Source organism: Stutzerimonas kunmingensis (assembly GCF_900114065.1).
Taxonomy (GTDB): domain Bacteria; phylum Pseudomonadota; class Gammaproteobacteria; order Pseudomonadales; family Pseudomonadaceae; genus Stutzerimonas; species Stutzerimonas kunmingensis.
The window spans coordinates 57,672-113,767 of the sequence record NZ_FORS01000010.1 but is presented as its reverse complement, the minus strand read 5'-3'; the positions used below and the strand labels follow the sequence as shown (position 1 = coordinate 113,767).

Here is a 56,096-nt window from a genome sequence, read left to right as displayed (position 1 = left end):
CGTCCTCCAGGCTGACGTAGGGAGCTGGCATCAGCGAGGCCAGATAGAGCCATTCCTGCGGGGCGATCTGGATCTGCGTCACCAGCACCGGCGGTGACAGCGGTTCGAGGCCCAGCGCGTAGTGCGCCCAGGAGCGCGGCAGCTCATCGAGCGTAATGCCGCTGTTGAAGATGCGCAGGTCATCGGGGCTGACGAACTCGATGTTCAGGTCCACCGCGCCGCCCAAACGCTGGCGCAATACCTGCTCCACCTCATGCAGGACGGCACGCTTGCGCGGCGTTTCCGGGAGGATCTCCATGTCCAGCGGCTTGTCGTTGAGCGACACGAAGAAACGTGTACCGCCCATGCTGCGCAACTGATCGAGCACCAATGGGCGATAGCCCAGCGGCAGCGAACGGAAGTAGCTGACGCTGGCCGCCATCGACTGCGCCAGGCTGCGGGCGCTGGTGAGCAAGCCTTCCATCTGGCTGGCGCGTAGCTGGGACAGCCAGATCAGGCTCGAAAGGCCCTGCGCCAGCAACACCGCCAGCAGGGTCAGCAACAGCATCCGTCCGAGCAGCGAACGTGGCACCAGCCGCAGGCGCCGCCGCTCAGTGCGCAGATTCATGGTGCCGCGTCACCTGGGTAGCCAACAAGTAACCGCTGCCACGTACCGTGCGGATCAGCCGCGGCGACTTGCCGGTGTCGCGCAGGCGCTGGCGCAGGCGACTGACCGCCATGTCGACGATACGCTCCAGCGGCATCACCTCGCGACCACGGGTGGCGTTGGCGATCGTGTCGCGGTCGAGGATCTGCTGCGGATGATCGAGAAACAGCTTGAGCAGGGCGAAATCGGCGCCGGAGAGAAAGACCTCCTCGCCGTCGGCGTGGAACAGGCGGTGGCTGATCATGTCCAGCCGCCACTCATCGAAGGCCAGAACATCACTGCCGCGTTCCTGGGCGAAGCTGACGCGTCGCAGCAGTGCCTTGATCCGCGCGAGCAATTCGCGCGGGCTGAACGGCTTACCCAGGTAGTCGTCGGCCCCCAGCTCCAGGCCGACGACCCGATCGGCCTCGTCGGAGCTGGCGGTGAGCATGATGATCGGCATCGAAGCCAACCGCTCGTGCTGGCGAATCCAGCGGCACAGGCTGAAGCCGTCCTCGTCGGGCAGCATCACGTCGAGAATCACCAGATCGGCCGGCTCGGCACACAGCGCCGCGCGAAACTGCCCGCCGTCCGGCACGCCGCGCACATGAAAGCCCGAGCGGCTGAGATAGGTCTGCAACAGTTCGCGGATTTCCTGATCGTCGTCGACCAGAAGGATGTTCTTACCTGCTTGGCTCACGTCACGTCCCTTTTCTTGTTGTTATGGGGTCACCCGTCGACCCGCCATGTCGCAGCCTAGGCTCCCTCCAACAACGGTTGCAATGCCACGCCCGCGCCCTCGAGGCCGGGATACGGCGCGGTCACCAGCCAGACCGGCAGGCGATCGAAATAGCGGCTCATCTGTCCCTTCTCGCGCAACGCCTCGCTAAAACCGCTGCGCAGGAACATCTCGGCGAAACGCGGCACCACTCCACCGACGATGTAAACGCCGCCGCGGGCACCGAGGGTCAGCACGTTATCGCCGACGATACGCCCCAACCAGCGGCAGAACTGCTCCAGCACCGCCGCGGCGTAGGTATCGCCGGCCAGCGCGGCCTTGGTGATAGCTGCGGGCGAATCGAGCGCCACCTGCTGCCCATCCAGTGCACAGCAGGCACGGTAGAGCGTCAGCAGCCCCGGACCGCTGAGCACCGCCTCGGCATTCACATGGCCGAGCGAACGATGCAGATGCGCCCAGATCGCCGCCTCGCGCTCGCTGCCGACGGGAAGGCAGATATGCCCGCCCTCGCCCGGCAAGGCGCGCCAACCGCCGCCAGACAGTGGCAGCAATCCGGCGACTCCGAGCCCGGTGCCGGGCCCTATGACCAGCCGCGGCCGTCCCGGTTCAGGCTCGCCATCGCAAACCGTGATGCGCTCACCATCGTGCAGCCGCGTCATGCCGAGGGCCATGGCGGTGAAGTCGTTGATCAGCAACAGCTCCTTCACGCCCAGCTCGCGGCAGAAGGCTTCGCGGCTCAGCTGCCAATGGTTGTTGGTGAAACGAAACAGATCGCCGCCGACCGGCCCGGCACAGGCCAGGCACACCGCCTCGAGGGTTTCCAGCGGCTGATCGACTTCACTCAGGTACGCGAGGATCGCCAGCTCCGGCCGCGCATGGTCGGCCGTGGGAATCACGCGAATCTGCTCGATTCGCTGGTCGCGCCACAGCGCGAAACGTGCATTGGTACCGCCAATATCTCCAACCAGCGCCGTCTTCACTTCAGCGCCTCCAGACTCTCGGTAAATGCACTGGCGCCCTGCTCTGCCGTGCTGAACGAGGCGCGCATGAAGGCAAAGAGCTCTCGACCGCAGCCGATGCCCATGTCTTCGGGCCGAATCGCCGGTTCCCGCGCATCCCATTCGGCGGGATCGACCAGTGCTCGCAGTTCGCCGTTCTCGCCGTCGACGCGGAGGATGTCGCCATCGCGCACCCGCGCCAGCGGCCCGCCGTCCAGTGCCTCCGGGCAGACATGAATGGCCGCCGGCACCTTGCCCGATGCACCGGACATGCGCCCGTCGGTGACCAGCGCCACCTTGTAGCCGCGGTCCTGCAGCACACCAAGAAACGGCGTGAGCTTGTGCAGTTCAGGCATGCCATTGGCTTTCGGCCCCTGGAAACGCACCACGGCAATGAAGTCGCGCTCAAGCTCGCCGGCTTTGAACGCTGCCGCCAGCTCGCTCTGGTCGATGAATACCCGCGCCGGCGCCTCGACAAAACGGTGCTCGGGCGCCACGGCAGAAATCTTCGTCACGCCGCGGCCGAGGTTGCCTTCCAGCACGCGCAGCCCGCCCTCCGGCGAGAATGGCCGCTCGGCCGGGCGCAGGATGTTTTCGTCAAGGCTCTGCGCCGGGCCATCGCGCCACACCAGCTTGTCACCGTCGAGGAACGGCTCCTGGATGTAGCGCCGCAGGCCCTTGCCGACGACGGTATGCACGTCCTCGTGCAACAGACCGGCGTCGAGCAGCGTGCGCACCATGAACGGCACCCCGCCACAGGCGTGGAAATGGTTCACGTCGGCCTGTCCGTTGGGGTAGACCTTGGCCAGCGTCGGCACCACCTCGGAAAGATCGGCCATGTCCTGCCAGGTCAGCTGGATGCCGGCGGCGCGGGCGAACGCAGGGATATGCAGGGTGTGGTTGGTCGAACCACCGGTGGCATTGAGCGCGACCACCGAGTTGACGATGGATTTCTCGTCGACCACCTGACATAGCGGTGTGTAGTTGCCGGCCTGATGGGTCAGGCGCGTGACCTGGTGCGCGGCTTCGCGGGTCAGCGCATCGCGCAGCGGCGTGTAAGGGTTGACGAACGACGAGCCCGGCAAGTGCAGGCCCATGATCTCCATCACCACCTGATTGGTGTTGGCGGTGCCGTAGAAGGTGCAGGTGCCGGGGCTGTGATAGGACTTCATCTCCGAATCCAACAGCTCCTCGCGGCTGGCCTTGCCTTCGGCGTAACGCTGGCGCACCTCGGCCTTCGCCTTGTTCGGAATTCCCGAGGGCATCGGCCCGCCCGGCACGAAGATGGTCGGCAGATGGCCGAAGCGCAGCGCGCCGATCATCAGACCCGGGACGATCTTGTCGCAGATGCCGAGCATCAATGCCGCATCGAACATGTTGTGCGACAGCGCGACTGCCGTGCTCATGGCGATCACTTCGCGGCTGGCCAGGCTCATTTCCATGCCCGCCTCGCCCTGGGTCACGCCATCGCACATCGCCGGGACGCCGCCGGCGTACTGGCCGACCGAGCCGATCTCACGCAGCGCCTGGCGAATCATTTCCGGAAAATGCTCATAGGGCTGATGCGCCGAGAGCATGTCGTTGTACGCCGAGACGATGGCCACGTTTGCCGCGTTCATCAGGCGCAGACTCTGCTTGTCCTCGCCGGAATTGCAGCCGGCGACACCGTGGGCGAAGTTGGCACACTGCAGCTTGCCGCGCTGCGGACCCTCACTGGCGGCGGCGGCCATCATCGCCAGATAGCGCTCGCGGGTCTTGCGGCTGCGCTCGACCAGGCGCTCGGTGACTTCCAGAACTCGCGGGTGCATGCGTCTCTCCTGCTGCGGAATTTTGTTCTTCGACAACCATAAACCATCCGAAGTCGGTTGGCGTTCGGACAGGACGCAAGGCCAATGGTTGCGCGCGACATGCAGCCAGACAGTGCGGGCGCCTCGGGCGAGCGTTCGCAGCGAGACGCTCTCGGCATCCCGCGATAGCCGCACTCAGGGGCTCGACTGTTCCTCGTCGGGGTCGATGTCCGCGGCTTGCGCTTCCAACAGATCGTCGAAGTCGGTCTTCAGGCCCTGCTCCATGCCGTCGAGTTCGACCAGCAGGCTGCGGAAGCTGGTCTGTTCACGCAGCGGGGCCTGCGGCTCATCTGCAGCTTCATCGGCCCGCGCCTGCAAGGCGACGGGCACCGGAGCGTCCTCATCGTCGAGTATCGGCCGCAACTCTGGCTCCATTTCGCGCAGCACGGCGAGCGGCGGCAGCTCATCGAGGTTCTTCAGGTTGAAATGGTCGAGGAACTGCCGGGTGGTGGCGAACATCGCCGGGCGTCCTGGTACGTCACGATGGCCAACCACACGAATCCACTCGCGCTCCTGCAGCGTCTTGACGATCTGGCTGTTCACCGCGACGCCGCGGATATCCTCGATCTCGCCACGGGTGATCGGCTGGCGGTAGGCAATCAGCGCCAGGGTTTCCAGCAGCGCGCGGGAGTAACGCTGGGGGCGCTCTTCCCAGAGCCGGCCGACCCACGGCGAAAAGCGCTGACGCACCTGCAGGCGGTAACCGCTGGCGACTTCCTTGAGTTCGAAGGCGCGGCCCTTGCAGGACTTTTCCAGCACTTCGAGGGCCTTCTTCAGCTGTGCCGAAGACGGCCGCTCGGCTTCCTCGAAGAGTTCGCCGAGGCGCTCCAGGGAGAGCGGTCTGCCGGATGCGAGCAGAAAGGCTTCGAGCAGCGAAGCGAGATCCTTGGGATCGGACAGGTCCACGATTGACTCCTGCAAATGCCTATTCGGTACGGCTGCGCACATGAATCGGCGCAAAGGGTTCGTTCTGCACCAGCTCGACCAGCGACTCCTTGATCAGCTCGAGCACAGCCATGAAGGTCACCACCACGCCGAGTCGCCCTTCCTCGATGCGGAACAGCGTCACGAAGGGGACGAAACCACCGCCCTTCAGTCGTTCGAGCACTTCGCTCATGCGCTCGCGGGTCGACAGCGCTTCGCGGGTGACCTGATGGCTCTCGAACATGTCGGCGCGGCGCAGCACCTCGGCCATCGACACCAGCAGCTCTTCCAGGCTCACGTCCGGCAGCAGCTTGCGCGCCCGCGCCTCGGGTGCCTCGAGACGCGGCACCTGCAGGTCGCGGCCGACCCGTGGCAGCTCGTCGATGTCTTCGGCGGCGGCCTTGAAACGTTCGTACTCCTGCAGCCGGCGGATCAGCTCGGCGCGCGGATCATCCTCTTCTTCGGCGACCTCGGTCGAGCGCGGCAGCAGCATGCGTGACTTGATCTCGGCGAGCATCGCCGCCATCACCAGATACTCGGCGGCCAGCTCCAGGCGCACCGATTTCATCAGCTCGACGTAACCCATGTACTGCCGGGTGATCTCGGCCACCGGAATATCGAGGATGTCGATGTTCTGCTTGCGGATCAGGTAGAGCAGAAGATCCAGCGGGCCTTCGAAGGCTTCGAGAAAGACTTCCAGCGCATCCGGCGGAATGTAGAGGTCCAGCGGCAGCTCGGTCACCGCCTCGCCATAGACCAGCGCCAGGCGTAGCTGCTCGCCGGGCTGGATCGCTTCGGGACTGGGGGACTCGGTGTGCTGCATGAAAATCCTTCGGAGCCGGCCGCTTATGCGCCGCTCAGCGGTAATTCAGGCCCATCGCCTGGCGAACTTCGATCAGCGTCTCACGGGCCTCGTCACGGGCGTGCTCCGCACCTTCTGCGAGGATGCTGCGGACCAGATCGGGATTCTGCTCGTAGTCCAGCGCGCGTTCCTGCAGGGGTGTCAGATCAGCCTTGATCGAGTCGATCAGCGGCCCCTTGCACTCCAGGCAGCCGATGCCGGCGCTGCGGCAACCCTGCTCTGCCCACTGGCAGACGGCCTCTTCGGAGTGCACCAGATGCATCTGCCACACCGGACAGCGCGTCGGTTCACCAGGGTCGCTGCGATGCACACGGGCCGGGTCGGTGGGCATACGGCGAATCTTCTCCTCGATCTCGTTCGACGTATCGCGCAGGTAGATCGCATTGCTGTTGGACTTGGCCATCTTGCCGCCATCGAGCCCGGAAATCTTCGGTTGCTCGCCGAGCAGCGCCTGCGGTTCCGGCAGCAGCAGCTTGCCGCAGCCTTCCAGGTAGCCGTAAAGCCGCTCCTGATCGCCGATGGTGATGGTCTGCTGTTCCTTGATAACCGCACGGGCGGTGTTCAACGCTTCGACGTCACCCTGCTCCTGATAGCTCTTGCGCAGGCTGACGTACAGCTTGGAGGTCTTCTTGCCGAGCTTGCGGATCGCCGCTTCGGCCTTGTCCTCGAAATCCGCTTCGCGGCCATAGAGATGGTTGAAACGTCGCGCCACGTCGCGGGCGAATTCGATATGCGGCAGCTGGTCGGCGCCGACCGGCACCAGCCCGGCGCGATAGATCAGGATGTCCGCCGCCTGTAGCAGGGGATATCCGAGGAAGCCATAGGTATCCAGGTCCTTGTGCTGCAGATTCTGCTGCAGCTCCTTGTAGGATGGCACCCGCTCCAGCCAGCCCAGTGGGCAGATCATCGACAGCAGCAGGTGCAGCTCGGCGTGCTCCGGCACCTGTGACTGGATGAACAGCGTCGCTGAACTGGGACTGACGCCGGCAGCCAGCCAGTCCACCGCCATATCCATGATGTTCTGCGAGATTTCGCCGGAGCTTTCGTAGTCGGTGGTCAGCGCGTGCCAGTCGACGATGCAGAAGAAACACTCGTACTCGTGCTGCAGCCTGACCCAGTTCTTCAATACGCCGTTGTAGTGACCGAGATGAAGCCGGCCGCTGGGACGCATGCCGGAAACCACGCGCCGCTGTGAATCCATGGAGCTCAAAAGGGTGTCCTTGATTAATTGGCCTGTTTGGTAAGTTCAGTTGGTCAATTTCGGCGCCCATGGCCCAGATACCGCGTTGCTGCGCCTTGTCTCGGAGTCATGTTCATCCGAACTTGCCTCAACCCTCTCACCGACAGGCCAGATGTTGTACAGGCACGGCCACCAACCAGGCTCAAGCCATGAAGGGTTCGGGATCGCCGCAGCCGACCCGTATCACTTCAGGCCGATCGTCGACCAGGCTGACCACCGTCGATGCTTCGAGGCCACCGTAACCGCCATCGATGATCAGGTCTACCTGATGCTCCAGCGCGTCACGCATCTCGTAGGGGTCGCTCATCGGCAGGTCTTCACCGGGAAGGATCAGGCTGACGCTCATCAGCGGCTCACCGAGTTCTTCCAGCAGCGCTTGGGCGATCGGCTGTGCCGGCACACGCAGGCCGATGGTGCGGCGCTTGGGGTGCAGCAACATGCGCGGCACCTCGCGGGTAGCGGACAGGATGATCGTGTAGGGACCGGGCAGATGAGCCTTGAGCAGGCGAAAGGCCGCGGTATCGACCTTGGCGAAAAGGCCAAGCTGCGACAGATCGCGACAGGCCAGCGTAAAGTTGTGCTTGTCATCGAGCTGGCGCAGCCGGCGAATGCGTTCGATGCCGGCCTTGTTACCCATCGAGCAGCCGACGGCATAACTGGAGTCGGTCGGATAGACCACTACCCCGCCCTTGCGGATGATTTCCACGGCCTGTTTGATCAGGCGCGGTTGCGGGTTGTCCGGATGGATCTGAAAGAACTGGCTCATGGAAACTCCCTGTTCAGCTGGCAGCAGGTATGCGGCGCTCATGATCGAAATGTCTCCAAAGCGGCGACAGGTCCTCCGGCAGGCTGCGGTACAGCCCCAGTTCCGACCAGTCGCCGGGCGCATGGAAATCACTGCCCACTGTGGCCATCAGGCCCAACTCACGTACCAGGATCGACAGACCGCCGACCTGTTCCAGCGGCTGCATGCCGTTGACCACCTCCAGCGCGTGACCGCCGGCCTGGGCGAAATCGATCACCAGCCGGCGCCGCTTGCTGCGGGTGAAATCGTACTGCCACGGGTGCGCCAGGCTGATCCACGCACCAGCATCACGCAAGGTCTGGACCGTCTGCTCCAGGCTCGGCCAATGCTGTTTGACGTCGCCGAGCTTGCCCGAACCCAGCCATTTGCGAAACGCTTCGGCACGGTCGCGGACATGACCGGCACGCACGAGAAAATCGGCGAAATGCGGCCGCGCCGGTGCGTTGCCACTGTCGCCGAGCTCCTGCTGAAGCGCCCGCGCGCCTTCCAGCGCACCCGGCATCCCCTTCGCTTCGAGGCGCTGGCCGATCAGTTCGGCGCGGCGCCAACGTCCTTCGTGCAGTTGTGCGATCGCCTGCTGCAGCGCAGGCGCATCAGCGTCGAAGGCGTAGCCCAATACATGAATGGTAGCCCCGTTCCACAGGCAAGAAAGCTCGATGCCATTGACCAGCTGCATACCGAGCGCCTGCGCAGTTGCCCGCGCCTCGGCAAGGCCGTCGACCGTGTCGTGGTCGGTGAGCGCCAGCATCTCGATACCACGCGCATGGGCTCGCTCCACCAGTTTGGCAGGCGCCAGCGCGCCGTCCGAGGCGGTGCTGTGGCAATGCAGATCGACAATCATCTGGTAACGCGCTCCAGTGAGATGCAGACACCTCGATAAGAATCCGTAAGCCTGCAGCGATAAGGCTTCACCGGCCCGAAAGACGGGGTGCTCCGGCGCAAACGGCCGACTAGTCTAACGCCGCACCGGCGCTTTGGCTCGTGTCGTCACCGTCATTACGGCCAGCCAGCGCTGCAGGCGCCGCAAACCGCTCTTGCTTCGACCGCCGATACGATCCTGCGTGCCATCAACCGCTGCAGCGGGGGAAAGCGCAGCGCTTCCGTCGCAAGCGCCGTTTGCTATGATGCCGCGCTGCACGGCGCGGTCCGTTGTGTGTAGCGCCTGGACCCGCGCGACAAAGAAGCGGCGCCGGCACTGTCACCATGCCGGGCTTTCTGTACTTTTTTATATACGCCCCTACGCGAACGAGGATCGACCATGCTCTACGCCGTTATCGCCACCGACGCACCGAATTCCCTGCAGGACCGCCTCGCCACTCGCCCGGCCCACCTGGCACGCCTGGAGCAGCTGAAGAACGAAGGCCGTCTGGTTCTCGCCGGCCCGCACCCAGCCATCGACAGCAACGACCCGGGCGAAGCCGGCTTCAGCGGCAGTCTGGTAGTCGCCGAGTTCGATTCGCTGGAAGCCGCGCAGCAGTGGGCCGACGCCGATCCGTACAAGTCCGCCGGCGTATACGTGAACGTGGTGGTCAAGCCCTTCAAGAAAGTACTGCCCTGAGCCGACACAGCAGGGAATAGCCCGGCCGCTGGCAGCCCACGGCCTCGTAAGGAAATAGGAGTTCCGATGCGTCAACGATCGCTTGCCCTGCTGTTTGCCCTGACCCTGCTCACCCCGGCGCTGTATGCCGAGGAAGCAATAACGGAACCTGCTGTTCCGGTGACCGAGCCCGGCGACCCCGCCGAATACGACGAGCTTGACGCCGTAGCCGAGCCAGAGCCTGCCGGCCCGAGCACCGACACCACGGAGGCCTTGCTGCTGCGTCTGCGCGAGGAAAATCGCCGCTTGCGCCTGCAGTTGCAGACCGAGCAGGCAAAAGTGCTGCCCGCGATGTTGAACGAACAGCAACAGTGGTTCGCCGTCGGTGGTGCTGTCGGGGTCGTCAGTTTCACCCTGGGCCTGCTGGTCACGCGCGGTCGCCGTCGACGCCAGTGGCTCAACTGAGTACCTGAGCCGACATGAGTGAATTGCTGCTTATCGACGATGACGAAGAACTCTGCGAGCTGCTGATCAGCTGGCTCGCTCAGGAAGGTTTCGTCGCCCATGCCTGCCACGATGGCAACAGTGCACGCCAGGCGCTGGCGCAGCACCAGCCAGCCGCGGTGGTCCTGGACGTGATGCTGCCCGACGGCAGTGGCCTGGAGCTGCTCAAGCAACTGCGCAGTGAACATCCCGATCTGCCGGTGCTGATGCTGTCGGGTCGCGGCGAGCCGCTGGATCGGATTCTCGGCCTCGAACTTGGCGCAGACGATTACCTGGCCAAGCCCTGCGACCCGCGCGAGCTCACCGCACGCCTGCGTGCCGTGTTGCGCCGCAGCCAGCCAACCGCGACGCCCAGCCAGGTCGAGTTCGGCGATCTCTGCTACAGCCCGGCACGCGGCGTGGCCAGCGTCGGCGGTCATGACGTCAGCCTGACGCTCTCCGAAGGCCGCCTCCTCGAAACGCTGCTCGCGCAACCGGGCGAGCCGATCGACAAGCAGACCCTTGCCCAGCACGCCCTGGGACGCAAGCTCACCCTCTACGACCGCAGCCTCGACATGCACGTCAGCAACCTGCGGCGCAAGCTTGGTCCGCACGCCGACGGCAGCCCACGGATCGTCGCCCTGCGCAGCCGCGGCTATCTGTACGCGGTCTGATCGTCTTTACCGAGGCTTTACCCTGAGCTGACCGCCCTTGACCTTGCCCTGCGTAGACTGAACTCATCCGGTCACAGACCTGCCGCCAATGAGCGATGCGTCGGTATGGCCGGTTTCCCTACACAGGAGAGTTTTCACCATGCGCAAATCACTCGTAGCCCTGCTGTTCTCCGCTGCCGTTCCGACCCTCGCCTTCGCCATGCCTGGCGGCATGCACGACGGTCATCACGGCGGCAAGAACGCCCCGCACATGTTTCAGGACCTGGACCTGACAAAGGAACAGCAACGCGAAATGCGCAAGCTGATGGGCGAGCAGATGCGGCAGCGCCAGCAGATCACCCAGCGCTACCTCGACAAGCTGCCCGAAGCCGAGCGCAAGGCCATGCAGAACGATCTCGACGCCAGCCGCGAGAAGACCCACCAGAGCATGCGCGCGCTGCTCAAGCCCGAGCAGCACAAGGCCTTCGACGAAGGCATGAAGAAGATGGAAGAAAAGCGCGCCGAACGTGCCGAGTTCCTCAAATGGAAAGCGGACCGCGATCAGAAGAACTGATCTGCGCCCTTCCTGAAACCTGCCCTGCAGGCTCCGCCAAGCGTTCAGAACGCCGGTGGGAGCTGCCGGGCTTTGCCGTGGAGAGACCCAGTGCGATCACTGTTCTGGCGCATACTCGCAACCTTCTGGCTGGCCATTGCACTGGTTGCCGGTCTGGCCATGCTGCTCGGCCATGCGTTGAACCAGGACGCCTGGATTCTCGGCCGCCACCCGGCGCTGCAAGGTCTCGCCGAAACCTGGACGGAGGTCTACGAGCGCCAGGGCCCGCTGGCTGCACAGCGCCTGCTGGAACAGCACCGCCATCGTGCACGGGTCGATGTACAGGTGCTGGCGGAAAACGGCCAACCGATCATCCGCGGCACCTTCCCCGCCCGCGCCGCCGCCTTCGAGGCGCGCCATCAGGATCGCGAGCGCCCACTGCCCTGGCGACGCCTCACCGCCGATTACACCAGCCCGACCAGCGGTGAAACCTATCTGTTCATCTACCGCATTCCCTATCCCGAACTGCAGGCCTGGCATCGCGGCAGCCTGGCCTGGCCGCTCAGCGCGCTGGGCATCGCGCTGGTGGTGCTCACCGGCTTCAGCCTGCTACTGACGCTGTCCATCACCCGCCCATTGGATCGCCTGCGCCGTGCCGTGCACGATCTGGGACAGACCAGCTATCAGCAGCAGTCCCTTGCCCGCCTGGCAACACGGCGCGACGAGCTCGGCGTGCTGGCGAGCGACTTCAACCGCATGGGCGCACGGCTGCAGGCGCTGATCGGCAGTCAGCGCCAGTTATTGCGCGACGTATCCCATGAACTGCGCTCACCGCTGGCGCGCCTGCGCATTGCCCAGGCACTGGCCGAGCGCGCCAGCCCGAGCGAACGCGAAGTGATCTGGCCGCGACTGGCAAAGGAATGCGATCGGCTGGAAGCGTTGATCAGCGAGATTCTCGAACTCTCGCGCCTGGATGCGGAACCCGGCACGACAACGGCCGTCGACCTGCCAGCGATGTTCGAACAACTGGAGGACAACGCCCGGATCGTCGCGCCCGCTCAGCGTATCGACAGCCGGGTCGAGCCAGGCCTGGCATTCACTGGCTGGACGGAAATGCTCGAACGTGCGCTGGACAATCTGTTGCGCAACGCCCTGCGCTTCAACCCCGAGGGCGTGCCTGTAGAGCTGCGCGCGCAGCGCGACGGTGACGAGCTGGTACTGAGTGTGCGCGACCACGGGCCAGGAGTCGCCGACGAACACCTGCCGCAACTGAGCCAACCCTTCTTCCGAGCGCCAGGACAAACGGCGGCAGGACATGGCCTCGGATTGGCCATCGCACGCCGTGCGGCCGAGCGCCACGGTGGCCAGCTGCAGCTGGTCAACCACCCCGATGGCGGCTTCATCGCGAGCCTGCGTCTGCCGTTGGCAAACGCTGCACCCACGGTGTCAGAGATTCAGAGCCATCACTGACCGTTCCAGCCATTGACGAAAGCCTCGGGCTCGAGCACCGGGGCGCTACGGATGCGGCCCTCCGGCGTGCCCAGGTACAGGAAGCCCAGCAGACGTTCCTGCTCGGCCAGGCCCAGCCCCTTCATCACGTGCAGGTCATAGGCGAACTCACCGGTGCGCCACACCGCGCCGATCCCCTGAGCATGGGCGGCCAACAGCAGACCATGCGCCGCGCAGCCGGCAGCCAGCAACTGTTCGCCTTCCGGGACTTTCGGGTGCGCCTTCGGACTGGCGATCACCACGATCAACATCGGCGCACGCAGCGGCATGTTGCGCGCCTTCTGCAGCGCTTCGTCCGAGGCATCGGTCTGCCGAGCCTGCAGAGCGGCGGCAAACAGCTCACCGAGCTTGCCGCGCGCATCGCCCTCGACGGTCAGGAAGCGCCAGGGGTGCAACTGGCCGTGATCCGGCGCACGCAAGGCTGCACGAAAAAGCAGATCGAGTTGATCGGCATCGGGTGCCGGCTCGCATAGGCGAGTGACAGATACGCGGTTGAGCAACAGGTCCAGAGCGTCCATCCATTACCTCCTGAAAGGGTCGGACATTCTAGAGGGTGTTGGCGATGTACCGCGAGTGATGGCCGGCCGACAGCGCAAACAACGCGCCGGCCGGCGCTGGTGGCCTGTGCAGTGAGTTTGTTGAGGCAAATTCGGATGAACATCGCTCCGAGACAAGGCGCTGCGACGAGTCATGGCGGGGCTTATGGCAAGGAGCAGCAACACAGTATCGGGGCCATGGTCGCCGAAATTGACCAACCGAACTTACCAAACAGCCCATCAGGTCAAGCCACCCGATCCGGCGAGAGCTGCGGCTGCAGCGGCGGCACCAGCGGTGGCAGGCCGTGTGCCGCCCGCGCCGCGTCGCAATGCGCATTGTGCTCGCCGTTCTCCCAGGACGCCTCGAATTCGCGGCAGGTGCTCGAACGCTGCTCGTACATGCTGCAGCGCACGCCGCAACCGACATCGCCCAGCAGTCCGACGCAGCGCGCAGGCTTGCTCTCGGTCCCGAGCATGGCCACATGAAACGGCGAAACCTGAACCGTCAGCTGGTCCGGCACCGCACCGCCGGCAGAAACGCATTCACCAAAATAGAAGGACACACGAAAGTACGCGCAGCAGGCGCCGCACGTGAGGCAGGGATTGTCGATTGACATGGAAGGTGAACACCCAGAGACCGGAAATGGGCCGGCGCCCGGGCGGGTATTCTATTCATGGCGCTGCGCTTGGGAAGAGGCTCCACGGCTGCCGAGAAAACATTTTTCTACCAGCCGTCGGGCGGTTTACTGGCGGAGCGACGCGAGTAGAATGTCCGCCCTCTTTCACCGTGCCGAGCACCCTCTACATGGCCCTGCCGACCTTACGCATCATCGGTTTCATTCTCGGCATTTTCCTGATCACCCTGGCCGTCAGCATGATCATTCCGATGCTGACCCTACTGGCATTCGAACGCACCGATGACCTGCAGGCATTCATCTGGGGCAGCCTGATCACCTTTTCCTGCGGCTTCGCCCTTGTCGCACCGGGTAGACCGGCCAACACCAACCTGCGGCCGCGAGACATGTACTTCCTGACCACAATCAGCTGGGTGGTGGTCTGCTGTTTCGCCGCCTTGCCGCTGATGCTGATCCAGCACATCAGCTATTCGGACGCCTTCTTCGAAACCATGTCCGGTATCACCACCACTGGCGCCACCGTGCTCTCGGGACTGGATAGCGCATCGCCCGGGCTGCTGATGTGGCGCTCGCTGCTGCACTGGCTGGGTGGCATCGGCTTCATCGGCATGGCGATCGCGATTCTGCCCCTGCTGCGAGTCGGTGGCATGCGGCTGTTCCAGACCGAGTCCTCGGACTGGTCGGAGAAAGTGATGCCGCGCTCGCACGTGGCCGGGCAGTACCTGCTGGTCATCTACGTGACGTTTACCGTCGCCGCGTTTCTGGCCTTCCTGTTGACCGGCATGAGCATGTTCGACGCCATCAACCATGCGATGTCGACCGTCGCCACTGGCGGCTTTTCCACCTCCGATGCATCGATGGGCAAGTTCGGACCGTCCGCGCACTGGGTAGCGGTCTTTTTCATGATCGTCGGCAGCCTGCCGTTCACCCTCTACGTGATGACCTTGCGAGGCCACCGCACGGCGCTGCTCAGGGATCAGCAGGTGCGAGGCTTCGTCCTGATGCTCACCATCACCAGCGTGCTGTTCAGCGGCTGGTATTGGCTGAACAATGACATTCCGGCGCTGGATGCACTGCGCATCGTGACCTTCAGCGTGGTTTCCGTGGTTACTACGACCGGTTTCGCGGTGGATGACTACACCCAGTGGGGCGGTTTCGCCGTCATGGCATTCTTCTACCTGACCTTCGTCGGCGGCTGCTCGGGCTCGACGTCAGGCGGGTTGAAGATGTTCCGATTCCAGGTGGCCTACTCGCTGCTACGCGCCAACTTCAAGCAGCTGATTCACCCCCGTGCGGTAATCCGCCAGCAGTACAACGGGCACAATCTGGACGAAGAAATCGTTCGCTCGATCCTGACCTTTTCCTTCTTCATCACCATGACCATCGGCGTGCTGGCGCTGTGCCTGGCGCTGCTGGGCCTTGACCCGATCACCGCGCTCACGGGCGCGGCGACCGCGGTCTGCAACGTCGGCCCGGGGCTAGGCGAGATCATCGGGCCAGCCGGCAACTTTTCCACACTGCCCGACACGGCAAAATGGCTGCTGTCGATCGGCATGCTACTGGGACGCCTGGAGATCATCACGGTGCTGGTGCTGCTGACCCCGGCCTTCTGGCGCCACTGACTCAGGCCGCGGCGCCGGAGCCGCGTTTGAACAGCCGGCCGCCAAGCGTAACCAGCGCCAATACCACGCCGCCGGCGACGATGCCGAATGCGGCATCGAGCAGCGTCGGCAACAAGCCGCCGAGTACCGCCCCGATATAGGGCAGCCCGAGCGCTTCGTGGGCGCTGTTCTCGATGAAATGATGCACGGCGCGAATACCGTGGGTGAGGATGCCGCCACCCACCATGAACATCGCCGCGGTGCCAATGACCGACAGCGACTTCATCAGCCACGGCGCGACGCTCAGAATGCCGCGTCCGATGGCGCTGGCCACACCGCTGGCCCGCTTGCTCAGGGCCAGGCCAAGATCGTCGAGCTTGACGATGGCGGCCACCAGCCCGTAGACGCCTATCGTCATCAGGATGGCGATGCCCACCAGGACCATGACCTGCTGACTGAACGACGCGGCCGCGACCGTGCCGAGGGTGATGGCGATGATTTCGGCGGAGAGGATGAAGTCGGTACGCACCGCGCCGCTGATCTTTTTCTTCTCGAACGCCACCATGTCCACGCTCGGGTCGGCGAGCGCCTTCACTGTCTCCGCGTGATCGCTGTCATCGCTATGAAGAAAGCGGTGCGCCAGCTTCTCGAACCCCTCGTAACAGAGAAAGGCGCCGCCGAGCATCAACAGCGGTGTGATTGCCCAGGGCAGAAAGGCACTGATCAGCAGCGCAGCGGGGACCAGGATCGCCTTGTTGCGAAACGAGCCCTTGGCCACTGCCCACACCACAGGCAGTTCCCGGTCGGCATTCACCCCGGTCACCTGCTGCGCATTGAGTGCCAGATCGTCGCCCAGTACGCCAGCGGTCTTCTTGGCCGCCACCTTGGTCATGAGCGAGACGTCGTCGAGTACGGTCGCAATATCGTCTATTAACGCGAGCAGGCTGGTGGCCAATTGGGTCACTCCATCATGGAAAGGCGCATATAAGTAACCGATCTTCTCTAGCTAAGGCTATGTGGGCTTTCACAGGTTCCTACTGGCGTGAGCGCGCGGCCAGACGGTATTCGCCGGGCGTGACGCCGAACCAGCGCTTGAACGCCCGGTAAAAATTGCTCGGATCGGCAAAGCCAAGCAGATAGGCGATTTCCAGCGGCGCCAGGTCCGGCTGGGCGAGGTGCTGCACCGCCAGATCGCGACGCGTATCGTCGAGCAATTGCTGGAAGCTGCTGCCCTCCTCCTGCAGACGCCGCTGCAGGGTGCGCTCCGACAGGCAAAGCGCCTGCGCCACGACTTCGCGCCTGGGCTCGCCCTGCGGCAGCAATCGACAGAGTATCTGCCGCGCGCGATGCATAACTTTGCTGTCGGAGAAGCGCGAGAGGTACTCACCGGCGAAACGATCATGCAATTGCGCCAGCGCTTCGTTGGCCGTCGGCAAAGGCATTTCCACATCCTCTTCGCGAAACAGCAACGCGTAGCGAGGCGCGTCGAAGCGCAAAGGCGCCTGGAACAGCTGCCGATAGGGCACAAGATCATCCGGCGGTTGGCCCTGAAAGCTGACTTCCAGCGGCAGCAACGGCGTTCCGGTGAGCCAGCGGCAGAATGTCAGGCAACCTGCCAGGGAGCCTTCGGCACTTTGCCTAGCTGGCGGCAAGCGGTCGCCGATTATCGTCAGACTCAACCGATAGCCCTGTGCGCAGGGCTGGAAATCCAGATCGGCACCCTCGGCGATGATCCGCTGGTAGCGCACCAATCTGGCGAAGCCTTCCTTGAGATTGCGGCTGGACATCAGTGCATAACCGACAACATTCAGTGCAGCCGGCCGCGCCTGGCGCGCCATGTTCAGGCCAATGGCGGGGTCACCGGAAACCGCCACCGCGCGTTGCCAAAGGCGCGTCATGTCATCCTGGGCAAAGCGCGCGTCGGGGTCGTTCAAGGCGGCATAGTCCAGATGCAGCTCAATGAACAACTGGCGGCAATCGATCCCGGCGGATTCCAGGGCCTGGACGATACTCAGCGCCCAGCTCGAGGAAGTGGTGCGTTCGGTCATGGGGTTTTCTTGTTCTTCGATAGGTGGGGCAGCTGCGCCCAAGGCTACTAAACTGGCCCTGATTGTCACTGACACGCAAGGTTAGCGATGACTAGTCTGTGCGCGACAATAACAGGAGGTACGCCATGAGTACGCAAACCGCCGAACGCTTCAGCCGCTTTGCCGATTTCTATCCGTTCTATCTCGCCGAGCACAGCAACCCCACCTGCCGTCGCCTGCACTTCGTCGGTAGCCTGCTGGTGTTGGGCATACTTGGCTACGCACTCTTTACTCAGCAGTGGCTCTGGTTGCTGGCGATGCCGGTGGCCGGTTATGGCTTCGCCTGGGTCGGCCACTTCATCTTCGAGAAGAACCGGCCGGCGACATTCCAGTATCCGCTCTACAGCTTTCTCGGCGATTGGGTGATGTTCAAGGACATGCTGACGGGCCGGATTCGCTTCTGAGCCTGATGACCGCGGCTATCCGACCGGTGCCATCATTGTTTTCATCCTCTGGTTTGGCGATGCGGCGTTGCTTGGTTATGATCTGACGGCTTTCGCGCGGGCCGGCCATCGCCGAGCTGGCCCCGTGATCGCGAGACTGTCGCTGATGAGCTCGAAAGCTGTCGCCTTCGCAGGGTGACCCGACGATCGAGCCTGGCGTCAGTCTGCAAGGCGCGAGAGAACGGCGTCGAAAAAACTACCAGGGATCGTACGCACACATGACTTCCACTACGGTTGAGCGCCGCAATGGCCTCGCCACTCGCCCGTTGCGCGAGTACTACTCCCGCGTGCTCGCCTACCTGATCTGCGCCGCAACGCTGGCAGCCGGTACCTACACCCAGTATTTCTCGATGGACCTGCTGTGGATGGTGCCGTATACACTGCTCTATCCGCACCTGGCCTATCACCTGAGCTATCGCTTCAAGCGCGATAACCCCGAGCGTACGGCGCAGGTTCTGCTCTGCCTGGATGCCTTGAACGCCGGTGCCGGCATATTGCTGCTCGGTTTTTCGATCGTGCCCAGCCTGATGTTTCTGCTGACACTCAGCTTCAGCGCGCTGGTGAGCGGCAGCCTGCGCAACCTCGCCATCTCGCTGATCTGCGTGGGTGTCGGGGTTGGCCTGGCATCTCTCGTGGTGCCCCTGAGCTACCGCGGTACCACACCGCCACTGGTTTCTCTGGTGAGCATCCTGTTCACGACGTTTTACATATGCGCCACCGCCTACTTCGTGCACCAGCAGGGCCAGCGCCTCGCCCAGGCGCGCAAGGAGATCGAAACGGAGCAGGCCAAGGCCGCGCGCCTGGCCTGCAACCTCGCCAAATACCTCTCGCCCCAGGTATGGGAGTCGATCTTCACCGGCAAACGCAGCGTTCGCCTGGAAACCCAGCGCAAGCGGCTCACCGTGTTCTTCTCCGACATCAAGGGATTCACCGAGCTGGCCGAGGAACTGGAGGCCGAGGCCCTTACCGACCTGCTCAACAACTACCTAAACGAGATGTCGAAGATTGCCCTGAAGTACGGTGGCACCATCGACAAGTTCGTCGGCGACTGCGTGATGGTGTTCTTCGGCGACCCTTCCAGCCAGGGTGCCAAGAAAGACGCAGTGGCAGCGGTTTCCATGGCCATCGCCATGCGCAAACACATGAAGGTGCTGCGCCAGCAATGGCGCGCACAGGGCATTACCAAACCCATGGAAATCCGCATGGGCATCAACACCGGTTATTGCACGGTGGGCAACTTCGGCGCCGATACGCGCATGGACTACACCATCATTGGGCGCGAAGTGAACCTGGCCAGCCGTCTTGAAAGCGCCGCCGAGGCCAGCGAGATCCTGATCTCCCACGAAACCTATTCGCTGATCAAGGATGTCATCATGTGCCGCGACAAGGGCCAGATCGCGGTCAAGGGTTTCTCCCGCCCGGTGCAGATCTACCAAGTGGTGGACTTCCGCCGCGACCTTGGCGCCACCTGCAGTTTCGTCGAGCACGAACTCCCCGGCTTCTCCATGTACCTGGATACCAACGGCGTGCAGAACTTCGACAAGGAGCGCGTGATTCAGGCACTGCAGCAAGCGGCCGAGAAACTTCGCGACAAGGTCATCCTCTGATTCTCTGACCGCTGGCGGCCAGTCGTTGACTAACCAATTTCGGCACCCAAGGCCCCGATACGGTGTTGCAGCTCCTCGCCATAGCCCGCTATGACTCGTCGCAGCGCATTGTCTCGGAGCCATGTTCACCCGAACTTGCCTCAACCAACTCACCGCACAGACCACTGGTCAGCGGGCCTGCTTCGGGACAGCCGCCAGATGCTATCGCTGCGCAACTACCATCACCACCTCATCGCCCATAGCCACGAACATCCGCAACTGGTGTTCGGCCTGAAAGGACTGCTGGAATTCGAGATTGCCGGGCGCGGCAGCCGCGTCGGCGAGCAGAGTCTCGCGGTAATTCCGTCCGCCACTCACCATGCCTGTGCCAGTGTCACCGGCAGTCATTGCCTGGTGCTCGATCTCCCGTCGGAGAGCTGGGTTCGTCAGCGCTTGGGCCACCACACCGAACCCAGCCTGCGTCTGATCGATCGGCCGGATACCGTGCGCCTGAACGCCAGCCAGCAGCGCTTGGTCGCCTGGCTGGCGCACAGCCCGATCAACGATCCATTGATTGCCGAACAGGGCGCCGTACTACTGCTCGCCAGTCTGGCCAGTGGGCAACATATCCACCATGACCAGCACGCACTGCCGGTCGCCGCTATCGACGCCTTCATCGATCAGCATCTATCCCACCCGCTTCAGGTTGCCGACCTGGCCCGTATCGCCGGGTTGTCGGTGGCCGGTCTGCACGCGCGCTTTCTTCGCGAGACGGGCCGAACGCCGATGGAACACGTACGCCAGCGCCGCTTGCAGCATGCAGAGGCGCTGTTGCACGACACCCGCCTGCCGATTGGCGAGATCGCCGCGCAGGTGGGCTATGCCTCGCAGAGCGCCTTCACCGCCGCACTGGTTCGCGCACGAGGCTGCACACCGCGCGCACTGCGACGCGAGCTGCGCGACAAAACCGGTGACTGACGCGACAGACACACTCCAAGCCACGGCCTAGCATGGTCCTGATTCGCAAGGTTCAGGTAGCCATGACCCCACTCTTTTTTTTCCCCGCCACTTCACGCACACACCACTCGCTCGGGTGGATCGTTCCATGACGCCGCGCAACGCGCTGTTGGCCATCCATCTCGGCGCGCTGATGTTCGGCCTGTCCGGCGTGCTCGGAAAACTGGCCGAAAGCTCGGCGCTGATCATCACCTTTGGTCGTGCACTGTTCGCCGTGTTGGCCCTGCTGCTGGTGGCGCAGTTGCTGCGGCCCAGCGGGGCGACGCCAAACTGGCGGCAGCGTGGCGGTCTGGCCTTGGGCGGGCTGTTGCTGGGTGCGCACTGGTTGACGTTCTTCATCGCAGTGAAGATCGCTGGCGTCGGCATTGCAACCCTAGGCTTTGCCAGCTTCCCCGCCTTCACCGTGCTGCTCGAAGGCCTGTTGTTCCGCGAACGCACCCGCGCCATCGAGTTCGCCATGGTCGGGCTGGTCTGTGCCGGCCTGCTGCTTGTCGCGCCGGCGTTCGATCTGAGCAGCGGACCGACTGCCGGATTGCTCTACGGTGTGCTTTCCGGCCTGCTGTTCGCGCTCCTGTCGCTGCTCAACCGTGCCGTCACCCGCGGCCTCGATCCGGTTCGCTCGGCGCTCTGGCAGAACCTGGCGATCCTCGCAGCCCTGCTGCCATTCTGCTGGTCGGCGATACCTGCGATACCCGCGCAGGACTGGCTCTGGCTTGCTCTGCTCGGCGTGCTCTGCACCGGACTCGCACACAGCCTGTTCGTCGCTAGCCTGCGGGTCCTGAAGGCGCGCACGACGTCGGTGATCTTCGCTCTCGAACCGGTCTACGGCATCGCCTTCGCCTGGTGGCTGTTCGGCGAGCAGCCGACGCTACGCATGCTGCTCGGCGGCGCCTTGATCATCATCGCCAGCGTGGTTACCAGCCGCTTGAAAAGCCCGCCGAGTGTCGTTCCGAAACTGGCCAGCTGACGCTCAGCGGTCGTTATGCCCCAACGAGCGCTGCGGGTCGATGCGATCACGCACGCGCTGCTTGAGCTCCTTCGCCTCGGGAAAACCGCCGTCGAGCTTGCGCTCCCAGATCTGCACGCCATCGCAGCTGATATGGAAGGTTCCGCCTGTGGCGGGCACCAGACACACGCGGCCCAGGTCATCGGCAAAGGTCGACAGCAGCTCCTGTGCGAGCCAGGCAGCACGCAGCAGCCACTGACACTGGGTGCAATACGTAATGACGATTTCCGGTTTGCTTGCGGTCATTCAGGACAGCTCCGAAGGGAGATACGGCAGCCTATAATAGCCGCCTCTCCACCCTTCCCCGGTTCAGCCATGCTCCGCCTGTTCGTTTCCCTGCTGATGCTGTTAACCCTGCCGCCGCTGTTCGCCGAGCCGGCTCAGCCGAAGACCGGGCTCGTCCTGTCTGGCGGTGCGGCGCGCGGGCTGGCTCATGTCGGCGTGCTCAAGGCGCTGGAAGAGCAAGGCGTACGCATCGACGCCATCGCCGGCACCAGCATGGGCGCGGTCGTCGGCGGGTTATACGCAGCAGGCTACAGCGTTGCCGAACTCGAGCGCCTGGCATTGACCCTCGACTGGCAGCAAGTGCTGTCCGACGATCCGCCGCGCCAGGACATCCCCTACCGCCGCAAGCAGGACGACCGTGATTTCCTCATCAAGCAGAAGCTCAGCTTCCGCGACGACGGCAGCCTCGGCCTGCCGCTGGGCGTGATTCAAGGGCAGAACCTCGCGCTGCTGCTCGAGCGCCTGCTGGTGCACGCCAGCGACACCCGCGACTTCGACCAGCTGCCGATCCCCTTCCGTGCGGTGGCCACGGATATTGCCAACGATGAAAAGGTGGTCTTTCGCAGCGGCCACCTGCCCCAGGTGATTCGCGCCAGCATGTCGATTCCGGCCGTGTTCGCACCGGTGGAGCTGGACGGCCGCCTGCTGGTGGATGGCGGCATGGTCGACAACATCCCGATGGACGTGGCACGCGACATGGGCGTCGACCGCCTGATCGTGGTGGACATCGGCACGCCGCTCAAGCCGCGCAAGGAATTGCTGACAGTAGTCGACGTGCTCAACCAGACCACCACCATGATGACCCGCCGCAACTCCGAAGCGCAGCTGGCCACCCTGCAGTCGCAGGACCTTCTGATCCAGCCGCCGTTGGCCGCTTACGGCTCCACCGACTTCGCCCGCGCCGAACAGCTGGTCGATGCCGGCTACCGTGCCACGTTGGCTCTGGAGGGACGTCTTGCCGAAATGCGCATCACCACCGGTGGCAATCCGGCACTGAGCCTTGCGCGCTCCAGCGACCCGCGAACACCAGTCATCACCGCTATTAGGGTGGAGAACGACTCGAAGGTCAGCGATGCGGTGATCCGCCGGCATGTCCGCCAGCCACTCGGTGAACCGCTGGATCTGGAGGACCTGCAGAAGGACATGGGCACCCTCTATGGCCTGGACTATTTCGAGCGCGTGGAATATCGCGTTCAACGCGGCAAGCTCGGCAATACGTTGGTCATCAACGCCCGCGAGAAGCGCACCGGCACCGATTACCTGCGACTGGGCCTGAGCCTGTCCGACGACTTCCGCGGCGACAGCGTATTCAACCTCGGTGCGAGTTATCGGAAGAACGGCATCAACGAACTGGGTGCCGAGTGGCTTACCCGCCTGCAGCTGGGTGATCGGCAGGAACTCTACAGCGAGTTCTACCAGCCACTGGATGCCGGCTCGCGCTGGTTCGTCGCGCCGAATCTGTTCGTCGAAGCGCAGAACGTCGAGTCCATTCTCGACAACGATCCGATTGCCGAGTACCGCCTGCAACGCTACGGCTACGGTTTCAATCTCGGCAGGCAGATCGCCAACAATGGCGAGATCCGCTTTGGAATCGGCCAGGCCTGGGGTGAGGCCGATGTGCGAATCGGCGAACAGGATCTACCCGACTTCAGCTTTACCGAGGGCTACTACGAGCTGCAGTACTCGTTCGACACTCTCGACAACATCGACTTTCCCCGCGAAGGCGAGGATATCCGCCTGACCATGCGTCAGTACGACCCCAGCCTGAGTTCGGACCAGCGTTACCGACAGTGGCACCTCAAGCTGGACAAGGCACTCAGTCACGGTGCCAACACCTGGGTGCTTGGTGGGCGCTACGGTCGCACGCTGGACGACGCGGAAGTGGTGACGTCGAGCTTTCTGCTTGGCGGCGCGCGTCAGCTGTCGGGCTTCCGTCAGGATGCCCTGGCCGGCCAGAACGTCAGCCTGGCGCGCATGGTGTACTACCGTCGCGTGACGCCGCGAGCGTTTCAGCCGCTGGACTTCCCGCTCTATCTCGGTGGATCACTGGAGCGCGGTCGCGCCTGGAATGCCGACAACGCCTTCGACAGCGGCTATATCAACGCCGCGAGCATCTTTCTCGGCTACGACACGCCACTGGGGCCACTGAACTTCGGCTACGGCTTCAATGACGAGGAGGAACAAGCGCTGTACATGAATCTGGGGCGCAGCTTCTAGCCGGCGTGCCCGGCCTGGATCAGCGCCGGTCGAGATTGGCCAGGATCCGTGCATGCACCTGCTGGCACTTGCGCAGATCTTCCTCGTCGATCCCGGCAAAGGCTTCCTGACGCACCTGTGTGGAAATCGCCTCGATCTTCTCGATCAGCGGCCGTGCCGGCGCACCCAGGGAAATACGTTTGGCCCGGCGATCCTCTGCAGACGCCTTGCGATGCACCAGCCCCTGCGCTTCGAGACTATCGAGCAAGCGGGCCAGCGTCGGCCCTTCAACGGCAACGCTTTGGGCCAGCTCGCGCTGGGTGGGTTCGTGATCGAAACGGGCTAGGTGCAACAGCACCAGCCAGCGCGCCTGCGAGAGTCCGAGATCAGCCAGGCGTCGATCCAGTTCAGCGCGCCAGCCACGAGAAAGTTGCGCCAATTGCATGGCAAAGCGATGTTGCTCGGCGTACATGTACGGCCATTCCTGCAAAAACTAATTATTAGTGAGCTAACCACAGCTCTGGAAAGCAGGCAAGACGACCTTCGAACCCTGATCGAGCGACAGAAGTCGTAATGATGGCACGGTGGAAGTTATAGCCCGGCAGGCGCCCGCCGGCGCAGCCGCTTCAAGCCGAGCCACAGGATGCACCCGGTTACAATTCGAACTCGACCTGCAGCGCGGCACGCACGCAATAAAGCACCTGTTCGGGTACTCGTCCGGCGAACTGCTCGGCCACGGCGCTTACCGGCGGCAGCTCGCCCTCGCCGTCGAGAAAGGCCTCCTGGATTTCCCCAAGCAGGTCCTCGGGCAGGTCCAGCGCCTGTTCCAGGCTCAACTGTTGCAGACCGATGGCCTCGGCGAGCATTGCGTAAACATTCTTCTCACTGCAGTCGAGCTGACGCGCGATCTGCGCAGGCGTCATGCCGGCGCGCGCCAGTGTGATCAACTCGTGTCGCAGATCGGCAGGTGACTTCGCCACTTCGACGCTGCCTTGCAGGACCTCCAGGAAGGCCTGGCCGTAGCGCTCCAGCTTGCGCGCGCCGACACCACTGATGGTGGCCATGTCCGACAGCGAGGCCGGCTGGCTGCGCAGCATTTCCAGCAACGTGGCATCCGGGAAGATCACATACGGCGGCACACCGTGTTCTTCGGCCAGCTTGCGGCGCAAGGTGCGCAGCGCTTCCCAGGTTTCCCGCTCCTCGCTGCGCACCAACTGGCTGGCGGCACTGGCTGCCGGCTTCGGCGCCTTGCTGGTCAGATCGCGGCGAAGTTCCAGGCTAACCTCTCCACGCAGCAATGGCCGACAGCTGTCGCTCAGACGCAACCCGCCGAAACCCTCGAGGTCGACGTCTGCCAGGCCGCGCGCCACCAACTGGCGGAACAGCGAACGCCATTCGGCCTCGGCCAGCGCCTTGCCCATACCGAACACCGACAAATGCTGATGGCCCAGACCACGGACCTTGTCGTTGTCCCGTCCGAGGAGGATGTCCACCAGATGGCCGACACCGTAACGCTGGCCGCTGCGGTAGATCGCCGATAGCGCCTGCCGAGCGGGCTCGGTGGCATTCCAGGTCTGCACGCCATCGACGCAGTTGTCGCAATGACCACAGGGGTTGGGCAGCTCCTCATCGAAATACGCGAGCAGCGCCTGGCGCCGGCAGCGGGTTTCCTCGCAAAGCGCCAGCATGGCATCGAGCTTGTGCTGCTCGACCCGCTTGTGCCGCTCATCACCCTCGGAGTTGTTGAGCATCTGTTTGAGGAAGATCACATCCTGCAGGCCATAGGCCATCCAGGCATCGGCAGGCAACCCGTCGCGCCCTGCCCGTCCGGTTTCCTGATAGTACGCTTCCAGCGACTTGGGCAGATCGAGGTGGGCGACGAAGCGCACGTTGGGCTTGTCGATCCCCATGCCGAAAGCGATGGTTGCGACCATGATCAAGCCTTCCTCGTTGAGGAAGCGCTTCTGGTGATAGGCGCGCAGCTCGTTGGGCAGGCCCGCGTGGTAAGGCAACGCCGGAAAGCCCTGCTCGCTGAGGAACGCGGCCAGGTCATCGACTTTCTTGCGCGACATGCAATAGACGATGCCGGCATCGCCGCGGCGTTCGGCGAGAAAACCCAGCAGCTGCTTGCGCGGCTGCTCCTTGGGCACGATGCGATAGAAGATGTTCGGTCGGTCGAAACTGGAGAGAAACCGTTCGGCGTTTTCCAGATGCAGACGCTGAACGATTTCTTCCCGCGTCCGCTTGTCCGCCGTAGCGGTCAGCGCGATACGTGGCACACCGGGAAACAGCTCGGCCAACTGGCCCAGCTGCATGTACTCGGGACGGAAATCATGCCCCCACTGGGACACGCAATGGGCTTCGTCGATGGCAAACACCGCAATCTCGAGCCGCTGCAGAAACGCCAGCATACGTGGCTGAACCAGGCGCTCAGGCGCGAGATAGAGCATCTTGATCTCGTTGCGCCGAATGCGCTCGGCAATGTCGCGCTGCTCATCGGCGCTCAGCGTCGAGTTGAGCGCAACGGCCGAGACACCCAGCTCTTCGAGTGTCGCGACCTGGTCGTCCATCAGCGCGATCAGCGGGGACACCACCACTGCCAGTCCTTCGCGCAAGAGCGCCGGAACCTGGTAGCACAGGGATTTGCCGCCGCCGGTCGGCATCAGTACCAGCGCATCGCCGCCACTGCCGACACGCTCGATGATCGCGCCCTGGTTGCCACGAAACGCGTCGTAGCCGAAAACGTCTTTTAGGATGCGCTGTGCCTGGTCGAGCATGCCGGTCTCCGAAACAAGGCGCGCAGTATACGCGAGCGAACCGTCGAGTTCAGGATCGCGCGGCCAATACGGACGAGGCGTCATCCGAAGGCACGAGTAGCCTGCGCCCCGCGCCTCGTCTAGAATCCGGGTTGTCTTCCAGCCCCCAAGGTAGTTCCCGATGTCATTCGCCGAGCAACTCGCCCGCCTGCAAGTCTTTCTTGATGCAGATGATCTGCACGAGGAAGCACTGGATTACATCGCCGCCCATGGCTACCTGACAGCGCTGTGTATCTGCTCCGAACAGGTGCCCGAGCGTGAGTGGATCGACGCACTGTTCTCCGAACCCCCCAAGTACAAGGACGACACCGAGCGCGAAGCCATCGAGGCGACGCTGGTTCAGCTCAAGGCACACATTGCCCGTCAACTGGCCAGTGACGAGGACATGGAACTGCCGTGCGACCTGGACCTGGGTGAGGAGCCGGACGAATCCGATCTGCGCGGTTGGTGCATCGGCTTCATGGAAGGCGTGTTCATGCGCGAGGCGGTCTGGTTCGAGGACTCCGAAGAGGAAGTCAGCGAGCTGCTGCTGCCGATCATGGTCGGTTCGGGCCTGTTCGACGAGCAACCGGAATTCGCCGATATCGCCGACAACCCTGAGCTGGTCGACGAAATGGTGGCGCAGATCCCCGAGCTGCTGACGGCCCTGTATCTGATCTGCCACGCTCCCGAGGAAAAACCGGCCCTGCTCAAGCCGCGCCGCCACTGACCGGCTGCAACGAGGCCAAGCGCCAAGGTGGGCGTCACGCCCGCCAGCGACGATGCGACCGGAACCCAGTCCCGGCGCGTCGCCCTACTGCCGGACCTGTCCCGCTGGCTGGCACCACAGGAGGGAAAGGCTTTGTTCTGCACATCTCGATGCCCATCGCGAATACCTGACGACGCTGACGTGAACCAGCCGAGCACAGGCCGCAGCAAATCGAAAAAGCGGGCTGACTAGCACCATGGCCCATCGCGATATCCGGCAGCATCGCAACCCTCTGATCCGATCGATCCTGCTCGGCGTCGGCTGGCTGGCCGTTGTGCTGGGCGTCGTCGGCATCTTCCTGCCCGTCCTGCCGACCACGCCATTCCTGCTGCTGGCCGCGGCCTGCTTCGTACGTAGCTCGCAACGTTTCTATGACTGGCTGGTAGGCCACCCACGGCTCGGCCCGTGGTTCCATGACTACCTGGAAGGGAACGGTATTCCGCTCAAGGGCAAGGTGTACGCCATTGCTACCATGTGGATCAGCATCGGCATATCCTGCTGGCTGGTGCCACTGGTCTGGGCCCGCATCGGGATGCTGCTGAGCGCGACGCTCGTGACGCTCTACATCCTCAGGCAGAAGACATTGGTCAGCAACGACACTGGTGTCAGATAAATCAGCTCCGCACGGCCGTAGCGCTTTCGCTCGCTAACTTCTAGGTGTCGGCATGATTACGCCGATATACCTCCCTCCCCATCGCATCGATCTGCCCCTCGATCAAGGCGTCGAATGGACGGAGCAACTCATCGAATCGGCTGGGACTTTCCAGTAGGTCAAGTGCCGTAACGATTGCCTCGATGGTCGACAACACGCCGGGCATCGGCGCCTTGCGCAAGCGATAGCGGGAGCTCAGCCCCTGGGGCAGCGCAACGCGCGGCAACCCAGCCAGCCATGGATTGACGTGCAGAATCTTTCGCGCCTTCCGCCAGGTGCCATCCGGCACAATCAGGCGCAAGGGCTGGGCGGCATCGGCCAGACTCCCTAGCGGTATGGCATCTTCGCCGGGAAATAACAGGTAGCTCGGCCGTGCGGCATCGCAATCGTCCTCGAAGCGCTCGCCCACCCGCAGTTCTGCATTGCGCAGCCCCAACGCGGCCAGGCGCGCCGTATTGAGCGCATGATTCGCTTCACTAGAATGCTGGAGGATGAGCACCTGGGTAAGGCTATCCAGCGCAGGTATCAGCGCGCAAAGGCACAGGGAAGACGGGCGCTGGCAGCGTGAGCATCGTGGACGGGACATGGTTCACCTCGGCGGCGGAGTCTGCCATAACGGCCACTGCTCTGCAGAGCGACTATGCTTGCGACGTCCCCGCATGAGGAGCAGGCATGATCACCGTCCACCATTTGAACCACTCCCGCTCGCACCGCGTCCTGTGGCTGCTGGAAGAACTGGAACTGCTTTACGAGCTGAAGCGTTACCCGCGCGATCCGAAGACCATGCTCGCGCCAGCAGAGCTGAAAGCCGTACACCCACTGGGCAAGTCTCCGGTGATCACCGACGACGACCTGACGCTGGCCGAATCGGCAGCCATCCTCGAATACCTGCTGGAACGCTATGGCAACGGACGCCTGATGCCGCAGAGTGGCACTCCAGAATACCGTCGTTTTCGCTACTGGATGCACTACGCGGAAGGCTCTGCGATGCCCCCACTGCTACTGCGGCTGGTATTCGACCGCGTCGCCAATGGGCCGATGCCGTTCTTTGTTCGCCCCATCGCACGCGCAATCGCCAAGGGCGCTAACAGCGCCTTCATCGGGCCACAACTGAAGACCCATCTCGACTACATGGAAGCGGAACTGGAGAAGGCCGACTGGTTTGCAGGCAACACGTTCAGCGCAGCGGATATACAGATGAGCTTCCCGCTGGAAGCTGCCCATGCCAGAGCCGGCCTGGACGAGAGTCGCCCACGCCTGATGGATTTTTTGCAGCGGATACAGCAGCGGCCCGCTTACAAACGAGCCGTGGAGCGCGGAGGACCCGCCTTGCCCACCGCGTAGACGCCACCAAACTCAGCGGCGACGGTGATCCTGCTCGCGCGGGGCACGTACCGGTATAGGTTGCATACGAGGCGGTTCGATCAAACCAAGAGCGACCGCCAACTTCCAGAACATCTCGTTGAGCCTTGCTTTCATGGTCACACCCTCCTGCGAAATAACGGGCTACATCGGAGCCATGCGGGCTTCGTGGACAGCATAATTCAACTTTGGCTCCGGCGCTCGTGCCCTTTGCAAGCGCAATCCCCGAATGGAGCGCCGCTTTGTTACGGCGCTTTACAACTGCGACCGAGGCGGCGCTGAGGCGTTCAAACGAATTCGCCGCCGGTCTTCAGTTGCGATCGGCCTTGCGTCGATAAGGGAACACATCGATCACCTTGCCGCTGCTAATGGCGTCCTGCAGCCCTTTCCAGTAACCAGCATCGTAGAGCTCGCCATGCAAGCTGGCGAAAAGCCGGCGCTGACCATGGTCGGCGAACAGAAAGCGCGGGAATTCCTCTGGAAACACATCGTTCGGCCCCACCGAATACCAGGGCTCGGACGCCATTTCATCCTCGGGATAGCGCGGCGGCGGAATATGGCGGAAATTCACTTCGGTCAGAAAGCTGATCTCGTCATAGTCGTAGAACACCACCCGACCATGGCGAGTGACGCCGAAGTTCTTCAGCAGCATGTCGCCGGGAAAGATATTCGCCGCCGCCAACTGTTTGATCGCCAGCCCGTAGTCTTCCAGCACCTCGCGCACCTGCTCGTCGCTGGCATGCTCGAGGTAGAGATTCAGGGGCGTCATGCGGCGCTCGGTCCAGCAGTGGCGCACCAGTACGGTATCGTCCTGCACCTCGACCGTTGACGGCGCCACCTCAAGCAGTTCGGCCAGACATTCCGGATCGAATTTCGCCTTGGGGAAACGGAAATCTGCGAACTCCTGGGTGTCGGCCATGCGCCCTACCCGATCGACGCTCTTCACCAGCCGATACTTCTCGATCACCGTGGCTCGGTTGACGCTCTTGATCGGCGAGAAGCGGTCCTTGATCAGCTTGAACACCGTATTGAAGCCTGGCAGCGTGAACACCGTCATCACCATGCCGCGAACGCCGGGCGCCATGACGAAGCGGTCGTCAGTATTGGCCAGGTGATCGATCAGCGCACGATAGAACTCCGACTTACCGTGCTTGTAGAAGCCGATCGAGGTGTACAGCTCGGCGATGTGCTTGCCGGGCAGGATGCGCTTGAGGAAGCCGACAAACTCCGCCGGAATCGGCACCTCAACCATGAAATACGAGCGGGTGAAGGAGAAGATGATCGACACCTCCGCCTCGTCGGTAATCAGCGCGTCGGCAATGATGCCTTCACCCTCGCGGTGCAGTAGTGGGATGACCAGCGGCCACTGTTCGTCGCGGGTGAAGATCCGCCCAAGCAGGTATGCCCCCTTGTTGCGGTAGAGCACCGAGACGAACAGCTCCACGGTCAGCTCCGGATCCTTGCAGACCCAGTCGGGCAGGGTCTCGTGCAATTGCGCCTGCAGGCGCCGCTGGTCTCCTGGCAAGTCGCAGTAGGGCACGGCGAATGCGTAATCGCCAAGGATCTGTTCGAGCATCCCGCTCAAGTCGCCGTTGGGCTGGTAGGTACGGGTTTGCGCCAGCCGTTCATGAGCACGCACCGCCGGTCGCGTGGTATGGATGAACATGGTGCCGTCGCTGATGCAGTCATGGCTGAACAGCCCACAGAAGATGGAGTTGTACCAGGTCTCCGACAGCTCGTCGTCGAAGCGTGGGTTGATCAACTCGATGTAGGCACTTTTGATCTGCGGCCAGGCCTCGACCTGAAGCAGGTCGGCGTGATCGAAACCGGCCAGCAGGCCACGCCGGGTTTCACCAACCTTCTCTTCGTAGAGGTTGATCCGCGCCGCCGATGCGCGCTGCGCTTCCTGCCATTGCGCCTGCTCGAAGCGCGCCCGCGCGCCTTCGGTGATCAGGCGAAAGTGCTCTCGGTAGTCGTCGAAGCCCAGGAGGATCTGCCGAGCGATTTCAGCGGCCAGTTTCTGCTGCACCATGATGCACCCACTGCAGGACATGAACGTCCGCCGAGCTTAGCAGCACGCAGTTTGAAAGTCGGTTTCGGATTGCCAGTTGGTTAATGAGCGACAACACTTGCAGCTCCCTCCCGGTGGAGCCGCCTCATGCGCCCGCTCGACATGTTCCGCCTGCTTGCTCTCGCCGCCATCTGGGGCGCAAGTTTTCTTTTTCTACGCATCATTGCCCCAGTGCTCGGCACCTTTCCCACGGCGTTCTTTCGTGTGCTGCTGGCAACCGCAGGGCTGCTGGTCATCCTGCTGTTGCTGCGCACGCGCTGGGATTTCCGCGGCAAGCTGGGGTTGTGCCTGGTGCTGGGCGTGATCAATTCCGGCTTGCCGTTCGCACTGTATTCGGTGGCCGCGCAGCTGGTGCCGGCTGGCTATTCGGCAATCTTCAATGCCACCACGCCGATGATGGGCGTACTGATCGGCGCCCTGTTCTTCGCCGAGGAGTTGACGCTCGCCAAGATTATCGGCGTTTTCAGCGGGCTCGGAGGCGTGGCATTGCTGATGCGAATCGGGCCGGTGCCATTCGACACGGAGCTGCTGCTCGGCGCACTGGCATGCCTGGGCGCCACCGCCTGTTATGGCTTCGGCGGCTTTCTCACCCGCCGCTGGATCAACCAGGGCGAAGGCCTGGACAGCGAGGTGGTCGCATTCGGTAGCCAGCTCGGTGCGACACTGTGCCTGTTGCCATTGTTCGGACTGTCGTTGCTGAATGCGCCGCCGGTGAACTGGGGCGATTCGACGGTCTGGCTGAGTCTGCTGGGTCTGGGGCTGGTCTGTACGGCGTTCGCCTACATCCTCTACTTCCGCTTGCTAGCGGATATCGGACCGGTCAAGACACTGACGGTAACCTTCCTGATCCCACCATTTGGCGTGTTGTGGGGCGTTATTTTTCTTGATGAGCCACTTTCCTGGGCTTACGTCCAGGGAGGTGCGCTGATCGCGCTCGCGCTGTGGTTGATTCTGCGCCAGGCGCCAACCACACGGCCAACGGCGCAGTTGCGACGCAGCTGAATTGCTCAGCTGCGTCGCACCGCATCACTGCACCAGTTCCTGCTCGCTGAACATGTCGGTGAACAGCATGCTGGATAGGTAGCGCTCGCCGGAATCCGGCAGGATCACCACGATGTTCTTGCCCTGCATCTCTGGACGCTCAGCCAGACGGACCGCCGCAGCCATCGCTGCGCCGCAGGAAATGCCGCAAAGAATGCCCTCTTCGCGCATCAGCCGCAGCGCCATCTGCTTGGCCTCCTCGTCGTCGACGAGTTCGACCTGATCGACCATGGACAGGTCGAGGTTCTTAGGCACGAAGCCTGCGCCGATCCCCTGAATCTTGTGCGGGCTGGGCTTGACCTCGTCACCCGCCAGGGTCTGGCTGATAACCGGCGAGCTGGTCGGCTCCACGGCAACGCTGAGGATCTGCTTGCCCTTGGTGTTCTTGATATAGCGCGAAACACCGGTAATGGTGCCGCCCGTTCCGACGCCGGCCACCAGCACATCGATGCTGCCGTCGGTGTCGTTCCAGATTTCCGGGCCAGTGGTCTTTTCATGGATCGCCGGGTTGGACGGGTTCTCGAACTGCTGCGGCATGTAGTACTGCTCGGGATTCGAAGCCGCGATTTCGGCGGCCTTCTCGATCGCGCCCTTCATGCCCTTCGCCGGCTCGGTAAGTACCAGTTCGGCACCAAGAGCTTTCAGCACCTTGCGCCGCTCAAGGCTCATGGAAGCCGGCATCGTAAGCATCAGTTTGTAGCCGCGCGCCGCGGCAACAAAGGCCAGTCCGATCCCGGTATTGCCCGAGGTTGGCTCGACCAGCGTCATGCCGGGCTTTATCCGGCCGCTGTCTTCGGCATCCCAGATCATCCCGGCACCGATTCGGCACTTGACGGAGTAGGCCGGGTTCCGGCCTTCGATCTTGGCCATGATGCTGACGCCCTTGGGACCAAGGCGGTTGATCATGACCAACGGGGTGTTGCCGATGGAGCGTGCGTTGTCTGCGAATATGCGACTCATGGGAATGCCCTGTCCGAGGTGTACCAGACCAATCAGCCTATGCGCAGTCCAGGCGTCAGTCCAGCCGAACTCACGGCGGAAACCTGGGGTCCATCGTCAACACGCCCACATCCCCGGAATGCCATGACCCGTCGCCTGCTTCCCCTGTGGATTCTTCTCGCACTTGGCCTGCTGCTGATCGTGCTGCACCTCGCCCTGCCCCATCTGGTGCGTAATTATCTGAACGAAAAGATGGCCGACATGGGCGACTATCAGGGCCATGTCGAAGACGTCGATCTGGCTTGGTGGCGCGGGGCTTATCGCGTCGAAGGGCTGCTGATCGAGAAGAAGGACAAGCGCGTACAGGCGCCGCTGTTGAAGGCGCCAGGTATTGATATCGCCATCAGCTGGGACGCAATCCTGCGGCACCGCGAGATCGTCGGTGAGGTGATCTTCGAACAACCGCACCTGAACTTCGTCGATGGCGGCGACAGCGGCGATTCACAAAGCGGTAAAGGAGTCGATTGGCGCGACCAGCTCGATGCCCTGATACCGATCACGCTGAACGAGATTCGCGTTGTCGATGGACAGCTGTCCTTTCGCAACTTCTCTTCCGACCCACAGGTGCACGTCTACGCCAGCGACATCCAGGCCAGCCTGTATAACCTGACCAACACCGATGATGCCGATGGCACCCGCACGGCAGCGTTCGAGGGCACCGGCAAGCTGTTCGACCAGGCGCCGATCGAGGCGACGGCCAGCTTCGACCCATTTACCGACTGGGAGGACTTCGAGGTCAATCTGCGCGTCACCGAGGTACCGCTAAAGCAGCTGAACGACCTCAGTCGCGCCTATGCCAACTTCGATTTCGCCGGCGGAACGGGTGATCTCGTCCTCGAAGTGCAGGCCACCGACAGTCAGCTCGACGGCTACATCAAGCCGTTGCTGCGCAACGTGGATATCTTCGATTACGAACAGGACGTGGCAAACGAGGACAAGGGCTTCTTCCGCGGCCTCTGGGAGGCCGTGGTCGGCGGCGGGCAGGAGGTACTTGAGAACCAGAGCAAGGATCAGTTCGCGACCCGTGTCGAGCTGTCCGGCACCACCCGCAAAACCGACGTGAGCCCATTCCAGGCCTTCGTCGCGATACTACGCAACGCCTTCGTCGAAGCCTTCTCGGCTCGATTCGAACGATCCCCGAGCGAGGACGAGTGACCAAGCAGCGTCACCAGAAGCGCACGTGCAGCCATTCAGTGACTGAATGATGCTCTCGCGTTCACACTCACGCGAGCTTCCCTTATAGTCCCCTCCTGACTACAACGAGCGCCTGCGTGCCAGGCCCGCCGAAGGAATCCGCAATGAAATTCGAAGGCACCCAGTCCTACGTCGCCACCGACGACCTGAAACTCGCGGTCAACGCCGCCATCACCCTGCAGCGCCCGTTGCTGGTCAAGGGTGAACCCGGCACCGGCAAGACCATGCTGGCCGAGCAGCTGGCCGAATCCTTCGGCGCCAAACTCATCACCTGGCACATCAAATCCACTACCAAGGCGCATCAGGGCCTCTACGAATACGATGCGGTGAGCCGCCTGCGCGACTCCCAGCTGGGCGTGGACAAGGTCCATGACGTCCGCAACTACATCAAGAAAGGCAAGCTGTGGGAGGCCTTCGAGAGCGAGGAGCGGGTCATCCTGCTGATCGACGAAATCGACAAGGCCGACATCGAGTTCCCCAACGACTTGTTGCAGGAGCTCGACAAGATGGAGTTCTACGTCTACGAGACCAACGAAACCATCAAGGCGACCCAACGGCCGATCATCATCATCACCTCGAACAACGAGAAGGAGCTGCCTGACGCCTTCCTCCGCCGTTGCTTCTTCCACTACATCGCCTTCCCGGACCGGGAAACGCTGCAGCGCATCGTCGATGTGCACTACCCCGACATCAAGAAGGATCTGGTCAGCGAGGCGCTGGACGTGTTCTTCGACGTGCGCAAGGTGCCAGGGCTGAAGAAGAAGCCCTCGACCTCAGAGCTGGTCGACTGGCTGAAGCTGCTGATGGCCGACAACATCGGCGAGGCAGTGCTGCGCGAGCGCGACCCGACCCGCGCCATCCCGCCGCTGGCTGGTGCTCTGGTGAAGAACGAGCAGGACGTGATGCTGCTGGAGCGTCTAGCCTTCATGAGTCGACGCGCTAACAGCCGCTGATCGGTGCCGGCTTCGGTGGCGCCGGTCGCGCACTCACTGGAGGACCAAACCATGCAAACGCATACCGGTAGTTGCCTGTGCGGCGTCGTGCGCTATCGCATCGACGCCCCCATCGACGAGCTGACCCACTGCCACTGCAAGATGTGCCGCAAGGCCCATGGCGCCGCCTTCGCCAGCTACGCCAGCGTGCCACTGGACGCCCTGCACTTCATGTCAGGCAAGGATCAGCTGGGCGTTTACCACTCCTCCGAACATGTGACGCGCACCTTCTGCATCCGCTGCGGCTCCAATCTGCTGTTCGTCGACAACCGCGAGCATGAGGTCGGCGTCGCTGCCGGGACCCTCGATTCACCGCTGCCGGCACCGCCGCAATCGCACATCTTCGTCGACTCCAAGGCGGCGTGGTACGAGATTCACGACGCACTGCCCCAACACAACGGCGACAGCCCCCGCTGAGCGCCCCGAACATTGCGCACTATCCACGGTGCGTCAGAGGTTTTCTGCCATGCTGCTTGGCCTGTTCAATGAGATGCGCGCTGCCAAGGTGCCGGTATCGGTGCGCGAACTGCTGGACCTGATCGATGCGCTCAAGCACCGCGTCGTATTCGCCGACATGGACGAGTTCTATTTCCTGGCACGCACGGTTATGGTCAAGGACGAGCGCCACTTCGACAAGTTCGACCGGGCCTTCGGTGCCTATTTCAAAGGTTTGGAAAATCTCGATCAGCATCTCGAGGCGCTGATCCCCGAAGACTGGCTGCGCAAGGAATTCGAGCGCAGCCTGACGGACGAGGAACGAGCGCAGATCCAGTCCCTAGGCGGCCTGGACAAGTTGATCGAAGAGTTCAAGAAGCGTCTCGAGGAACAGAAGGAACGCCACGCCGGCGGCAACAAGTGGATCGGCACCGGCGGCACCAGCCCCTTCGGTTCCGGCGGCTACAACCCCGAAGGCATCCGCATTGGCGATGCCGGCAAGCGCCAGGGCAAGGCGGTGAAGGTCTGGGACCAGCGCGAGTACAAGAACCTCGACGACCAGGTCGAGCTCGGTACGCGCAACATCAAGATCGCCCTGCGCCGCCTGCGCAAGTTCGCCCGCCAGGGCGCGGCGGACGAGCTGGATATCGACGGCACCATCGACCATACCGCGCGAGATGCCGGCCTGCTCAACATCCAGATGCGCCCGGAACGGCGCAACGCGGTGAAGCTGCTGATCCTGTTCGACATCGGCGGTTCGATGGACGCCCACGTGAAGGTCTGCGAAGAGCTGTTCTCGGCCTGCAAGACCGAGTTCAAGCACCTCGAGTACTTTTACTTCCACAACTTCATTTACGAGTCGGTGTGGAAGAACAATTTCCGCCGCACCTCGGAACGCACGTCGACCCTGGACGTGCTGCACAAGTACGGCGCGGACTACAAGGTGGTGTTCGTCGGCGACGCGGCGATGGCACCCTATGAGGTCACCCAGCCGGGCGGTAGCGTCGAGCACTGGAACGAGGAAGCCGGCTACGTCTGGATGCAGCGCTTCATGGAGAAGTACAAGAAGCTCATCTGGATCAACCCCTACCCAAAAGACACCTGGGGCTACACCACGTCCACCGGCATCATCCGCGAGCTGGTGGAGGACCGCATGTATCCGCTGACGCTGAGCGGGCTCGAAGACGGGATGAAGTTTCTGGCGAAGTGAGTTGATCCGTCCGTTCGCCAGCCACTACCTGAGCCGCGAATAGCCCAGGCAATCGGCAGTGCAACCTTCAAGTCACGAGCGAAAGGCACGGTAGCGGCGCCGCGAGCGGAACGGGAAGCTTGCCGCCAGCAGCAGGCTCTCCATCAGCCAGGCTAGCAACAGTGCGCAACTCAGCCCCCAGGCAATGGCTTCGGGCGCCAGCAGGACCTGGAAGCGATAGCTGCTCCATACCTGCTCGCGCAGACTGCGCTCGGCGCCGAGCAGTACGTGAATGGCGCGTGCGTACCACGGTCGCTGCATCGCCTGCCACTCGCGCTCGAGCAGGCGGGCCCGCGCCACCAGATGCTCGACGCTTTGAGCGTCGTTCTGGAAAACCGGGTCGTCGCTATCTCGATAGTGCTGCACTAGCGCATCCAGATTGCCGCTGAAGAAGCGCCGCGCTGTGTCCTGAAAGCCGTGCAAACCCTGCTCGGCCTCAAGGCGCCTCGCCTCGACGTGCTTGGCATAGGCATCGATGAATCCCGGCACCTGTACGCCCACCAGCAAGCCGAACGCAAACAGGGTCAGGCGCAGATAACTTCTCAGCATGCCGCCACCTTGCCCTGGGCGACGCATTCGCCCTGTTGCCAGAGACTCCATTGACCGGGCTCGTGCAGGGTCCATTGCTCGTTATTGGTCAGCGGCTCGGTCGCCAGCACTGTGACGACATCGTCAGGGGTGGTTTCGGCATGGAAGTTCACCGTCAGCTCGGCGTCTCTGAGTTGAGCAGGGCCGAACGGGGCGCGCCGGGTGACCTCCGCAAGCTTGGTGCTGCAGAAGCTGAACAACCATTCACCGTTGCTCAGCAGGCAATTGAACACGCCCTTGCGGCGATACTCGTTGCAGGCGCCGAGCAACACAGGCAGCAGGCTCTGGGGGTCGCAACGGTCAGGGAAATCCAGTCGGATGCGGTTCAGCAGGTCGCAGAAGGCGCGCTCACTATCGGTGTCGCCGACCGGGCGATAGATGCCCTTGCCAGGCTCGAAGTCCGAAAGCTGGCCATTGTGCGCGAAGCACCAGTACTGCCCCCAGAGTTCGCGGACGAAGGGATGGGTATTGACCAGGGAAACCTTGCCGACATTGGCGTGGCGGATGTGGCCGATCACCACTTCGCTCTTGATCAGGTAGCGCTGCACCATCTTCGCCACCTCGGATTCGCAGCTGGCGACGGGGTCCTGAAACAACCGCAAGCCGCGCCCTTCATAGAAGGCGATACCCCAGCCATCCTTGTGTGGGCCGGTCTTGCCGCCCCGCTGCATCAGACCGGTGAAGCTGAAAACGATATCGGTTGGAACATTGGCGCTCATGCCCAGAAGCTCGCACATGCGTCATCTCCGCTCGGTGTCTGTGAATCGCTCGACTAGAGCCTGGGTTCGGTGCGCATCCGCCCGCGTGACGGCGTGTAGTCCAGCTCGTCATCGCTGTCATCTTCCATGCGTTCGCGCAGCGTCCGGCTGTCCTCGGCTTCGTCCGCAGTGTCGCGGCGGCGTCGATACTTTCGCTCGATCGGCCAGCGTATGGCGACGAGCAGCAGATACAGGCCGAATGCGATCAGCCCGTACATGGCCAGATCCGCCACGGCGCGCCAGGCGTTGTTGCCCACCTGGAAGATCATGTCCATCGCGGTAATGGCCACCGCCGGCGCGAAGAGCTCCTTCGCCGGGTCGACAATGGTCGGCGTGAACAGCAACACAGCCGCGATCAGTCGTAGCGGCTCGCGCAACCAGCGCCACATTCCGCGCGTCACCCGGAACCAGAACAGCAGGCATCCCAGCGCGGCTATCCCGTAGAGAGCCCAGGCGAGCGAGTAATCGGAGTCGAACATCAGCATGGCGTTTTTCTCGGTGACAGCCGTTCACAACTGCCAGCTGCGGCTGGCGAGGCAACAGGGGGTGCATTCAGCGTCGCCACCGGCATGCTTTGCGTCGCAGCGACAAGGGCGGCCATGATAGCAGCCTGTGTCCCTCAGCCGTCATCGATGGTGACAACAAGCCACTGGCGAAGGCCGAAGCAAGGTCGTATAAACCTCTTAAACGAGGGGTTATCCCCAAACATCGCCGGGACGGCTGCCTCAGGCAACCGGCAAGCAAGGAGAAACACGCCATGCCCTACCAACACATACTGGTCGCCATCGACCTGACCGAAGAGTGCCATCCGGTCGTGGCTCGCGCCCAGGCGCTGGCCAGCACCTCGAATGCCAAGCTGAGCCTGGTGCACATCATCGAGCCGATGGCCATGGCCTTTGGCGGCGACGTGCCGATGGACCTTTCGATGCTACAACAACAGCAGTTCGACCAGGCACGCGAGCGCATGAACGGCTTCGCCGACAGCTACCCGGGCCTGGCTCCGGAGAATCGCCACCTCGCCTACGGACAGCCCCGCCAGGAAGTACACCGCCTGGCGAAGGAACAGGGCTGCGATCTGATCGTGGTCGGCAGCCATGGTCGCCACGGACTCGCCCTGCTGCTGGGGTCGACCGCCAACGACATCCTCCACGGCGCGCCGTGCGATGTACTGGCCGTGCGTTTGAAAAAGGCCGATTAGCCAGGGCGCAGCGCAGGGTGAAGCCACTCTGCGCAAGCTGGCGAGCTCAGACCGCTTCGACGCCCTCGCCCGCACTCATCACCAGCGGGCGGATCTTCTGCAGTTGCGTCTCGAGCGAATAGGTCAGGCTCGACGCCATGGAAAAGAAGGTCAGAAAGGCCTTGAGATTGGAGTCGGCGTGACAGGTATCGTGAATACGCTGCCAGAACGCCTGGTTGACCAGTTGCAGCTGCTGAAATGAACGCACCAGCCCGCGCAGTTCCCAGTCCGCATGGCGACCCTCGCGCAGGTTGAAATACTGCCGCGCCAGATAGAGCGATACCGCCCGCAAAACGAACTCGTTGTTGCTGGCAAATGGCAAATGCTGCTTGGCCATGGGCTTGAGTCCGCCGAGCACCGGGCAGGCACTGGTAGCCATGATCACCCCGAGCAGTGCCCGCAGCCCCTCGTCCAGACCAACCTGCTTGGTGTACTCACGCTCCGGGGTGCGCACCCATACCAAGGCCTTCTTCACTGCCGGCAGGCCCTGGAAATCCTCGATCACCCGGTGCAGGTCGACCGCCGCTGGGCAATGGCTGAAATCGTCCTTGCTCAGTGGGCAATTCGAGCAGCGCTGATGCTCCAGACGGGTCCATTTCGGCGCCTGCGCGGCGACCTCCCTGTCGTACTCACGATCCAGCTCGATCCTGTAGCTGAAGTCGTGTTCATCATCCAGGGTAATGCGGTATTCGATTGCCATTAACGCTCCATCATTACTGCATGATCCGATGCGGATACTTAACTACGCGCCAGCACGCCGGGCATTGATCCATCTCATAAGCCGTGATGGGGAGCCGCATCGCCGGGCAACGATTGGTGTGGCGCGGGCCCCAGCAACCCGCACCCCTGCTCGCCAGTGTGGCGGGATTACTCCTCCAGCTCTGCCCAGCGCTCCAGCAAGCCGTCCAGCTCCAGCTGCAGCGCTTCAAGGCGACTCAACACCGCAGCGGTCACGTCTGCCGGCTGCTGATAGAAGGCCGGATCGGAGATCTGCGTCTGGAGCGCCTCGATAGCCTGTTCCGCCTCATCGATCTTGCCCGGCAAGGCCTCGAGCTCGCGCTGCAACTTGTAGCTGAGCTTCTTCTTCGCCGGCGCGACCTCGGCAGCTACCGGCGCGACCGGAGCCTGCTGCGCTTTCTTGGCGTCCTTCGTCTCGCCGCCGGACTCTGCAACACCCAACAAACGCGGCGAACCACCCTGGCGCAACCAGTCCTGGTAGCCACCAACGTACTCGCGTACCTCACCGCCGCCCTGAAACACCAAGGTGCTGGTGACCACGTTGTCGAGAAAGGCCCGGTCATGGCTCACCATCAATACGGTGCCCTGGAAACCGAGCAACACCTCTTCGAGCAGTTCGAGGGTTTCCACGTCGAGGTCATTGGTCGGTTCGTCGAGCACCAGCAGGTTGGCCGGCTTACTGAACAGCTTGGCCAGCAAGAGCCGTGCCCGCTCGCCTCCAGACAGCGCCTTGACCGGCGTCCGTGCCCGCTGCGGGCTGAACAGGAAGTCGCCGAGATAGCTCAGGACATGACGATTCTGGCCATCGATGGTGATGAACTCACGTCCTTCGGCGAGGTTGTCGACCACGGTCTTTTCCAGCTCCAGCTGGTGACGCAATTGGTCGAAATACGCCACTTCGAGCTTGGTGCCGAACTCTATGGAACCGCTGCTCGGATGAAGCTCGCCCAGCAGCAGCTTGAGCAAGGTGGTCTTGCCGGTACCGTTGGCACCGAGCAAGCCGATGCGATCGCCGCGCTGGATGACCATGGAGAAGTTCTTGATCAGCGGATCGCCGCCGACATGGGCGAACGTCACATCCTCGGCGACGATGACCTGCTTGCCGGACTTCTCCGCGGTTTCCACCTGGAACGTGGCTTTGCCCTGGACATTGCGCCGCTCGCTGCGCTCGGCGCGCAGCGCCTTCAGTGCCCGCACGCGGCCTTCATTGCGGGTGCGCCGCGCCTTGATGCCCTGGCGAATCCACACTTCTTCCTGAGCCAGCTTCTTGTCGAACAGCGCATTGGCCGTTTCCTCGGCGGCCAACTGCTGCTCCTTGTGCACCAGGAAGCTCGCGTAGTCGCCGTTCCAGTCGATCAGGTGGCCGCGGTCCAGTTCGAGGATGCGGGTCGCGAGGTTCTGCAGGAATGCCCGGTCGTGGGTGATGAACAGCACGGCACCGTTGAAACCGGTAAGCGCCTCTTCCAGCCAGGCAATGGCACCGATATCCAGGTGGTTGGTGGGCTCGTCGAGCAGCAGCAGATCCGGCTCGGACACCAGTGCCTGGGCCAGCAGCACGCGGCGGCGCCAGCCACCGGAGAGTTCAGCCAGGGTGCGGTCAGCCGGCAGCTGCAGGCGGCTCAGGGTGCTGTCGACCAGTTGCTGCAAGCGCCAGCCATCCTTCGCCTCGAGCGCCTGCTGTACATGCATGAGCTTCTCGAGATCGGCGTCGTTCTGGATGTTCTGGCTGAGGTGATGGTACTCGGCGAGCAGCTCGCCAACCCCGGCCAGGCCTTCGGCGACCACATCGAATACCGTGCGGTCGTCCGCTCGCGGGAGCTCCTGCGGCAGTTCGCCGATCTTCAGCCCCGGGGCACGCCAGATTTCCCCGTCATCGGCGGCACGATCACCTTTGACCAGGCGCAGCATGCTGGATTTTCCGGTGCCATTACGGCCAATGATGCAGACCCGCTCGCCTCGCGCGATTTGCCAGGACACGCCGTCCAGCAACGGCGTGGTGCCGTAGGCGAGAGATACATCGGTGAACTTGAGCAGGGTCATGACTACCTCCGGAAAACAGGGCGCGCAGTCTAACAGATCGCCATGGCCCACCCGCTGTGAGCAAGGCTTTATCAGCCACACGGCGCTATCGCATCGGTTTGCTGTCGATGGCCACGCGAGCCTTGGCAGGTACGCTCGTCGGAAGTCTGCCTTTGTTTGTTACGGGAGCTTAATGCGCGTTTAACTGCCCCGTGCGGCAGGCTAAGCTAGCCCCTGCGACAGGCCGATTGCGGCTGTGCCCAGGCGCAGCCGATCACCTGTCATCTCAAGCCCCCGTTTTACGGATGTACCATGCGCGGCCGACTCTCCAGTTTGTGTTTCTGCCTGTTCGTTTCAACCCTCGGCCAGGATGCGTCCGCCGCCAGTCTCAGTCAGCAGCGCCAGTATTACGACCAGGCCAAGCAGGCCCTGGCCAAGGGCGACAGCGGCCCCTACCGGCATTATTACAACGCCCTGCGCGACTACCCGCTCGAACCTTATCTCGCGTACGACGACCTGACCCATCGCCTGAAATCGGCCAGCAACCAGGAGGTGGAGAAGTTTCTTGCCGAGCACGGTGACCTGCCACAGATCAGCTGGATGAAGCTGCGTTGGCTGCGCCTTCTGGCCGCGCGCGGGGACTGGGAGACCTTCATCCGCTACTACGACCCGAAGATGAATTTCACCGAGCTCGACTGCCTGTTCGGCCAGTATCAGCTACGCAACGACCTGCCAGGTGCCGATGCCACGGCCGAGCGCCTTTGGCTGGTCGGCAAGTCGCAGCACAACGCCTGTGATCCGTTGTTCGAACTGTGGGATATCAAAGGGTTGCTGACCGAAGAGCGCCGTTGGAAGCGCACCAAGCTGGCAGTCGAGAGCGGTAACTACGGCGTGGCCAGCTATCTGGTCAAACGCCTGCCGACCCTGCAACCTCAGGGGCAGTTGTTGATCGATGTCGCGCAGAAGCCGCAAATGCTTCGCCAATCGGATCGCTTCGTGCCAACCAGCCCGGAAATGGCCGACGTCGTGTCGCTCGGATTGCGCCGCCTCGCCCGTCAGGACCCGGAGCAGGCGCTGAATCTGCTCGACGGCTACGCTCGGCGCTTCGCCTTCTCGGCCGAAGAGAAAGTCGCCATCGCCCGGCAGATCGGGCTGACGCTGGCCAAGCGTTTCGACGCACGTGCGCTGAAAGTGATGGCCGAATACGACCCCGAACTGCGTGACAACACCGTCAGCGAATGGCGCGCCCGGCTGCTGCTGCGCCTGGGCCAGTGGGATGACGCATACCGGCTTACCCAACGCTTCCCCGAAGACCTGGCCAATACCAATCGCTGGCGCTACTGGCAGGCACGCAGCCTGCAACTGGCCAAGCCCGAAAGCCAGCAAGCGGCACAGCTTTACCAGCCGGTTGCCAGGGAGCGGGACTTCTACGGCTTTCTTTCTGCCGACCGCATTCAGGCACCGTACAAGCTCAACCACCAGCCACTGGCGCTCGATAGCAAGGTCGTGCAAAAGGTGCGCAACACCGCTGGCATCCGCCGCGCGCTGGAATTTCACGACCGCGGGCAGATCGTCGATGGCCGCCGCGAGTGGTACCACGTCAGCCGTCTCTTTAGCAGGGACGAACTGGTGGCGCAGGCGCGGCTTGCCTATGAAAAGGAATGGTATTTCCCGGCGATCCGCACCATCAGCCAGGCGCAGTACTGGGACGACCTGGACATCCGCTTTCCCATGGCCCACCGCAGCACGCTTATTCAGTCAGCCAGGGCCCGAGAGATTCACCCGAGCTGGGCATTCGCCATCACCCGCCAGGAAAGCGCGTTCATGGCCGACGCCCGCTCCCATGTCGGCGCCACTGGGCTGATGCAGCTGATGCCGGCCACGGCCAAGGAAACCGCCAGACGTTTCAACATCCCGCTGGCCTCACAACAGCAGGTGCTCAACCCCAACACCAATATCCAGCTGGGCACCGCCTATCTGAGCCAGATCTACGGCCAGTTCAACGGCAACCGCGTGCTCGCCTCGGCCGCCTACAACGCCGGGCCGGGGCGCGTACGTCAATGGCTGCGCAACGCCGAGCACTTGTCATTCGATGTCTGGGTGGAAAGCATTCCGTTCGACGAAACCCGCCAGTACGTGCAGAACGTGCTGACCTACTCGGTCATCTACGGGCAGAAACTGAACTCGCCGCAACCGCTGGTGGAATGGCACGAGCGCTTCTTCGAATCTCAGTGATGCGGCGGCTTTCAGGCAACCGAACAGGCCTGCTCACTTGGGCAGGCCTGGCTGAAATTACTCCAGCACTTCCACCGGCATCCCCACCTCCAGCTCACCGGTGCCTTCGGCGATCAGGTTCTGACCGAAGAAGACACCGCCCTTCCCTTTGCGATATGTGAGCAGCGTATTCAGCGGTTCACGATCGGGATCGCGCTCGGCGGTGAACGGGTCGAGGGTGGGAATGACGCAGCGTGAACAGGGCTTGACGATGCGAAACGCCAGCTGACCGATGCGAATACGCGTCCAGCCGTCCTCGGCATAAGGCTGCGTACCGCTGATGACCAGGTTCGGGCGAAACCGCAACATTTCCAGCGGGCGCCCAACGCGGCGAATCAGGTCGTCCAGAGAGCCCTGACCGATCAGCAGAAAGGGAAATCCATCGCTGAATGCCGTGCGCTCGCCCAGCCTTGCGTAGTCAAGATCGACTTGAATGCCGTCGTCTTCGGGCAGATACACCAGACGGCAGGGCTGACCGAGAAAATCCGTCAGCCAGGCCGCTGCGGCATCGCCGGCATCAGGCACCACGGCATTGGAACTCCAGATCTGCACGCAGCGCATTACCTTGGCATCCGGCACGGCAACCAGCAGCTCCTGCATGCCCGGCGCAGTCAGCCGCAGCGCGGTTTCGCCATCCCAGTGCGCCTGTAAAAGCGCCATTCTGGGTACGGCACGCTGGGTAAGAAAGCGCCCTGTGCCGGCTGCAACCACCATCCAGCGCCGATCACCGACCAGACCCAGCGCGTCACTCGCGCATTGCTGCAGCGCTTCGCCAGCGGCCGATTTGAGGGGGAAGCGATAGAGCGAGGAGAGATGCATGCGGCGCCTCCTGAGGGGAAGCGCAGCAGCATATCAGGGCTCGACTGCGATGTTCAGCAGCCGACAGAGCGAGGGACTGATCAGTCCTGCTCTTCCGTTTTCAGACGGTCTTGGATCACGTCCACGAGCTTTTCCGGCTGGAACTTGGAAAGGAAGTTGTCGCAACCGACTTTCTGCACCATCGCCAGGTTGAAACTGCCCGACAGCGAAGTGTGCAGCACCACGTACAGATCACGCAGGCGCGGGTCATGGCGAATTTCCGTGGTCAGGCGATAGCCATCCATCTCCGGCATTTCGGCGTCGGTGAAGACCATCAGCAGCTTGTCGGTCAGCACCTCGCCGGCATCGGCCCAGGCCTTGAGCATGTTCAGGCCCTTCAGTCCGTCGCTGGCGGTGTGAACCTTCAGCCCGAGCTGGCTGAGGGTTTCGCGCAGCTGCGCGAGGGCGACGGTGGAATCGTCCACGCAAAGCACTTCGCGGCCTCTGGCGCGCTCGAGCATCGGATCGGCCAGGCGTTCGGGGGAAATGCTGGTGTCGTAGGGCACGATTTCGGCGAGCACCTTCTCCACATCGATCACTTCCACCAGCTCGTTATCGACCTTGGTGATGGACGTGAGGTAATGCTGACGGCCGGCCGTGGTTGGCGGCGGCATCACTTCTTCCCAGTTCAGGTTGACGATGCGATCCACGCCGCCGACCAGAAACGCCTGTACGGTACGGTTGTACTCGGTGACGATGATGGTGCTGCGCTCATCCGGCACCAACGGTCGCAGCCCGATGGCGCGAGACAGGTCGACCACCGGCAGCGTCTGCCCTCGCAGGTTGACCACGCCGCAGACCGAGCTGTGGCGGTGCGGCATCAGGGTCATCTTTGGCAGCTGGACGACTTCCTGCACCTTGAAGACGTTGATGGCAAACTTCTGCCGCCCGCCGAGCCGGAACATGAGAATCTCCAGGCGATTCTGCCCCACAAGACGGGTACGTTGATCGACTGAATCGAGAATGCCGGCCATTTCCAGGCTCCTTGGGAAAACATGGTAAAAGGCATATCGGCCGGATGCTTCAACGCTTTATGCAACGCAGGGTGTTTTTTATGCCGTGCGTCGCAACCGTCGGAATGGCAAACAGGGGTTATTGCTTGTCGGCATTGCGCAACAGCAAGGGAGAGTCGGGCGGCAGGTGCATGCGCAATGCGCCGGCGCGCACTTCGAAGCGCAGATGGGCACCGCGGAAGGGCTCGCCGTCCAGATTGATGTCGATCTTCGTCGGCGCCTCCACCTCGAGCCAGGGCACCCGCGCGCTGACGGACACCGCCTCGACGCCGAGCAATCCGCCGCTGAGCAATGTTCCCAGCGTACCGACGGCATCGGCCGGCGCAGGCACGATGCAGACATCGAGCAAGCCGTCATCGACGCTCGCCTGCGGACATAGCAGCTGGCCACCGCCCGCCTGGCGGCCATTGCCGATCCCTAGCGCCAGAAACTCGCCCTCCCATTCGAAGTCCGGACCGCTGAAGCGGCCACGGGCCGCATCGATCTCGGCAAAGCGCGTCAGCCCGGTCAGCAGGTAAGCACCACCACCCAGGAAACGCTTGAGTTCTTCCGAGGTGCTGGCAGTTACCCGCGAACCGAAGCCACCGGTAGCCATGTTGACGAATGGGCGACCGTTCATCATGCCGATATCGACGGCGTGCGCAGGCTCATCCAGCAGCGCCAGCGCTTCGAATGGATCGAGCGATATACCGGCAGCCTTGGCGAAATCATTGGCGCTACCCAGCGGCATCAGTGCCAGGGTCGCGTCTGCTCCGATCTCCAGCATGGTTTCGGCAACTTCACGCAGGGTGCCATCGCCACCACCGGCAACCAGCGTTCGGTAGCCCGCACTCAAGGCATCCTGCACCAGCCGTTGAGCATCGCCCGGCTCCCAGGTCACGCGAACCGCCAGCTCCCAGCCCAATTCACGCTGCTGTTTGACAGCTTCGCGCACCTCGTCATTGAGCGCCTGTTTTCCATGCAGTATCAGCAGCGCCTTGGCATCGCTCATGGCTGTTCATTCCTCGCTATTCGCACCGTTGCATAAGACAGGAGCCGGCGCCGGAAGTTGTGCGAAACAAGCGCAGCGGTATTAATCCAAAAGTTCGATCAATAGCGCCGTCGGTCACCGGATGCGCGCACCCAGGTCTTCCCAGACATTCGCAAGTTCCGTCTAAACCTCTTTCAAAACAGTGGTTTGCAGGCAGATCGTGGTTTTCATCATTTTTTTGGCAGGCCTTTGACTAGTACTGAACTCATCCTGAGAGGCACGGTCGGAGCAGGAGTCCCGATCACGGTTGCGATGGCGGCCTGCTATCACCCTCCCGCGTGCCGCGGCGATTAATTCGAGATTTGAGCCAGCTTTGAGCTGAGGATGGAGCCTTGTATGCGCGTACAGTCAGTTGGAACCCTTGAATATGCTCACCCGAGTTTCGTCGATTACTTCCTCGCCAGCATTCGTCTGATACATGCCTTGACGGCTATCTTGCCGGGGCTTCTGCTTCTGGCGTTCATGGAGCTACCGACCAGCGGTCCGTTCAGCGCCTTCCTCGGCTTCTTCGCGGTACTGAGCGTCATCATTTTCCAGACCGTAGGCATTTACAGCGAAGAGGTGTTCAGCACCCTGCTGCGCTTCCGCGTCATGTTCGTCGCCTGGGCGGCAGCGTTCAGCTTCCTGGTCTTCATGCATCAGGGCATGGGGATGTTCGGCTATCTCGAAGCCAAACATCTGGCGTTCTGGTTCCTCACCAGCACCATCCTGTTCGGCGCCGAACGCCTGGCAATGCTCGCCCTGTTCCGCCGCCTGATGGCGCGCGGCATGTTCCTGCAGAACGCCGTGATTCTTGGCGGCACCGACAATGGCGTGCGCGTTGCCGAGTACCTGCAGAACCATCGCGATATCCGCACCGGCGTACTCGGTTTCATCGACGATCGCCTCGAGCGCTTGCCCAAGGAGCTGGCCAACCTGCCGCTGCTGGGCAACACCCGCGACCTTGAACAGATGATCCGTGAAGAGAAAGTCACCCAGGTGCTGGTCGCCCTGCCCTGGTTCGCCGACAGCCGGATCGGCCAGCTGATCGCCGAACTGCGCAAGCTGCCAGTCAACGTTCTGCTGGTCCCTGACATGGTCGCCTTCCGCCATGCCGACAAGCGCATCACCGAGGTCGGCGGGCTGCCGACCCTGATCGCGTCGGATCTGCCGCTGCGCGGATGGTCGCCGATGTTCAAGCGTCTGGAGGACATCGTCATTTCCAGCATCGCCCTGCTCGCCGCCGCGCCGGTCATGCTGGCGATCGCTCTGGCGATCAAGCTCGACTCGCCAGGCCCCGTGCTCTTCAAGCAGAAGCGCTACGGCTACAACAACCGCCTGATCGAAGTTTTCAAGTTCCGCTCGATGTACCACGAGAAGTCGGACGCCAACGCCGATCGGCAAACCACCCGTGGCGATGATCGCATCACCCGTGTGGGCCGCTTCATCCGCAAGACCAGCCTCGACGAGCTGCCTCAGCTGCTGAACGTCTTCCTCGGCAGCATGTCAATGGTCGGTCCGCGCCCTCATGCCACGGCTACCAAGGCTGCCGGCGTGCTGTTCGAGGATGCCGTGGCCGAGTACTCCGCGCGCCATCGGGTCAAGCCAGGCATCACTGGCTGGGCACAGATCAATGGCTACCGCGGTGAAACCGACACGCTGGAGAAGATCGAGAAACGCGTCGAGTTCGACCTGGATTACATCGAGCGTTGGTCCGTGTGGTTCGACCTCTACATCCTGGTGCGTACCCCGCCAGCGCTGCTGCTCAACAAGGATGTGTACTGATCGGCAAACGCGCTGAACACCGCCGAAAAAGATCAGAAAAGCCGCATCACAAGATGCGGCAGGAAGGAACTAATGACACTCCCAAAAATCTCACATTCGTTCACCCCGGGCCGCACCCCGGCGGCTGCGAAGTTGCAGCCACGAGGTTGATCCCATGTTCAAGAACATCTTGATCGTATGTGTCGGAAACATCTGCCGAAGCCCCACGGCCGAAGCGCTGTTCGCACACAGACTCAGCGGCCAGGACCTGACGATCAGCTCGGCAGGGATTGGTGCATTAGTAGGTAACCCGATGGACAAGACCGCCCATGAAGTACTGCAGGACAACGGGCTGGAGCTGCCAGCTCACTGCGCGCGCCAGGTCGACAGCCACATGCTGCACCAGGCGGATCTGATCCTAGCGATGGAGCATAGCCACATTCAGCACATTCGCCAGATCGCACCTGAAGTGCACGGCAAAACGTTTCTCATCGGTAAATGGCAGGAGGAGCTGGAAATCCCGGACCCGTACCGCCAATCCAAACCCGCGTTTGAACATGTCCACAATCTCCTGACGAAATCCGTCGAGAGCTGGCTTCCTTACCTGAAATGAAGAAGGAACTTCGATGACAACCATGCCCCGCCCAATCTATGAAACCAAAGAGGACAAGGACATCGACTTGGCCCACCTCTTTGACACCTTCATCAACAACCGCCTGCTGATCCTGGGCATCACCGGGTTCTTTGCAGCCCTGGGGATCGCCTACGCCCTGCTTGCGACGCCGGTCTATCTCGCCAGCGCGATGATCCAGATCGAACCGAAGAACGGGCTGCCAAGCCTGACTGACGTGGTCAACACCAATCCGCCGGTGTCTCCGGCGCAAACCGAGATCGCGCTGCTCAAGTCGCGCTCGGTGGTTGGTGGTGCCGTTGCCAGCCTGAATCTCGATATCCAGATCACCCCCCACCACTTCCCGATCATCGGCGGTTTCATGGCGCGTCGCTTCGAGCCGAGCGAAGAAGGTGAATTGGGTTGGCACCCTGCCGGTCTTGGCGCTTACGCCTGGGGTGGCGAGACGCTGAAGGTCACTCAGCTGGAAGTGCCGGACAAGGTCCATGGCAAGGAGCTGACACTCGAAGCGGCAGAGAACAACGGCTTCATCCTGCGTGACAAGGACGACGAGGTCGTGGTTCAGGGTGTCGTTGGCGAGCCGGTCGAGACAGAGGACTACCGCGTCACCGTGGCTGAGCTGAATGCACGGCCGGGTACCACCTTCACCGTCGTCAAGAACCGTACCTACAACACCACTGAGAGCTACCAGCAGCGTCTGTCGGCCGCCGAACGCGGCAAGCAGTCGGGCATCGTCAACGTGACCCTCGAAGACCCCAACCCGGAGCACGCTATTCGCGTTCTGGAAGAGGTCGCCAGCCGTTATGTCGACCAGAACGTCGCGCGCAATGCCGCCGAAGCCACCCAGAGCCTGGAGTTCCTGAATGAGCAGGTGCCAGCCGTACGCAAGAAGCTGGAAGCTGCGCAGACAGCCCTGAACAAGTACCAGACCGGCTCGGGCTCCGTGGACATCACTGCCGAAACGCAATCCGTGCTGGACCGCATCGTCGATCTCGAGAAGCAGATCTCCGAGCAGAACCTCAAGCGTACCGAGATGGAACGCCGCTTCACCCGTCAGCATCCGAACTTCCAGGCATTGATGAACCAGATCAACCAACTGCAGATGCAGAAGGAAGAACTGGAGAAGCAGATCGGCACCCTGCCGTCGACCCAGCAGGAACTGCTGCGCCTGACCCGTGACGTGGAAGTTTCCTCGGAAACCTATTCCATGCTGCTGAACAAGACCCAGGAGCTGGACATCATTCGCGCCGGCACCGTAGGCAACGTGCGCATCATCGACCATGCTGCCGCTGACCTGGAAAACCCGGTCAAGCCGAACAAGCCGCTGGTGGTCATCGTCGCAACCCTGCTGGGCGCCCTGCTCGCTACCGCATTCGTCTATGTGCGTGAAGCACTCAAGCGTGGCGTCGAGAACCCGGAAGACATCGAGCGTACCGGCACCCCGGTGTATGCCTCGATCCCGTTCACCGACAAGCAGGCCGCGCTGGAAAAACGCCTGGCCAACTTCAAGCGCGACAAGAGCACCGCCTCTTACCTGCTGACCATCAACGACCCGGCCGACCTCGCCACCGAAGCCATGCGCAGCCTGCGTACCAGCCTGCACTTCGCGATGATCGAGGCCAAGAACAACGTCCTGATGATCACCGGCCCGAGCCCTGCGGTGGGCAAGTCCTTCGTCACCACCAACCTCGCCGCGGTCGTTGCACAATCCGGCAAGCGCGTGCTGCTGATCGATGCCGACATGCGCAAGGGTTACCTGCACAAGGTCATGCGCTGTGACGGTGACAAGGGCCTGTCGGACATCCTCTCGGGCCGCATCACCCTGTTCGATGCCATCCAGAAGACCCAACTGAACAACCTGCACGTGATCACCCATGGCCAGCTGCCGCCGAACCCCTCGGAGCTGCTGATGCACGAGAACTTCTCGCGCTTCGTCAAGGAGATCAGCCACATGTACGACCTGGTGATCTTCGATACCCCGCCGATCCTGGCAGTCACCGACGCAGCCTTGGTCGGTAGCCAGGCCGGTACCACACTGATGGTCACCCGCTACGCGCTGAACGGCGTGAAGGAAATCGAGGCTGCCAAGCGTCGCCTCGAGCAGAACGGCTTGATCGTCAAGGGCGTCATCTTCAACGCAGTGGTTCGCAAAGCTTCGACTTACGGCGAGTACGGCTACTACCAGTACGAATACGCCAGCACCAGCAAATAAGGTGAGCGCATGGCGGCGGCTCTGCCGTCGCCATGCAGAACACTGCAGCTACCCCCACTTTCCTCACTGCCGAACAACTGGCCTTCAGAGCGTCAGTGGAACGTTTTTTTTGCCCGAAGATAGGTGTTAGCGATGACCAGACACCCCAACCGGCCAGCACAGCGCCTGACACGACTGGCCGTGGCACTGGCGGCCACGCTGTCCGCAATCAGCGCATGCGCCGCCGATTGGCCAACCAGCGACAAGGGCCTCGCCCTGCTCGGGGTCAATATCTCCGGCGCCGGATTTGCCCCGCACTTGACTCCGGGCAAGAACGGCACGAACTACTTCTATCCGGAAAAAAAACACTTCAAGTACTACGCCGATCGGGGCATTCGTTTGATCCGCTTCCCCTTCATCTGGGAACGGGTTCAACACTCGCTCGATGACGGATTGAACTTCGACCAGATCCGGTTGTTGAAGAAGACCCTGGATCTGGCCGCAATGAATGGCCAGAAGGTCGTTCTGGATATGCACAACTATGGTCGTTACCACGGCGAACTCATCGGCTCGAGCAAGGTGCCTTACGACGCCTACGCATCGGTGTGGCGCGAGCTGGCCAAGCGCTTCAAGGGTCACCGCGGCCTGCTCGGCTACGACATCATGAACGAGCCACACGGCACCGTTGGACTCTGGCCAGGCGCGGCGCAAGCGGCGGTCGATGCGATTCGCGAAGTCGACGATCAGACGCTGATCTTCATCGAAGGCGAGCGCTGGTCCAGTGCGTATCACTGGCCACAGGTGAACGCCAACTTCCTGATCAACGACCCGGCCGACCGCATCGTCTACGAAGCGCACCTGTATTTCGACCAGGATTTCTCCGGCAAGTACATGGCGCAGACCAGCCGCGATATCGACCCGATGATCGGCGTCGAGCGCGCTCGCCCTTTTATCGAATGGCTGAAGAAACACGGCCAGCGAGGCTTCCTCGGCGAATACGGCATTCCCGATGACCTGCCCGAAGCGGCGGTCGCCATGGACAACCTGCTCGCCTACCTCAATGACAACTGCGTACCCAGCGCCTACTGGGCCGGCGGCCCCGGCTGGGGCACCTACAAGCTTGCAATCGAGCCGCGCAAAGGCGAGGACCGTCCTCAGATGGAGCTCATGCGCAAACACCTGGCGAACGACTGCACTGCCATTGGCCCTACACCTGCGCACAACGCTGACTGATTCTGGAGTGACTCGAACATGAAATTCGGACTGCTATGGCACTCGTTCTCTTCCGGCAACCTCGGGGTTGGCGCCCTGAGCATTTCCAACATGCTGCTGATCGACGAGGCCGCGCGTAAATGCGGGATCACCCCGGAGTTCCTGATCATCGGTTCGTCCGGGCCCTGCGACTACCCTCCGTCCACCGAGCGCTTCAAGTACGAATTCATCGAGTTCAACGAGAAGGCGCTGCTGAAGAATCCCCACGGCCTGTACCAGGCGATCAGCTCCTGTGACGCGGTATTCGATATCGGCGAAGGCGACAGCTTCTCCGACATCTACGGCGCCAAGCGCCTGATCAAGCTGCTGGTCAGTAAGGGCATGGCCCTGGGCGGTCGCGTTCCGCTGATCCTCTCGCCGCAGACCATCGGCCCGTTCAAGTCGGACTGGGGCACCAAGGCTTCGGCCTGGGCAATGAAGAAGAGCACCATGGTCTTCGCCCGCGACCACCAGTCGTTCGACGTGCTCAAACAGCTGAACATCCCCAATCGCGACGAAGTCATCGACGTCGCCTTCGCCCTGCCCTTCGAGCGCCAGAGCGAACAGCGCGATCCGAGCAAGCTGGCCGTCGGCCTCAGCGTGTCGGCGCTGCTGCATCACGGCGGATACGAAGGCACCGCCAATCAGTTCGGCCTGCGTGCCGATTACAAGACGCTGACCGACCGCCTGATCCGCACGCTGCTCGAGCGCGGCCACGAAGTACACCTGGTGCCCCACGTGATCCCGATCGGCTTCCCCGCCGAAGACGACTACACCGTGTCCCAGCAACTGCAGCAGCAGTATCCCGAGCTCAAGCTGGCGCCGCGCTTCAAGGGGCCGATCGAGGCCAAGTCCTATATCAGCGGCATGGACTTCTTCGTCGGCGCGCGTATGCACGCGACCATCGGTGCGTTTTCCGCCGGTGTGCCGGTCGTGCCGCTGGCCTACAGCCGCAAGTTCGCCGGGCTCTATCAGTCGCTCGACTACCACCGCGTGGTGGACCTCAAGACCGAGGACACCGAGAGCGCACTGGAGCTGGTTCTTGCGCATCTGGACAACCGTGAACAGCTCAAGGCCGAAGTCGCCGCCAGCGGCGCGATCATCCGCCGCAAGCTGGACGCCTACAGCGTGGCGCTGGAGCAGATCCTTGCCACCCTGCACCAGCCTCAGGCCGCGTATCAGAGATAACCATGCGCGATCACGCCCTGATGGGGGTTACCACGGCGGCCCGCACCGCCGTGCAGCTCGGCACCCTGCTGATCCTCGCGCGAACGCTGGGGCCGAGCGACTTCGGCTTCATTTCGATCGTGATCACCTGGTCGACCATCGTCGCCCTGGTGACCGACTACGGCTTCGGCATGCGCGCCTTGCGCGACATCGGCGCCGAGCGCCATCGCGCGGGCGAGATCATGTCCGCCAGCCTGGCGGCGAAGTCCGTACTGGTACTGCCGGCCTGCGTCGTGCTGCTGCCGATCATCCTGTTCGTCCTCGATCTGCACACCACCGAGCGCTTTGCCGCAGTGCTGTTCCTGCTCGGCACGATTGCCTCCTCCTATGGCGACCTTGGCCTGACGGTGTTTCGCAGCATTGGCCAGTTCCATCGCGAGACGAAGATCGTGGCTGCGACGGCACTGGTGCATTTCGTCCTGATCGGCGCGGCGATCCTGCTGCGCAACGATGTGCTTGCCATCGGCGTCGCCTTTCTGGTGTCACGTCTGATCTACGCGACTTTCGCCCTGCGCGCGCTGTCGAAGATCCTCGAATTGGGCGGCATCCTGCGCAACTCTTGGAAAGTGCTGGCCGAGCGCTTCAGGTCTTCCACCAGCTTCGCGGTGGACAGCGGTGCGACCAACATCTTCGCCCAGCTGGACGTCATCCTCGTCAACCACCTCGCCGGGCGCGAAGCCGCAGGCATCTACTTCGCCGGCTCGCGCCTGATCCAGGGCGCGGTGCCGTTCAGCGTGCTGCTGGCCAGCGTGCACATCCCGCGTTTCGCCTACCAGCTGCACAACAAAACCGCCGGCCTGGCCCGCTATGGC

55 protein-coding genes (2 of these 55 cut by a window edge) are annotated in these 56,096 nt (G+C 62.7%); 27 read left to right on the top strand and 28 right to left on the bottom strand.

From position 1 onward, the window contains the following. The 9 genes from BM275_RS19325 to BM275_RS19285 all read right to left on the bottom strand — a co-directional run. Positions 1–607 carry the beginning of an ATP-binding protein gene (locus tag BM275_RS19325; protein WP_090523042.1) on the bottom strand. Its footprint begins 845 nt before the window's first position, so 607 of the gene's 1,452 nt are visible here — the first part of the coding sequence; its start codon is at positions 605–607; its stop codon lies off the left edge, out of view. Further along, on the bottom strand, positions 591–1,325 hold the full coding sequence (locus BM275_RS19320) for a response regulator (protein ID WP_090523040.1): 735 nt from the start codon (positions 1,323–1,325) through the stop codon (positions 591–593). The genes BM275_RS19325 and BM275_RS19320 overlap by 17 nt, the downstream gene beginning before the upstream one ends. A gap of 56 nt (positions 1,326–1,381) precedes the next feature. Beyond that, positions 1,382–2,344 (bottom strand): glucokinase, encoded by a 963-nt coding sequence (locus tag BM275_RS19315; RefSeq protein WP_090523037.1) that lies wholly within the window; start codon positions 2,342–2,344, stop codon positions 1,382–1,384. Continuing rightward, positions 2,341–4,170 carry a phosphogluconate dehydratase gene (gene edd, locus BM275_RS19310; protein WP_090523035.1) on the bottom strand — a complete coding sequence of 610 codons (1,830 nt, stop codon included), beginning with the start codon at positions 4,168–4,170 and terminating at the stop codon, positions 2,341–2,343. Before edd ends, BM275_RS19315 begins: the two co-directional genes overlap by 4 nt. Before the next feature lie 174 nt (positions 4,171–4,344). Then, positions 4,345–5,115, bottom strand: a complete 771-nt coding sequence (scpB, locus tag BM275_RS19305) for an SMC-Scp complex subunit ScpB (protein WP_090523033.1) — start codon at positions 5,113–5,115, stop codon at positions 4,345–4,347. Between the two features lie 19 nt (positions 5,116–5,134). Beyond that, positions 5,135–5,956 carry a segregation and condensation protein A gene (locus BM275_RS19300; protein ID WP_090523031.1) on the bottom strand — a complete coding sequence of 274 codons (822 nt, stop codon included), beginning with the start codon at positions 5,954–5,956 and terminating at the stop codon, positions 5,135–5,137. Positions 5,957–5,990: 34 nt separating this feature from the next. Next, positions 5,991–7,196: a tryptophan--tRNA ligase gene (locus tag BM275_RS19295; RefSeq protein WP_023445133.1), complete on the bottom strand. Its 1,206-nt coding sequence runs from the start codon at positions 7,194–7,196 to the stop codon at positions 5,991–5,993. 181 nt (positions 7,197–7,377) lie between these two features. Continuing rightward, positions 7,378–8,001: an L-threonylcarbamoyladenylate synthase gene (locus BM275_RS19290; protein ID WP_014820748.1), complete on the bottom strand. Its 624-nt coding sequence runs from the start codon at positions 7,999–8,001 to the stop codon at positions 7,378–7,380. A gap of 13 nt (positions 8,002–8,014) precedes the next feature. After that, complete coding sequence (locus BM275_RS19285; RefSeq protein ID WP_041014367.1) at positions 8,015–8,881, bottom strand: PHP domain-containing protein; 867 nt, start codon at positions 8,879–8,881, stop codon at positions 8,015–8,017. A 417-nt stretch (positions 8,882–9,298) separates the two neighbouring features. Here BM275_RS19285 and BM275_RS19280 point away from each other — a divergent pair, with 417 nt between their 5' ends. The 5 genes from BM275_RS19280 (at position 9,299) to BM275_RS19260 (ending at position 12,736) form a co-directional block, all read left to right on the top strand. Next, positions 9,299–9,598: a YciI family protein gene (locus tag BM275_RS19280; RefSeq protein ID WP_090523029.1), complete on the top strand. Its 300-nt coding sequence runs from the start codon at positions 9,299–9,301 to the stop codon at positions 9,596–9,598. A gap of 66 nt (positions 9,599–9,664) precedes the next feature. Then, entirely contained in the window at positions 9,665–10,042 is a 378-nt protein-coding gene (locus BM275_RS19275) for an SH3 domain-containing protein (protein WP_023445131.1), read from the top strand. 14 nt (positions 10,043–10,056) lie between these two features. Next, complete coding sequence (locus BM275_RS19270) at positions 10,057–10,734, top strand: response regulator transcription factor (protein WP_090523027.1); 678 nt, start codon at positions 10,057–10,059, stop codon at positions 10,732–10,734. Positions 10,735–10,873: 139 nt separating this feature from the next. Further along, complete coding sequence (locus BM275_RS19265; protein WP_090523025.1) at positions 10,874–11,287, top strand: Spy/CpxP family protein refolding chaperone; 414 nt, start codon at positions 10,874–10,876, stop codon at positions 11,285–11,287. 90 nt (positions 11,288–11,377) lie between these two features. Further along, the gene (locus BM275_RS19260) at positions 11,378–12,736 is read left to right on the top strand and encodes a sensor histidine kinase (RefSeq protein WP_090523023.1); all 1,359 of its coding nucleotides are present in this window, start codon (positions 11,378–11,380) and stop codon (positions 12,734–12,736) included. On the opposite strand, the gene BM275_RS19255 is transcribed toward BM275_RS19260, so the two are convergent. Continuing rightward, positions 12,730–13,293 carry an NAD(P)H nitroreductase gene (locus BM275_RS19255; protein ID WP_090523021.1) on the bottom strand — a complete coding sequence of 188 codons (564 nt, stop codon included), beginning with the start codon at positions 13,291–13,293 and terminating at the stop codon, positions 12,730–12,732. The genes BM275_RS19260 and BM275_RS19255 overlap by 7 nt on opposite strands. Before the next feature lie 263 nt (positions 13,294–13,556). Then, positions 13,557–13,928, bottom strand: coding sequence for a YkgJ family cysteine cluster protein (locus BM275_RS19250; protein ID WP_003300645.1), 372 nt, complete (start codon positions 13,926–13,928; stop codon positions 13,557–13,559). Positions 13,929–14,116: 188 nt separating this feature from the next. Here BM275_RS19250 and BM275_RS19245 point away from each other — a divergent pair, with 188 nt between their 5' ends. Further along, positions 14,117–15,568, top strand: coding sequence for a TrkH family potassium uptake protein (locus BM275_RS19245; RefSeq protein ID WP_023445127.1), 1,452 nt, complete (start codon positions 14,117–14,119; stop codon positions 15,566–15,568). Position 15,569: 1 nt separating this feature from the next. On the opposite strand, the gene BM275_RS19240 is transcribed toward BM275_RS19245, so the two are convergent. Both BM275_RS19240 and BM275_RS19235 read right to left on the bottom strand, forming a co-directional pair. After that, positions 15,570–16,502 carry a DUF808 domain-containing protein gene (locus BM275_RS19240; protein ID WP_023445126.1) on the bottom strand — a complete coding sequence of 311 codons (933 nt, stop codon included), beginning with the start codon at positions 16,500–16,502 and terminating at the stop codon, positions 15,570–15,572. Positions 16,503–16,581: 79 nt separating this feature from the next. Further along, the gene (locus BM275_RS19235) at positions 16,582–17,595 is read right to left on the bottom strand and encodes an AraC family transcriptional regulator (RefSeq protein WP_090523019.1); all 1,014 of its coding nucleotides are present in this window, start codon (positions 17,593–17,595) and stop codon (positions 16,582–16,584) included. 125 nt (positions 17,596–17,720) lie between these two features. Between BM275_RS19235 and BM275_RS19230 the strand changes: the two genes are divergently transcribed. The 4 genes from BM275_RS19230 (at position 17,721) to BM275_RS19215 (ending at position 21,647) form a co-directional block, all read left to right on the top strand. After that, complete coding sequence (locus BM275_RS19230) at positions 17,721–18,038, top strand: Mpo1-like protein (RefSeq protein WP_023445124.1); 318 nt, start codon at positions 17,721–17,723, stop codon at positions 18,036–18,038. Between the two features lie 257 nt (positions 18,039–18,295). Next, positions 18,296–19,684, top strand: a complete 1,389-nt coding sequence (locus tag BM275_RS19225) for an adenylate/guanylate cyclase domain-containing protein (RefSeq protein ID WP_090523018.1) — start codon at positions 18,296–18,298, stop codon at positions 19,682–19,684. Positions 19,685–19,882: 198 nt separating this feature from the next. Further along, positions 19,883–20,641, top strand: coding sequence for an AraC family transcriptional regulator (locus tag BM275_RS19220; RefSeq protein ID WP_042926882.1), 759 nt, complete (start codon positions 19,883–19,885; stop codon positions 20,639–20,641). 127 nt (positions 20,642–20,768) lie between these two features. Continuing rightward, a complete protein-coding gene (locus BM275_RS19215; protein WP_023445121.1) occupies positions 20,769–21,647 on the top strand; it encodes a DMT family transporter in 879 nt (292 codons plus the stop codon). Between the two features lie 3 nt (positions 21,648–21,650). On the opposite strand, the gene BM275_RS19210 is transcribed toward BM275_RS19215, so the two are convergent. Continuing rightward, positions 21,651–21,932, bottom strand: coding sequence for an Rdx family protein (locus BM275_RS19210; RefSeq protein WP_003300657.1), 282 nt, complete (start codon positions 21,930–21,932; stop codon positions 21,651–21,653). A gap of 69 nt (positions 21,933–22,001) precedes the next feature. Between BM275_RS19210 and BM275_RS19205 the strand changes: the two genes are divergently transcribed. After that, complete coding sequence (locus BM275_RS19205) at positions 22,002–24,188, top strand: patatin-like phospholipase family protein (protein ID WP_090523016.1); 2,187 nt, start codon at positions 22,002–22,004, stop codon at positions 24,186–24,188. A gap of 19 nt (positions 24,189–24,207) precedes the next feature. Here the strand turns inward: BM275_RS19205 and BM275_RS19200 are convergent, their stop codons facing one another. Together BM275_RS19200 and recQ are read right to left on the bottom strand one after the other, a co-directional pair. Next, on the bottom strand, positions 24,208–24,639 hold the full coding sequence (locus BM275_RS19200; protein ID WP_014820763.1) for a MarR family transcriptional regulator: 432 nt from the start codon (positions 24,637–24,639) through the stop codon (positions 24,208–24,210). Positions 24,640–24,820: 181 nt separating this feature from the next. After that, complete coding sequence (gene recQ / locus BM275_RS19195; RefSeq protein ID WP_090523013.1) at positions 24,821–26,944, bottom strand: DNA helicase RecQ; 2,124 nt, start codon at positions 26,942–26,944, stop codon at positions 24,821–24,823. Between the two features lie 160 nt (positions 26,945–27,104). Between recQ and BM275_RS19190 the strand changes: the two genes are divergently transcribed. After that, on the top strand, positions 27,105–27,692 hold the full coding sequence (locus BM275_RS19190) for a UPF0149 family protein (RefSeq protein ID WP_090523011.1): 588 nt from the start codon (positions 27,105–27,107) through the stop codon (positions 27,690–27,692). Between the two features lie 235 nt (positions 27,693–27,927). Next, entirely contained in the window at positions 27,928–28,344 is a 417-nt protein-coding gene (locus tag BM275_RS19185; protein WP_090523009.1) for a YbaN family protein, read from the top strand. A gap of 40 nt (positions 28,345–28,384) precedes the next feature. Here the strand turns inward: BM275_RS19185 and BM275_RS19180 are convergent, their stop codons facing one another. Further along, positions 28,385–28,969 (bottom strand): tRNA-uridine aminocarboxypropyltransferase, encoded by a 585-nt coding sequence (locus tag BM275_RS19180; protein ID WP_090523007.1) that lies wholly within the window; start codon positions 28,967–28,969, stop codon positions 28,385–28,387. An 86-nt stretch (positions 28,970–29,055) separates the two neighbouring features. Between BM275_RS19180 and BM275_RS19175 the strand changes: the two genes are divergently transcribed. Next, positions 29,056–29,727 (top strand): glutathione S-transferase, encoded by a 672-nt coding sequence (locus BM275_RS19175; RefSeq protein WP_090523005.1) that lies wholly within the window; start codon positions 29,056–29,058, stop codon positions 29,725–29,727. A 12-nt stretch (positions 29,728–29,739) separates the two neighbouring features. Here the strand turns inward: BM275_RS19175 and BM275_RS22590 are convergent, their stop codons facing one another. After that, the gene (locus tag BM275_RS22590; RefSeq protein WP_260466202.1) at positions 29,740–29,862 is read right to left on the bottom strand and encodes a PA1414 family protein; all 123 of its coding nucleotides are present in this window, start codon (positions 29,860–29,862) and stop codon (positions 29,740–29,742) included. Between the two features lie 193 nt (positions 29,863–30,055). Beyond that, complete coding sequence (gene aceK, locus BM275_RS19170; protein WP_090523003.1) at positions 30,056–31,777, bottom strand: bifunctional isocitrate dehydrogenase kinase/phosphatase; 1,722 nt, start codon at positions 31,775–31,777, stop codon at positions 30,056–30,058. 126 nt (positions 31,778–31,903) lie between these two features. Here aceK and BM275_RS19165 point away from each other — a divergent pair, with 126 nt between their 5' ends. Beyond that, positions 31,904–32,818 carry a DMT family transporter gene (locus tag BM275_RS19165; protein WP_090523001.1) on the top strand — a complete coding sequence of 305 codons (915 nt, stop codon included), beginning with the start codon at positions 31,904–31,906 and terminating at the stop codon, positions 32,816–32,818. 24 nt (positions 32,819–32,842) lie between these two features. Here BM275_RS19165 and cysK read toward each other — a convergent pair whose 3' ends face one another. Further along, entirely contained in the window at positions 32,843–33,817 is a 975-nt protein-coding gene (gene cysK, locus BM275_RS19160; protein ID WP_014820772.1) for a cysteine synthase A, read from the bottom strand. Between the two features lie 123 nt (positions 33,818–33,940). On the opposite strand from cysK, the gene BM275_RS19155 reads away from it, so the two are divergent. The 4 genes from BM275_RS19155 (at position 33,941) to BM275_RS19140 (ending at position 37,687) form a co-directional block, all read left to right on the top strand. After that, positions 33,941–35,011, top strand: coding sequence for a DUF748 domain-containing protein (locus BM275_RS19155; RefSeq protein WP_090522999.1), 1,071 nt, complete (start codon positions 33,941–33,943; stop codon positions 35,009–35,011). A 143-nt stretch (positions 35,012–35,154) separates the two neighbouring features. After that, complete coding sequence (locus BM275_RS19150) at positions 35,155–36,003, top strand: AAA family ATPase (protein WP_023445108.1); 849 nt, start codon at positions 35,155–35,157, stop codon at positions 36,001–36,003. A gap of 51 nt (positions 36,004–36,054) precedes the next feature. After that, the gene (locus BM275_RS19145) at positions 36,055–36,459 is read left to right on the top strand and encodes a GFA family protein (RefSeq protein ID WP_014820775.1); all 405 of its coding nucleotides are present in this window, start codon (positions 36,055–36,057) and stop codon (positions 36,457–36,459) included. Between the two features lie 49 nt (positions 36,460–36,508). Further along, positions 36,509–37,687: a vWA domain-containing protein gene (locus BM275_RS19140; RefSeq protein WP_014820776.1), complete on the top strand. Its 1,179-nt coding sequence runs from the start codon at positions 36,509–36,511 to the stop codon at positions 37,685–37,687. A 72-nt stretch (positions 37,688–37,759) separates the two neighbouring features. Here BM275_RS19140 and BM275_RS19135 read toward each other — a convergent pair whose 3' ends face one another. Genes BM275_RS19135 through BM275_RS19125 form a run of 3 tightly spaced genes read right to left on the bottom strand, consistent with a single transcriptional unit; the run spans position 37,760 to position 39,557 of the window. After that, positions 37,760–38,275 carry a DUF2937 family protein gene (locus BM275_RS19135; RefSeq protein ID WP_090523082.1) on the bottom strand — a complete coding sequence of 172 codons (516 nt, stop codon included), beginning with the start codon at positions 38,273–38,275 and terminating at the stop codon, positions 37,760–37,762. Then, positions 38,269–39,051 carry a class II glutamine amidotransferase gene (locus BM275_RS19130; protein ID WP_090522997.1) on the bottom strand — a complete coding sequence of 261 codons (783 nt, stop codon included), beginning with the start codon at positions 39,049–39,051 and terminating at the stop codon, positions 38,269–38,271. The genes BM275_RS19135 and BM275_RS19130 overlap by 7 nt, the downstream gene beginning before the upstream one ends. A gap of 35 nt (positions 39,052–39,086) precedes the next feature. Next, positions 39,087–39,557 (bottom strand): MFS transporter, encoded by a 471-nt coding sequence (locus BM275_RS19125; protein ID WP_042926897.1) that lies wholly within the window; start codon positions 39,555–39,557, stop codon positions 39,087–39,089. Between the two features lie 272 nt (positions 39,558–39,829). Here BM275_RS19125 and BM275_RS19120 point away from each other — a divergent pair, with 272 nt between their 5' ends. Next, on the top strand, positions 39,830–40,270 hold the full coding sequence (locus tag BM275_RS19120) for a universal stress protein (protein WP_014820780.1): 441 nt from the start codon (positions 39,830–39,832) through the stop codon (positions 40,268–40,270). A 46-nt stretch (positions 40,271–40,316) separates the two neighbouring features. Here the strand turns inward: BM275_RS19120 and BM275_RS19115 are convergent, their stop codons facing one another. Beyond that, positions 40,317–41,009 carry a DUF6901 family protein gene (locus BM275_RS19115; RefSeq protein WP_014820781.1) on the bottom strand — a complete coding sequence of 231 codons (693 nt, stop codon included), beginning with the start codon at positions 41,007–41,009 and terminating at the stop codon, positions 40,317–40,319. Positions 41,010–41,176: 167 nt separating this feature from the next. Next, positions 41,177–43,087 (bottom strand): ATP-binding cassette domain-containing protein, encoded by a 1,911-nt coding sequence (locus BM275_RS19110; RefSeq protein WP_090522995.1) that lies wholly within the window; start codon positions 43,085–43,087, stop codon positions 41,177–41,179. Positions 43,088–43,378: 291 nt separating this feature from the next. Here BM275_RS19110 and BM275_RS19105 point away from each other — a divergent pair, with 291 nt between their 5' ends. Continuing rightward, positions 43,379–45,301 carry a transglycosylase SLT domain-containing protein gene (locus BM275_RS19105; protein ID WP_090522993.1) on the top strand — a complete coding sequence of 641 codons (1,923 nt, stop codon included), beginning with the start codon at positions 43,379–43,381 and terminating at the stop codon, positions 45,299–45,301. Positions 45,302–45,358: 57 nt separating this feature from the next. Here the strand turns inward: BM275_RS19105 and BM275_RS19100 are convergent, their stop codons facing one another. From BM275_RS19100 to yegS, 3 genes are all read right to left on the bottom strand, one after another. After that, positions 45,359–46,159, bottom strand: coding sequence for an MOSC domain-containing protein (locus BM275_RS19100; protein ID WP_090522991.1), 801 nt, complete (start codon positions 46,157–46,159; stop codon positions 45,359–45,361). Between the two features lie 80 nt (positions 46,160–46,239). Then, positions 46,240–47,172, bottom strand: coding sequence for a chemotaxis protein CheV (locus BM275_RS19095; RefSeq protein ID WP_090522989.1), 933 nt, complete (start codon positions 47,170–47,172; stop codon positions 46,240–46,242). 118 nt (positions 47,173–47,290) lie between these two features. Then, a complete protein-coding gene (yegS, locus tag BM275_RS19090; RefSeq protein ID WP_090522987.1) occupies positions 47,291–48,202 on the bottom strand; it encodes a lipid kinase YegS in 912 nt (303 codons plus the stop codon). Between the two features lie 375 nt (positions 48,203–48,577). On the opposite strand from yegS, the gene BM275_RS19085 reads away from it, so the two are divergent. The 6 genes from BM275_RS19085 to BM275_RS19060 form a co-directional block, all read left to right on the top strand. After that, positions 48,578–50,005 (top strand): undecaprenyl-phosphate glucose phosphotransferase, encoded by a 1,428-nt coding sequence (locus BM275_RS19085; protein ID WP_014820787.1) that lies wholly within the window; start codon positions 48,578–48,580, stop codon positions 50,003–50,005. A 154-nt stretch (positions 50,006–50,159) separates the two neighbouring features. Next, positions 50,160–50,597, top strand: coding sequence for a low molecular weight protein-tyrosine-phosphatase (locus tag BM275_RS19080; RefSeq protein WP_090522985.1), 438 nt, complete (start codon positions 50,160–50,162; stop codon positions 50,595–50,597). Positions 50,598–50,610: 13 nt separating this feature from the next. Further along, complete coding sequence (locus BM275_RS19075) at positions 50,611–52,827, top strand: polysaccharide biosynthesis tyrosine autokinase (RefSeq protein ID WP_042926903.1); 2,217 nt, start codon at positions 50,611–50,613, stop codon at positions 52,825–52,827. A 132-nt stretch (positions 52,828–52,959) separates the two neighbouring features. Beyond that, positions 52,960–54,039: a glycoside hydrolase family 5 protein gene (locus BM275_RS19070; protein WP_090522983.1), complete on the top strand. Its 1,080-nt coding sequence runs from the start codon at positions 52,960–52,962 to the stop codon at positions 54,037–54,039. 18 nt (positions 54,040–54,057) lie between these two features. Then, positions 54,058–55,245: a polysaccharide pyruvyl transferase family protein gene (locus BM275_RS19065; RefSeq protein WP_046619760.1), complete on the top strand. Its 1,188-nt coding sequence runs from the start codon at positions 54,058–54,060 to the stop codon at positions 55,243–55,245. 2 nt (positions 55,246–55,247) lie between these two features. Then, on the top strand, positions 55,248–56,096 hold the 5' portion of the coding sequence (locus tag BM275_RS19060; protein WP_045667101.1) for an oligosaccharide flippase family protein. Its footprint extends 384 nt past the window's final position; only the first 849 of its 1,233 coding nucleotides appear in the window; it begins with the start codon at positions 55,248–55,250; the stop codon falls past the right edge of the window.

Excerpts from the sequence above, each read along its gene's own strand:
- edd (WP_090523035.1), bottom strand. The coding sequence starts at position 4,170 with ATGCACCCGCGAGTTCTGGAAGTCACCGAGCGCCTGGTCGAGCGCAGC.
- BM275_RS19300 (WP_090523031.1), bottom strand. The coding sequence starts at position 5,956 with ATGCAGCACACCGAGTCCCCCAGTCCCGAAGCGATCCAGCCCGGCGAG.
- BM275_RS19295 (WP_023445133.1), bottom strand. The coding sequence starts at position 7,196 with ATGGATTCACAGCGGCGCGTGGTTTCCGGCATGCGTCCCAGCGGCCGG.
- BM275_RS19290 (WP_014820748.1), bottom strand. The coding sequence starts at position 8,001 with ATGAGCCAGTTCTTTCAGATCCATCCGGACAACCCGCAACCGCGCCTG.
- BM275_RS19285 (WP_041014367.1), bottom strand. The coding sequence starts at position 8,881 with ATGATTGTCGATCTGCATTGCCACAGCACCGCCTCGGACGGCGCGCTG.
- BM275_RS19280 (WP_090523029.1), top strand. The coding sequence starts at position 9,299 with ATGCTCTACGCCGTTATCGCCACCGACGCACCGAATTCCCTGCAGGAC.
- BM275_RS19275 (WP_023445131.1), top strand. The coding sequence starts at position 9,665 with ATGCGTCAACGATCGCTTGCCCTGCTGTTTGCCCTGACCCTGCTCACC.
- BM275_RS19270 (WP_090523027.1), top strand. The coding sequence starts at position 10,057 with ATGAGTGAATTGCTGCTTATCGACGATGACGAAGAACTCTGCGAGCTG.
- BM275_RS19265 (WP_090523025.1), top strand. The coding sequence starts at position 10,874 with ATGCGCAAATCACTCGTAGCCCTGCTGTTCTCCGCTGCCGTTCCGACC.
- BM275_RS19255 (WP_090523021.1), bottom strand. The coding sequence starts at position 13,293 with ATGGACGCTCTGGACCTGTTGCTCAACCGCGTATCTGTCACTCGCCTA.
- BM275_RS19250 (WP_003300645.1), bottom strand. The coding sequence starts at position 13,928 with ATGTCAATCGACAATCCCTGCCTCACGTGCGGCGCCTGCTGCGCGTAC.
- BM275_RS19245 (WP_023445127.1), top strand. The coding sequence starts at position 14,117 with ATGGCCCTGCCGACCTTACGCATCATCGGTTTCATTCTCGGCATTTTC.
- BM275_RS19235 (WP_090523019.1), bottom strand. The coding sequence starts at position 17,595 with ATGACCGAACGCACCACTTCCTCGAGCTGGGCGCTGAGTATCGTCCAG.
- BM275_RS19230 (WP_023445124.1), top strand. The coding sequence starts at position 17,721 with ATGAGTACGCAAACCGCCGAACGCTTCAGCCGCTTTGCCGATTTCTAT.
- BM275_RS19225 (WP_090523018.1), top strand. The coding sequence starts at position 18,296 with ATGACTTCCACTACGGTTGAGCGCCGCAATGGCCTCGCCACTCGCCCG.
- BM275_RS19220 (WP_042926882.1), top strand. The coding sequence starts at position 19,883 with ATGCTATCGCTGCGCAACTACCATCACCACCTCATCGCCCATAGCCAC.
- BM275_RS19215 (WP_023445121.1), top strand. The coding sequence starts at position 20,769 with ATGACGCCGCGCAACGCGCTGTTGGCCATCCATCTCGGCGCGCTGATG.
- BM275_RS19210 (WP_003300657.1), bottom strand. The coding sequence starts at position 21,932 with ATGACCGCAAGCAAACCGGAAATCGTCATTACGTATTGCACCCAGTGT.
- BM275_RS19205 (WP_090523016.1), top strand. The coding sequence starts at position 22,002 with ATGCTCCGCCTGTTCGTTTCCCTGCTGATGCTGTTAACCCTGCCGCCG.
- BM275_RS19200 (WP_014820763.1), bottom strand. The coding sequence starts at position 24,639 with ATGTACGCCGAGCAACATCGCTTTGCCATGCAATTGGCGCAACTTTCT.
- recQ (WP_090523013.1), bottom strand. The coding sequence starts at position 26,944 with ATGCTCGACCAGGCACAGCGCATCCTAAAAGACGTTTTCGGCTACGAC.
- BM275_RS19190 (WP_090523011.1), top strand. The coding sequence starts at position 27,105 with ATGTCATTCGCCGAGCAACTCGCCCGCCTGCAAGTCTTTCTTGATGCA.
- BM275_RS19185 (WP_090523009.1), top strand. The coding sequence starts at position 27,928 with ATGGCCCATCGCGATATCCGGCAGCATCGCAACCCTCTGATCCGATCG.
- BM275_RS19180 (WP_090523007.1), bottom strand. The coding sequence starts at position 28,969 with ATGTCCCGTCCACGATGCTCACGCTGCCAGCGCCCGTCTTCCCTGTGC.
- BM275_RS19175 (WP_090523005.1), top strand. The coding sequence starts at position 29,056 with ATGATCACCGTCCACCATTTGAACCACTCCCGCTCGCACCGCGTCCTG.
- BM275_RS22590 (WP_260466202.1), bottom strand. The coding sequence starts at position 29,862 with ATGAAAGCAAGGCTCAACGAGATGTTCTGGAAGTTGGCGGTCGCTCTT.
- aceK (WP_090523003.1), bottom strand. The coding sequence starts at position 31,777 with ATGGTGCAGCAGAAACTGGCCGCTGAAATCGCTCGGCAGATCCTCCTG.
- BM275_RS19165 (WP_090523001.1), top strand. The coding sequence starts at position 31,904 with ATGCGCCCGCTCGACATGTTCCGCCTGCTTGCTCTCGCCGCCATCTGG.
- cysK (WP_014820772.1), bottom strand. The coding sequence starts at position 33,817 with ATGAGTCGCATATTCGCAGACAACGCACGCTCCATCGGCAACACCCCG.
- BM275_RS19155 (WP_090522999.1), top strand. The coding sequence starts at position 33,941 with ATGACCCGTCGCCTGCTTCCCCTGTGGATTCTTCTCGCACTTGGCCTG.
- BM275_RS19150 (WP_023445108.1), top strand. The coding sequence starts at position 35,155 with ATGAAATTCGAAGGCACCCAGTCCTACGTCGCCACCGACGACCTGAAA.
- BM275_RS19145 (WP_014820775.1), top strand. The coding sequence starts at position 36,055 with ATGCAAACGCATACCGGTAGTTGCCTGTGCGGCGTCGTGCGCTATCGC.
- BM275_RS19140 (WP_014820776.1), top strand. The coding sequence starts at position 36,509 with ATGCTGCTTGGCCTGTTCAATGAGATGCGCGCTGCCAAGGTGCCGGTA.
- BM275_RS19135 (WP_090523082.1), bottom strand. The coding sequence starts at position 38,275 with ATGCTGAGAAGTTATCTGCGCCTGACCCTGTTTGCGTTCGGCTTGCTG.
- BM275_RS19130 (WP_090522997.1), bottom strand. The coding sequence starts at position 39,051 with ATGTGCGAGCTTCTGGGCATGAGCGCCAATGTTCCAACCGATATCGTT.
- BM275_RS19125 (WP_042926897.1), bottom strand. The coding sequence starts at position 39,557 with ATGCTGATGTTCGACTCCGATTACTCGCTCGCCTGGGCTCTCTACGGG.
- BM275_RS19120 (WP_014820780.1), top strand. The coding sequence starts at position 39,830 with ATGCCCTACCAACACATACTGGTCGCCATCGACCTGACCGAAGAGTGC.
- BM275_RS19115 (WP_014820781.1), bottom strand. The coding sequence starts at position 41,009 with ATGGCAATCGAATACCGCATTACCCTGGATGATGAACACGACTTCAGC.
- BM275_RS19110 (WP_090522995.1), bottom strand. The coding sequence starts at position 43,087 with ATGACCCTGCTCAAGTTCACCGATGTATCTCTCGCCTACGGCACCACG.
- BM275_RS19105 (WP_090522993.1), top strand. The coding sequence starts at position 43,379 with ATGCGCGGCCGACTCTCCAGTTTGTGTTTCTGCCTGTTCGTTTCAACC.
- BM275_RS19100 (WP_090522991.1), bottom strand. The coding sequence starts at position 46,159 with ATGCATCTCTCCTCGCTCTATCGCTTCCCCCTCAAATCGGCCGCTGGC.
- BM275_RS19095 (WP_090522989.1), bottom strand. The coding sequence starts at position 47,172 with ATGGCCGGCATTCTCGATTCAGTCGATCAACGTACCCGTCTTGTGGGG.
- yegS (WP_090522987.1), bottom strand. The coding sequence starts at position 48,202 with ATGAGCGATGCCAAGGCGCTGCTGATACTGCATGGAAAACAGGCGCTC.
- BM275_RS19085 (WP_014820787.1), top strand. The coding sequence starts at position 48,578 with ATGCGCGTACAGTCAGTTGGAACCCTTGAATATGCTCACCCGAGTTTC.
- BM275_RS19080 (WP_090522985.1), top strand. The coding sequence starts at position 50,160 with ATGTTCAAGAACATCTTGATCGTATGTGTCGGAAACATCTGCCGAAGC.
- BM275_RS19075 (WP_042926903.1), top strand. The coding sequence starts at position 50,611 with ATGACAACCATGCCCCGCCCAATCTATGAAACCAAAGAGGACAAGGAC.
- BM275_RS19070 (WP_090522983.1), top strand. The coding sequence starts at position 52,960 with ATGACCAGACACCCCAACCGGCCAGCACAGCGCCTGACACGACTGGCC.
- BM275_RS19065 (WP_046619760.1), top strand. The coding sequence starts at position 54,058 with ATGAAATTCGGACTGCTATGGCACTCGTTCTCTTCCGGCAACCTCGGG.